Annotated in this window: 54 protein-coding genes and 2 pseudogenes (1 of these 56 only partly in view); 32 read left to right on the forward strand and 24 right to left on the reverse strand. The window is 56.2% G+C overall.

Annotated features, from left to right (window positions below; all coding sequences use genetic code 11):
- The first annotated feature begins 264 nt into the window (after nt 1-264).
- From JSY17_RS14905 to JSY17_RS14915, 3 genes are all read left to right on the forward strand, one after another.
- Nucleotides 265-2,349 (forward strand): hypothetical protein, encoded by a 2,085-nt coding sequence (locus JSY17_RS14905; protein WP_232849470.1) that lies wholly within the window; start codon nt 265-267, stop codon nt 2,347-2,349.
- Nucleotides 2,350-2,648: 299 nt separating this feature from the next.
- On the forward strand, nt 2,649-2,840 hold the full coding sequence (locus JSY17_RS25700; RefSeq protein ID WP_232849471.1) for a hypothetical protein: 192 nt from the start codon (nt 2,649-2,651) through the stop codon (nt 2,838-2,840).
- Nucleotides 2,841-3,779: 939 nt separating this feature from the next.
- Nucleotides 3,780-4,247, forward strand: coding sequence for a hypothetical protein (locus JSY17_RS14915; protein ID WP_206402217.1), 468 nt, complete (start codon nt 3,780-3,782; stop codon nt 4,245-4,247).
- A gap of 321 nt (nt 4,248-4,568) precedes the next feature.
- Here JSY17_RS14915 and JSY17_RS14920 read toward each other — a convergent pair whose 3' ends face one another.
- The 3 genes from JSY17_RS14920 to JSY17_RS14930 all read right to left on the reverse strand — a co-directional run bounded on the left by JSY17_RS14920 (nt 4,569) and on the right by JSY17_RS14930 (nt 7,155).
- Complete coding sequence (locus tag JSY17_RS14920) at nt 4,569-5,609, reverse strand: hypothetical protein (protein WP_206402218.1); 1,041 nt, start codon at nt 5,607-5,609, stop codon at nt 4,569-4,571.
- 148 nt (nt 5,610-5,757) lie between these two features.
- Nucleotides 5,758-6,657, reverse strand: a complete 900-nt coding sequence (locus JSY17_RS14925; RefSeq protein WP_206402219.1) for a hypothetical protein — start codon at nt 6,655-6,657, stop codon at nt 5,758-5,760.
- 171 nt (nt 6,658-6,828) lie between these two features.
- Complete coding sequence (locus JSY17_RS14930; protein WP_206402220.1) at nt 6,829-7,155, reverse strand: DUF6966 domain-containing protein; 327 nt, start codon at nt 7,153-7,155, stop codon at nt 6,829-6,831.
- A gap of 117 nt (nt 7,156-7,272) precedes the next feature.
- Between JSY17_RS14930 and JSY17_RS14935 the strand changes: the two genes are divergently transcribed.
- The 4 genes and pseudogenes from JSY17_RS14935 (at nt 7,273) to JSY17_RS26055 (ending at nt 11,615) form a co-directional block, all read left to right on the forward strand.
- Nucleotides 7,273-7,491, forward strand: a complete 219-nt coding sequence (locus JSY17_RS14935; RefSeq protein ID WP_117181255.1) for a DUF6434 domain-containing protein — start codon at nt 7,273-7,275, stop codon at nt 7,489-7,491.
- A 212-nt stretch (nt 7,492-7,703) separates the two neighbouring features.
- Nucleotides 7,704-9,803, forward strand: coding sequence for a hybrid sensor histidine kinase/response regulator (locus tag JSY17_RS14940; RefSeq protein ID WP_206402221.1), 2,100 nt, complete (start codon nt 7,704-7,706; stop codon nt 9,801-9,803).
- Nucleotides 9,804-9,971: 168 nt separating this feature from the next.
- Nucleotides 9,972-10,499 (forward strand): annotated as a pseudogene (locus tag JSY17_RS26050) (MCP four helix bundle domain-containing protein); the annotation flags it as partial.
- Between the two features lie 519 nt (nt 10,500-11,018).
- Complete coding sequence (locus tag JSY17_RS26055; protein ID WP_408636095.1) at nt 11,019-11,615, forward strand: methyl-accepting chemotaxis protein; 597 nt, start codon at nt 11,019-11,021, stop codon at nt 11,613-11,615.
- 120 nt (nt 11,616-11,735) lie between these two features.
- On the opposite strand, the gene JSY17_RS14950 is transcribed toward JSY17_RS26055, so the two are convergent.
- Together JSY17_RS14950 and katB are read right to left on the reverse strand one after the other, a co-directional pair.
- Complete coding sequence (locus tag JSY17_RS14950; protein WP_117181257.1) at nt 11,736-12,269, reverse strand: ankyrin repeat domain-containing protein; 534 nt, start codon at nt 12,267-12,269, stop codon at nt 11,736-11,738.
- A gap of 53 nt (nt 12,270-12,322) precedes the next feature.
- The gene (gene katB / locus JSY17_RS14955; protein ID WP_162880511.1) at nt 12,323-13,801 is read right to left on the reverse strand and encodes a catalase KatB; all 1,479 of its coding nucleotides are present in this window, start codon (nt 13,799-13,801) and stop codon (nt 12,323-12,325) included.
- 474 nt (nt 13,802-14,275) lie between these two features.
- On the opposite strand from katB, the gene JSY17_RS14960 reads away from it, so the two are divergent.
- On the forward strand, nt 14,276-15,013 hold the full coding sequence (locus JSY17_RS14960) for a GNAT family N-acetyltransferase (RefSeq protein WP_206402225.1): 738 nt from the start codon (nt 14,276-14,278) through the stop codon (nt 15,011-15,013).
- On the opposite strand, the gene JSY17_RS14965 is transcribed toward JSY17_RS14960, so the two are convergent.
- Nucleotides 15,010-15,585, reverse strand: a complete 576-nt coding sequence (locus tag JSY17_RS14965) for a TetR/AcrR family transcriptional regulator (protein WP_200976460.1) — start codon at nt 15,583-15,585, stop codon at nt 15,010-15,012. The two genes, JSY17_RS14960 and JSY17_RS14965, sit on opposite strands and share 4 nt — an antisense overlap.
- Nucleotides 15,586-15,725: 140 nt before the next feature.
- Between JSY17_RS14965 and JSY17_RS14970 the strand changes: the two genes are divergently transcribed.
- Nucleotides 15,726-16,517: an SDR family NAD(P)-dependent oxidoreductase gene (locus JSY17_RS14970; protein ID WP_206402227.1), complete on the forward strand. Its 792-nt coding sequence runs from the start codon at nt 15,726-15,728 to the stop codon at nt 16,515-16,517.
- Between the two features lie 98 nt (nt 16,518-16,615).
- Nucleotides 16,616-17,458: a CAP domain-containing protein gene (locus tag JSY17_RS14975; protein ID WP_206402229.1), complete on the forward strand. Its 843-nt coding sequence runs from the start codon at nt 16,616-16,618 to the stop codon at nt 17,456-17,458.
- A 24-nt stretch (nt 17,459-17,482) separates the two neighbouring features.
- On the opposite strand, the gene JSY17_RS14980 is transcribed toward JSY17_RS14975, so the two are convergent.
- Nucleotides 17,483-17,914 (reverse strand): nuclear transport factor 2 family protein, encoded by a 432-nt coding sequence (locus tag JSY17_RS14980; RefSeq protein WP_117166627.1) that lies wholly within the window; start codon nt 17,912-17,914, stop codon nt 17,483-17,485.
- Between the two features lie 292 nt (nt 17,915-18,206).
- Here JSY17_RS14980 and JSY17_RS14985 point away from each other — a divergent pair, with 292 nt between their 5' ends.
- From JSY17_RS14985 to JSY17_RS14995, 3 genes are all read left to right on the forward strand, one after another.
- Nucleotides 18,207-18,734 (forward strand): DUF3237 domain-containing protein, encoded by a 528-nt coding sequence (locus JSY17_RS14985; RefSeq protein ID WP_117187037.1) that lies wholly within the window; start codon nt 18,207-18,209, stop codon nt 18,732-18,734.
- 305 nt (nt 18,735-19,039) lie between these two features.
- Nucleotides 19,040-19,648: a hypothetical protein gene (locus tag JSY17_RS14990; protein WP_117166625.1), complete on the forward strand. Its 609-nt coding sequence runs from the start codon at nt 19,040-19,042 to the stop codon at nt 19,646-19,648.
- Nucleotides 19,649-19,658: 10 nt separating this feature from the next.
- The gene (locus tag JSY17_RS14995) at nt 19,659-20,237 is read left to right on the forward strand and encodes a hypothetical protein (protein WP_263942950.1); all 579 of its coding nucleotides are present in this window, start codon (nt 19,659-19,661) and stop codon (nt 20,235-20,237) included.
- Nucleotides 20,238-20,274: 37 nt separating this feature from the next.
- Here JSY17_RS14995 and JSY17_RS15000 read toward each other — a convergent pair whose 3' ends face one another.
- Nucleotides 20,275-21,219, reverse strand: coding sequence for an alpha/beta hydrolase (locus JSY17_RS15000; protein WP_206402233.1), 945 nt, complete (start codon nt 21,217-21,219; stop codon nt 20,275-20,277).
- Nucleotides 21,220-21,455: 236 nt separating this feature from the next.
- On the opposite strand from JSY17_RS15000, the gene JSY17_RS15005 reads away from it, so the two are divergent.
- The 4 genes from JSY17_RS15005 to JSY17_RS15020 all read left to right on the forward strand — a co-directional run bounded on the left by JSY17_RS15005 (nt 21,456) and on the right by JSY17_RS15020 (nt 24,978).
- Nucleotides 21,456-21,938, forward strand: a complete 483-nt coding sequence (locus JSY17_RS15005; protein WP_117166622.1) for a GNAT family N-acetyltransferase — start codon at nt 21,456-21,458, stop codon at nt 21,936-21,938.
- A gap of 384 nt (nt 21,939-22,322) precedes the next feature.
- The gene (locus tag JSY17_RS15010; RefSeq protein ID WP_117166621.1) at nt 22,323-22,604 is read left to right on the forward strand and encodes a DUF1652 domain-containing protein; all 282 of its coding nucleotides are present in this window, start codon (nt 22,323-22,325) and stop codon (nt 22,602-22,604) included.
- A 638-nt stretch (nt 22,605-23,242) separates the two neighbouring features.
- Nucleotides 23,243-24,679, forward strand: a complete 1,437-nt coding sequence (locus JSY17_RS15015; protein ID WP_232849472.1) for a lysine N(6)-hydroxylase/L-ornithine N(5)-oxygenase family protein — start codon at nt 23,243-23,245, stop codon at nt 24,677-24,679.
- A 62-nt stretch (nt 24,680-24,741) separates the two neighbouring features.
- Entirely contained in the window at nt 24,742-24,978 is a 237-nt protein-coding gene (locus JSY17_RS15020; RefSeq protein WP_117166619.1) for a DUF465 domain-containing protein, read from the forward strand.
- Between the two features lie 61 nt (nt 24,979-25,039).
- Here the strand turns inward: JSY17_RS15020 and JSY17_RS15025 are convergent, their stop codons facing one another.
- From JSY17_RS15025 to JSY17_RS15050, 6 genes are all read right to left on the reverse strand, one after another.
- Nucleotides 25,040-25,846 (reverse strand): DUF3618 domain-containing protein, encoded by an 807-nt coding sequence (locus tag JSY17_RS15025; RefSeq protein WP_206402235.1) that lies wholly within the window; start codon nt 25,844-25,846, stop codon nt 25,040-25,042.
- Nucleotides 25,843-26,256 carry a phage holin family protein gene (locus tag JSY17_RS15030; RefSeq protein WP_200997756.1) on the reverse strand — a complete coding sequence of 138 codons (414 nt, stop codon included), beginning with the start codon at nt 26,254-26,256 and terminating at the stop codon, nt 25,843-25,845. The genes JSY17_RS15025 and JSY17_RS15030 overlap by 4 nt, the downstream gene beginning before the upstream one ends.
- On the reverse strand, nt 26,256-26,918 hold the full coding sequence (locus tag JSY17_RS15035) for a hypothetical protein (protein ID WP_201012191.1): 663 nt from the start codon (nt 26,916-26,918) through the stop codon (nt 26,256-26,258). Before JSY17_RS15035 ends, JSY17_RS15030 begins: the two co-directional genes overlap by 1 nt.
- Nucleotides 26,919-27,175: 257 nt before the next feature.
- Entirely contained in the window at nt 27,176-27,364 is a 189-nt protein-coding gene (gene csrA / locus JSY17_RS15040; protein WP_002554157.1) for a carbon storage regulator CsrA, read from the reverse strand.
- A 745-nt stretch (nt 27,365-28,109) separates the two neighbouring features.
- Entirely contained in the window at nt 28,110-29,462 is a 1,353-nt protein-coding gene (locus JSY17_RS15045) for a GntP family permease (protein WP_117166615.1), read from the reverse strand.
- A 123-nt stretch (nt 29,463-29,585) separates the two neighbouring features.
- Nucleotides 29,586-30,077 (reverse strand): gluconokinase, encoded by a 492-nt coding sequence (locus JSY17_RS15050; RefSeq protein ID WP_117181347.1) that lies wholly within the window; start codon nt 30,075-30,077, stop codon nt 29,586-29,588.
- 259 nt (nt 30,078-30,336) lie between these two features.
- Here JSY17_RS15050 and gntR point away from each other — a divergent pair, with 259 nt between their 5' ends.
- On the forward strand, nt 30,337-31,353 hold the full coding sequence (gntR, locus tag JSY17_RS15055) for an HTH-type transcriptional regulator GntR (RefSeq protein ID WP_117166614.1): 1,017 nt from the start codon (nt 30,337-30,339) through the stop codon (nt 31,351-31,353).
- 30 nt (nt 31,354-31,383) lie between these two features.
- On the opposite strand, the gene JSY17_RS15060 is transcribed toward gntR, so the two are convergent.
- The 5 genes from JSY17_RS15060 to glcD are packed head-to-tail and all read right to left on the reverse strand — an operon-like array spanning nt 31,384 to nt 37,845.
- The gene (locus tag JSY17_RS15060) at nt 31,384-33,561 is read right to left on the reverse strand and encodes a malate synthase G (protein ID WP_206402236.1); all 2,178 of its coding nucleotides are present in this window, start codon (nt 33,559-33,561) and stop codon (nt 31,384-31,386) included.
- A gap of 60 nt (nt 33,562-33,621) precedes the next feature.
- Nucleotides 33,622-34,029, reverse strand: coding sequence for a heme-binding protein (locus JSY17_RS15065; RefSeq protein ID WP_117166612.1), 408 nt, complete (start codon nt 34,027-34,029; stop codon nt 33,622-33,624).
- Nucleotides 34,030-34,049: 20 nt separating this feature from the next.
- Nucleotides 34,050-35,282, reverse strand: a complete 1,233-nt coding sequence (gene glcF / locus JSY17_RS15070; protein ID WP_206402237.1) for a glycolate oxidase subunit GlcF — start codon at nt 35,280-35,282, stop codon at nt 34,050-34,052.
- Between the two features lie 2 nt (nt 35,283-35,284).
- Nucleotides 35,285-36,346, reverse strand: coding sequence for a glycolate oxidase subunit GlcE (gene glcE, locus JSY17_RS15075; protein WP_122371489.1), 1,062 nt, complete (start codon nt 36,344-36,346; stop codon nt 35,285-35,287).
- Complete coding sequence (gene glcD / locus JSY17_RS15080; RefSeq protein WP_206402238.1) at nt 36,346-37,845, reverse strand: glycolate oxidase subunit GlcD; 1,500 nt, start codon at nt 37,843-37,845, stop codon at nt 36,346-36,348. The genes glcE and glcD overlap by 1 nt, the downstream gene beginning before the upstream one ends.
- Here glcD and JSY17_RS15085 point away from each other — a divergent pair.
- The 4 genes from JSY17_RS15085 to hppD all read left to right on the forward strand — a co-directional run bounded on the left by JSY17_RS15085 (nt 37,844) and on the right by hppD (nt 40,804).
- Nucleotides 37,844-38,119: a hypothetical protein gene (locus tag JSY17_RS15085; RefSeq protein WP_200976452.1), complete on the forward strand. Its 276-nt coding sequence runs from the start codon at nt 37,844-37,846 to the stop codon at nt 38,117-38,119. The two genes, glcD and JSY17_RS15085, sit on opposite strands and share 2 nt — an antisense overlap.
- Complete coding sequence (gene glcC, locus JSY17_RS15090) at nt 38,067-38,834, forward strand: transcriptional regulator GlcC (protein ID WP_122371488.1); 768 nt, start codon at nt 38,067-38,069, stop codon at nt 38,832-38,834. The genes JSY17_RS15085 and glcC overlap by 53 nt, the downstream gene beginning before the upstream one ends.
- 83 nt (nt 38,835-38,917) lie before the next feature.
- Nucleotides 38,918-39,583: a maleylacetoacetate isomerase gene (gene maiA, locus JSY17_RS15095; protein ID WP_206402239.1), complete on the forward strand. Its 666-nt coding sequence runs from the start codon at nt 38,918-38,920 to the stop codon at nt 39,581-39,583.
- Between the two features lie 144 nt (nt 39,584-39,727).
- Complete coding sequence (gene hppD, locus JSY17_RS15100; RefSeq protein ID WP_117181274.1) at nt 39,728-40,804, forward strand: 4-hydroxyphenylpyruvate dioxygenase; 1,077 nt, start codon at nt 39,728-39,730, stop codon at nt 40,802-40,804.
- 65 nt (nt 40,805-40,869) lie between these two features.
- Here the strand turns inward: hppD and JSY17_RS15105 are convergent, their stop codons facing one another.
- Nucleotides 40,870-41,646, reverse strand: coding sequence for an IclR family transcriptional regulator (locus tag JSY17_RS15105; protein WP_206402240.1), 777 nt, complete (start codon nt 41,644-41,646; stop codon nt 40,870-40,872).
- A gap of 129 nt (nt 41,647-41,775) precedes the next feature.
- Between JSY17_RS15105 and hmgA the strand changes: the two genes are divergently transcribed.
- Nucleotides 41,776-43,083 carry a homogentisate 1,2-dioxygenase gene (hmgA, locus tag JSY17_RS15110; RefSeq protein ID WP_206402241.1) on the forward strand — a complete coding sequence of 436 codons (1,308 nt, stop codon included), beginning with the start codon at nt 41,776-41,778 and terminating at the stop codon, nt 43,081-43,083.
- Nucleotides 43,080-44,372 (forward strand): fumarylacetoacetase, encoded by a 1,293-nt coding sequence (gene fahA / locus JSY17_RS15115; RefSeq protein WP_206402242.1) that lies wholly within the window; start codon nt 43,080-43,082, stop codon nt 44,370-44,372. The genes hmgA and fahA overlap by 4 nt, the downstream gene beginning before the upstream one ends.
- A gap of 13 nt (nt 44,373-44,385) precedes the next feature.
- Here the strand turns inward: fahA and JSY17_RS15120 are convergent, their stop codons facing one another.
- Nucleotides 44,386-45,366 carry a GlxA family transcriptional regulator gene (locus JSY17_RS15120; protein WP_206402244.1) on the reverse strand — a complete coding sequence of 327 codons (981 nt, stop codon included), beginning with the start codon at nt 45,364-45,366 and terminating at the stop codon, nt 44,386-44,388.
- Nucleotides 45,367-45,479: 113 nt separating this feature from the next.
- Between JSY17_RS15120 and JSY17_RS15125 the strand changes: the two genes are divergently transcribed.
- A complete protein-coding gene (locus tag JSY17_RS15125) occupies nt 45,480-46,157 on the forward strand; it encodes a DJ-1/PfpI family protein (protein ID WP_117181279.1) in 678 nt (225 codons plus the stop codon).
- Here JSY17_RS15125 and JSY17_RS15130 read toward each other — a convergent pair.
- Complete coding sequence (locus tag JSY17_RS15130; protein WP_206402245.1) at nt 46,141-46,761, reverse strand: TetR/AcrR family transcriptional regulator; 621 nt, start codon at nt 46,759-46,761, stop codon at nt 46,141-46,143. The two genes, JSY17_RS15125 and JSY17_RS15130, sit on opposite strands and share 17 nt — an antisense overlap.
- Nucleotides 46,762-46,953: 192 nt before the next feature.
- On the opposite strand from JSY17_RS15130, the gene JSY17_RS15135 reads away from it, so the two are divergent.
- From JSY17_RS15135 to JSY17_RS15155, 6 genes and pseudogenes are all read left to right on the forward strand, one after another.
- The gene (locus JSY17_RS15135) at nt 46,954-48,063 is read left to right on the forward strand and encodes an MBL fold metallo-hydrolase (protein WP_206402247.1); all 1,110 of its coding nucleotides are present in this window, start codon (nt 46,954-46,956) and stop codon (nt 48,061-48,063) included.
- Nucleotides 48,064-48,204: 141 nt separating this feature from the next.
- Nucleotides 48,205-49,140 (forward strand): LysR family transcriptional regulator, encoded by a 936-nt coding sequence (locus JSY17_RS15140; protein ID WP_206402249.1) that lies wholly within the window; start codon nt 48,205-48,207, stop codon nt 49,138-49,140.
- Between the two features lie 78 nt (nt 49,141-49,218).
- The gene (locus JSY17_RS15145; RefSeq protein ID WP_201014011.1) at nt 49,219-49,983 is read left to right on the forward strand and encodes a hypothetical protein; all 765 of its coding nucleotides are present in this window, start codon (nt 49,219-49,221) and stop codon (nt 49,981-49,983) included.
- Nucleotides 49,984-50,098: 115 nt separating this feature from the next.
- On the forward strand, nt 50,099-50,866 hold the full coding sequence (locus JSY17_RS15150) for a PIN domain-containing protein (protein ID WP_206402251.1): 768 nt from the start codon (nt 50,099-50,101) through the stop codon (nt 50,864-50,866).
- A 309-nt stretch (nt 50,867-51,175) separates the two neighbouring features.
- Nucleotides 51,176-51,469, forward strand: a pseudogene (locus tag JSY17_RS25705) (LysR family transcriptional regulator); the annotation flags it as partial.
- A 276-nt stretch (nt 51,470-51,745) separates the two neighbouring features.
- Nucleotides 51,746-53,386 carry a methyl-accepting chemotaxis protein gene (locus JSY17_RS15155; protein ID WP_206402252.1) on the forward strand — a complete coding sequence of 547 codons (1,641 nt, stop codon included), beginning with the start codon at nt 51,746-51,748 and terminating at the stop codon, nt 53,384-53,386.
- Between the two features lie 64 nt (nt 53,387-53,450).
- Here the strand turns inward: JSY17_RS15155 and JSY17_RS15160 are convergent, their stop codons facing one another.
- Nucleotides 53,451-54,083, reverse strand: a complete 633-nt coding sequence (locus JSY17_RS15160) for a TetR/AcrR family transcriptional regulator (RefSeq protein WP_200997738.1) — start codon at nt 54,081-54,083, stop codon at nt 53,451-53,453.
- A gap of 87 nt (nt 54,084-54,170) precedes the next feature.
- Between JSY17_RS15160 and JSY17_RS15165 the strand changes: the two genes are divergently transcribed.
- Complete coding sequence (locus JSY17_RS15165) at nt 54,171-54,773, forward strand: NAD(P)H-dependent oxidoreductase (protein ID WP_200997737.1); 603 nt, start codon at nt 54,171-54,173, stop codon at nt 54,771-54,773.
- 57 nt (nt 54,774-54,830) lie between these two features.
- Here the strand turns inward: JSY17_RS15165 and JSY17_RS15170 are convergent, their stop codons facing one another.
- Nucleotides 54,831-56,148 carry the 3' portion of a lipid II flippase MurJ gene (locus JSY17_RS15170; RefSeq protein ID WP_117187020.1) on the reverse strand. It continues 98 nt past the right edge of the window, so 1,318 of the gene's 1,416 nt are visible here — the last part of the coding sequence; its start codon lies beyond the right edge, outside the window; its stop codon occupies nt 54,831-54,833.

The raw sequence follows: 56,148 nt of genomic DNA on the forward strand, positions 1-56,148 counted from the left end.
TCGCGTCCGCTTAAAAATACGCGGACACCATCGCCCTTAATGCTGGAGTTCGGAAGGTGAGTTCGCCGTACGCTTACTCGATATGAACGCCCTGGAAATGATGTCCTGACCGATCTTGCATATCATCTAGTCGTTCGTGCATTGGAGGCTGGCGATGTTACTGCAGGTAGACTTTGGACTTGGTTAGAGCCTTTTCATATCAGTGCGGGATACCAGCGTAATACTCATCAGCGATTGTATGAGCTCATCCAACGCAATGATGAGTTGCGTCAGTCCGTTCAGCGCTTAGTGCTGTTAGAGCTTGGCAATGATTATAATCCTTATCAGCAAGCTTGGCAGTTGAGCCAGCGGTCGACCGGTTTTATGCTGTCTGATGCCGATGTTGTTTCGCTACTTTATTGCCTAGATCCGTCCAATAGCGAAGACGAACGCTGGCGCGATGTGGTCCAGCTTATTCGGCATGATGGCAACGCAGGTGCAGAGGTTCGTGCAGCAGCAAGACTCTTTGCTTCTCTTCGTCCCGACCTGTTGGCGTGGATTGACAAACTCGCAGAGCAGACGATACCTGACTGGCAGGTCGAGCAGGCTGAGCGAGAGCGAGAGCGTTATGAAAAACAAGTAGCCGCTCACATAGTACATCGAAATCACTTTGCTTCTTGTACCGAGCAAATGCGCGCAGGTGACTACGGTTCGATTATTAGTCCTGCTCAGGCCTATCTCGGCCTTTTTAATGACATTGGAAAAGATGTACCTGCTCATGAGCGTGTTGGGCAATGGCTTGGAGGCGATATCGGGGAGCTAGCGCATCTGGGGTTTGAAGCTTTTATGATGCTTGATCCTCCAGAGCCCACTGCGCAGCAGATAGCGATGAGCAATGCTAAAGGCAGGTCTTACAGTGCGGGATATATTATCGTTGCCGCGCTCGCCGAGCGTCTGCGGAATGGTACAGGGTTCGATGACCTTTCTGATGAGCGCCTAATGGCAGGATTGTTTGAACTACGCTGTACCCCTATCGAAAAACATGCAGGCATTATAGGACTGCAAGATGCCTTAAAAGCTGCCATCCAAGCTCGCGGTATCTGGGAAGAGGCAATGCGCCTCTATCATGAACCACAACTGCAGGAGCGACGTGAACACGTAGATGGTCTGTATGCACTTATGCGAGATAAGGCTCATGTCTCCATCGGCATCAAACTTGCGGCAGAATGGTTGGAGCGTTTTCTAGATTTACCAATCGATCCAGAATTAGAATTAGTCGATAGGCTAATCCGCTCAAAGCGATTTGAAGAGCTGCGCCGAGCTTTATTGCTTCGTTCAACATTAGCTGACGAAGAGCGCCGGCGGAATTGGGATGCGGTTGGTTTTATTGTGGATTTTCCTGGCACTGTAGCGAGGCTTGGGGCCAACCCGATCGAGCCGGAGCTACTTTGGCACATACGACATCGAATCAGTGACCGTACCAGTGAGAACACCAGCATTCTTCTTAACGTTCCTCAGAGTGAGTGGATCATTGATAAGTTCCGATTACTATGGCCAATGGTTGAGCGCCCCAGTGGAGTTTCGTCAGGGGATTCAAACCCTTGGGATGCAAGCAATTTCATAGTTTATCTCATCCGCCGTCTGGGTAATGATTCCAGTGAAGAGGCAATTGGTGCATTGTTACGTTTGAGGGGCACGCCTGACGATAGCTACTCTGAATCGGTCAAGATTGTTATCGCCGAGCAGAAGCGTATTCGCGTAGAAGCCGCGTACAATCCGCCGACGCTTGCCGCTATCGATGCAATTGCACGCAGTCTTGCCCCTATATCCCTTGTTGATCTGCAGACTGTTGTGCTTGAAGAGCTCGCGATCGTCCAAGCGAAGATAAAGAGCGACGATGCTGAGTCCTGGCGCGGATTCTATGACGATAAAAAAGTCCCGTTTTCGGAGGAACGTTGCCGTGATCATCTTCTAGGGCTTCTTCGCCAAGGAGCAGAGGGGCTTATATTCGATCCAGAGACGCACGTTGCTGCCGATAAAGAAGTCGATATTACTTGTTCGGTGGGGACACTTCGGATTCCGATCGAGATCAAAGGGCAGTGGCACTCCGAGCTTTGGAAGGGGGCAGATATACAGCTTGACACGTTTTATACCAGAGATTGGCGTGCGGAGGAGTGTGGTATTTATCTGGTGTTCTGGTTTGGAGACCAACAACAAAAAAACAAGAAGCTGAAGAGCCGAGGGCTACATAAAGCGCTTCCAACAACTGCTGATGAACTGAAAGAGATGCTCGTCGCCACGAACAGCTCTACCCAAGAAGGAAGAATTGCTATTTTTGTGCTTGATCTAGTTCGGTGTTTTCCAAACTGAACAGTAGATCGACTCGCTGCTAGAAGCAATAGGCTATTTCTACTCAGATACTTTTAGGCGCTGAGATAGTAATTGTTTTAAATGTCAGGGTAGGCGATGCAATGTGAACTGGCTCATTGCTCCGAGGGCCAAACGTTATCCTAGTCTTGCCGTCATAGTGCACGTAGGCTCGTTAGCCGAAAAAATCAGAAAGCTGAACCCTATATCTGGTTGTTAGCGGCTAGGAGCGGACTGTAGACAGCTAGCCACTCAGCCCTATACGCTGGCTAGCCTGAATTCAAATCACTCAAGGGATTATGATGCTGGCCATTGCCATTGATCGAGACAGCGTCCATGCAGGAGACGATCTGAGCAGCCATGCCAGCTCAATCCAGCTCGATCCGACCGCAACACTGCGCACACTGTTCGAAGCCATACGAACCATGTACCACCTGCCCTGCATCAATGGGATGAAGCTATTTGGATTAGCTGCGCTTCAGGCAAACAAGTAGGTGTTCTCGCACAGCAATGGGCGGCCCCTAAATTAGTCGTACTCCTTGAGAGCCCGGTAAAGCAGGTTTTTGGAGGCCACTAACCTCGCCTTTTATTGAAACTAGTGCCAGACGGATCCTGATGTTGTTTTCTCACGAATTGAAGCAGGGGAGGTATTGATTTCTCGATTAAGGTGATTTTCTGAGGATCCAGCTAGGTCCTCTACGTAGATGGTCTGGGGCAGTGACTCTGATTGCTGAAGTCTTAGGCTCCGAGATACTCTTCCCCTCCTGACAGATAGACGAAGCTAAAAAATCATGTCTACTCGTTATTCCATTCAAATCACGCCGGTGAGACCATTACCAGACTTCTATTGCATTGCTGAACATCTATGGTAAACCGGATGTGATGTTGACTCTGACGGTGATTGCAAAGATTCAGATGGTTACCAATGGACGGAACTGACATTGTCGCTTCGCGACACATCAGGAGAGTGCCTCGACATTGACCCGCTCTCGCTCATGCCTCTTAAGCTGGTAATCCGCTCATCGCATGCCATCCTCTGCCAAAGATCGGTCGACTATGTCGTGTCTATTTCTGGAGGCACCATCGGTGCAGTTGCCACACCAAGATGGTATGACGTGCGGGGAGACAGGAATTATAGATCCACCACACGTGAAAAACACCGAATATGGGCCCTATGGCGTTTTCATACAATCTGGACCAAGAGTTGACCGTTCTCGTCAAAATTGTTTAGATGGTAACGCTCATCAGCTATCCTTCTCTCTTTGATAGTGTTATGAGGCTTCGTCAGTGGCTCTAGGTCTATATAAGGTGCCCGAATTAGCCTAGATCTTAAAAGTTGGCCGGAGATCGTAAAGGCAACAATTGATTATTGGTAGGGCTTGTGATTTTATAGAGTTTACAAATAAACAATTCAGTAGTAAATGGGAGTCGCAGTGGCTGATTTAGGGTTTTGGGGGTTGTTTGGGGTATTGGGGTCACTGGCATCTGTGCTGAGTCTTTTTATATCAAAAAATACGAGGTGGGCTAAATTTATTCATGCTGCATATTCAGCATTAATTGTGGCTATGATTCTGGGGTTTACTTCTTATCAAGAAGGTGTTAGGTTGCAGCTTAGTGAGCTTTCCGAAATAAAGAAAATAGAAAGGCAAGCTACATCTTTATCAAATCCAAGGGATTTAAGTACCGCAGGAAATATGATAGGGTACTCACTTTCAGTTCTTGCCTTTTTAGAGAAGCATCAAGATAAGTATCCCGAAACATATTTTAGAGCTAAGGAGATTTGTTTGAAGTCTAATTGCTATGGGCAAGATGATAGCCTTTCGCATTTTTCTGAAATGCAAAAAATCTCTAGTGCAATGAGAGAGTTAATTAGAGGGATAAGCACCTTGGATGGTAATTGATTGATATTCGGCAACGCTCAGCCACTAGAGTTTTATGCATTCAACCAAATGGTTCGGATGACTGCTTCTGGCCGATCCTATTGAAAAAGTTGGACATGGTTTCCGTAGAAAAAGAATGCATCTTTGATTGAATTCTTCGCTTTCGACAGATGTTAGTAGATTCGGATCTCCCGTAACAATTTGATGAAAATTCGTTTCACCGATCAATTTTCCGGCTGTTTCAGGAAAGAGATTCAATAAAGTCGGCCAAAATTGGCCACCCATGAGTGGCCTGAGCGAAAATCTACAAGCGTTTCTCCTGCTATAGTCGAGCCGTAGCACTCAATACACGGTTTTCTTACGTTCCGAAGGAAATTCATGCTTCACAAAGTTCACGCATTCCAACTCATACCAAGAGACTATTGCCTTGCAATATTCTTCACCCGCTGTCGCGGTGATTTTCGCAGACTCTTGGAAGTGAGTGTGTGAAGCATCGAACTCCACCGTTGTCGAGGAAATGAAGCCGTGGATGGCTGTGTTTCGAGCACAGCGCCATGTATCAATTTTCAGCAGTAGCTCTGTGGGATAGGCGTGAGCTGAGCACTGCTTATTGGCCATGGTCTTGAGCAGCTTGTGAAAGGAAGGTCTTGGCAGCCTAGTACCTATACCATCTAAAAAATTGAACAGGCAATTGCTGATCAGGCACTCCTCAATCGTAATGGCTTCAAGGTAATAACCATCTTTCATCGCTTTTGCTATCTGCGCCATTGCCGCCTGTTGTGCCTGCTGTCGTACCTTTAACTGGCTCACCGCCTCATCAAAATCTATGTTTATGGCGCGAGCTAAATGCAGCGCCTCAAACAGCGAGTAGCCTGATTGGCTGATATTGCTCTGATCAAAATGCTTTTGAAACGATATCAGCGCGTTGTGGTAACCGTTGATAAACGTATAGACCGCGAGCCACTCTTCTTTAGCCCAAGCAAAATACTTGCCCGGCTCCTCAGGCTCAGGGATGCCCATCAGCGAATGGCCAATCTCGTAAATCCAGTAGTGCGAGACTGATACCAGACCGCCTATATGGATGCAGGTCATCTTTTTTTCGGGATAGATATAGACATCTTCGGGTCGCCAGTCGGCGATATTTTGAAATTGGATGTACCGCTGCGCATTATCGTTGCCCAAGTCTTGATAAATGATATCGATCAAGAGTCTGTAAACGTCTATTGGTTGGGGTGAAAGTTCAAGAATCCCATCGAAGCCGAAACAGTGAGATAAGTACACTCCAAATGGTTCAAGAACGAGTCGCCCGTCTGGGCGGATGAAAGGGTAGTTGCGAATGCCATCAAAGAAAACTTGGCGATCATGCTGTTCGTCTTTATTCATGATTTTTTAGAATATGAGTCATTGAAGTATGGATTGCCGCACTACAGTTAGTCGAGCCGTCAGATCAGAATCTACTCTCTAACTTAAACGGCTAGAAAATTAAATATTGGAAGTGTCCGATAATGACAGTGGAGGGACATAGATGTTGTCACTTCTGCTTGCTATACCACCACCGCTTCTTGGCCGCCACGCTAAAATCCTCTTCCCATCCTCTCATCCATCCTTCATAAGCACTGTCGGGAGGAATCAGGCTTGTATTCTCTTCAAGTGGATCTATTCGGCGAGTCAGGCGCTTTTCCCCAGACAATTTCTCATACCGGTCGCGGACTTTAACCGCCTGTGAACTGATGCAGTCAGCGAGTTTACAAACGAAAAAAATAACATCGTCGGTGTAGATGGCTATTCCCCGCACTGCCGAGCCGTATTCATTGTTGATAACCCCTCCGACTGGCAGTCCGAGGTAGTAATGCTTGGGCGCGAAACCTGCCGGCAATCCACCGTTTCTAAACATCTCTAAGAGCTCGTTATACGCGTCGATCATGCCGTTAAGATTTCCGATAGCGTCTGCTAGGGCTATCATTGACTTCACCGCATTGGGCGATACGCTCATGTTCTTAAGAATGAGCCCCTGGAGTTCAACAATTGGTGGTGTTATTGTTTGGAACCTCAGGTTGTCGATACTCAACGAGAATGGTTCCGCTTGATTTTCGGCTGCCTTATACAGAGCGAACCTTGCCAAATCTGATTCGTATTTACTCAGAAGTCCCAATACGTGCTGCTTTTTGAGAGCCCCTGCCACATCTATTATCGATGCACATAACGTTAGTGCGACGTCGATACTGCGAAGTTCAGTTAATAGCTCGTCCCTCAGCTTTGTGCTCTTGGCAATGTGGCCGGCCATCCATGCACCAATACCAGCACCGAACCCGGCACTTATCAGAGCGCCGCCTCCTTTAATCGTGTCAATGCTGAAAAGGTTGGCAACCCAAGGGAGCAATGGTGCCGTAGCTGTATAAATGCCGTTAACCGGCTCCCACAAATTAGCCATTACAATCCCTCACACTCGGTGCCCCGACCATTCGAGGCAAATGAATCGGTATTTTAATGGGGACGCCGCTGGTCTGTCCCTGTGATGGGTAGATATTACGAGGAGGAGCTCTTCAACTTCGCAGTTCTGCTAGTGAAGCGGAATCGCAGAGTCGCCCTGTGGTGCTTCTGGTCACTCACGACCTTCCCCCCTAAATCCAACCTCCCCCAAAAGCCGATAAACCTCATCCCGCAATCCATAAAACCTCTGATTCAACTCCCCATGCCCCGACTTCCAGCACAAAGCACCATTCCTGTAACTCTGCCCCAGCACAAGATCATTGAACGACCCCATACCGCCGTAGGCCGACCGAAGTCTGGTCATTCCTGACGGATCGGCGTCGGCCAATCGTGCGCGTGCATCGCGCATCCATTGGCTCCAGTGTTCTTCACCGTCGCTTTCAAGTACTGCAACGAGTTCGTCCAGAACGCTGATCAGCTTTTCGGTTTTCGTGTCCATTTGAATCTCGCTTGAACTCGTTGTGTTAATGGAATGCCGCGGCGATTATGTCTCAAGGTTGTGCTTTCACTCATTCCCATCGAACACAACGCCCTATAATCCACACAGGCCACCCTCATGCCCTTCAACTGGCACTCCGACCCCATCACCCGATCCACCCCCGTCACCGCCACCTACAAAAACACCCAGAATGTCCGCCGTTTCATGACCGAGCACTGCGGCCCTGATTTCAAGTTCGACAGACCATTCATGGCCTGGATTGGCGATGGACCTGAGAAAACCATGGGGGACCTGGTGGATGAATGGCTGCGCAGGTATCAGGGAGTACCTCGATAGGGTGATTTTTCGAGTCATGCATATCCGTTTGGATATTTTTTGTCGACCAGCGCTCTTTTCATGGAGTTGCGATGGAATTTGCTGAGAACTCAATGCTCTAATGATTCCAAAGCGCCACTAACTTTTGTCGCCAGTCGTTTTTTCTCGTAGCGTGTGCATGCATTTCTGCGGAACTCGAAACAGCGTAATCAATACCTCCAGGTACAGCAGCATTGACTCCGACCGATATTGAAAGCCTGAAAAGCCAGCTAAAGGCGCTTGAGCAGGAAAACCTGAGCCTGAAAGATCAGCTGTGCATCAACAGGCAGAAGGCCGAGCTGGAGTTGGCGTCGTCCCAGGAGCGCTATCGCTTTTTGTTCAATGCCATGGACGAAGGCTTTTGCATCATCGAGTTTTTCGACGGTCCGCACGGGCCTTTGAGTGACTACATCCATATCGAGGCCAATCCGGCCTATGCCTTTCATGCCGGTATTCCCAACGTTGTCGGGCAGACGTTGCGTCAGATGGTCCCCGAAGAGGCCGATGGCTGGGTCGAGTTCTATGGCAAGGTGTTGCGTACCGGCGAGCCGATCCGCTTTGAGCGTGAGCTGGTGGCAACCAGGCGTTATCTGGCGCTGACGGCCTTTCGTATCGAGCCGGCCAGTCGCAACCAGGTGGCGGTGCTGTTTCAGGACATTACCGAGCGCAAGCGTGCCGAAGAGGCCTTGCGGCAACTGAACGAGACGCTGGAAGCACGCATCATCGAGGCGGTCACCGAGCGCAAGGTGCTGTCCGATGTGGTCAACGGGACCAATGCTTTCATTCATGTCATCGATCCCGAGTACCGGTGGCTGGCAATCAATGCTTCCGCCGAGCGAGAGTTCGAGCGTCTGTTCGGGGTTACGCCGAGAGTGGGCGACAACATGCTCGAGTTGCTCAAGCATCGGCCTGACAGCCAGGAGGTCATTCGTGGCTTCTGGGAGCGGGCGCTGGCAGGGGAGGAGTTCGTCGAGATCACCAGCTTTGGCGATTCTGCGGATGACACCCGACACTATGAAATTCGCTACAGCAACCTGCGTAACGTCGATGGCAAGCAGATCGGCGCCTATCTGTTTGCCTATGACGTGAGTGAGCGTCTTCAGGAACAGGCTCGCCTGAGCCAGGCCGAAGAAGCCTTGCGGCAGTCGCAGAAGATGGAGGCTGTCGGCCAGCTTACGGGCGGCATCGCCCACGACTTCAACAATCTGCTGACGGGGATTACCGGTTCGCTGGAGCTGCTCAAGGCACGCCTGAGCCAGGGGCGCTATAACGAGATCGATCGTTATGTCGCGGCTGCCCGTGATGCTTCCAAGCGCGCAGCGTCGCTGACTCATCGCCTGCTGGCCTTTTCACGACGCCAGACCCTCGATCCCAAGCCGGTCGATATCAATCGGCTGGTGATTGGTATGGAAGAGCTGATTCGTCGTTCTGTCGGGCCGCATATCACGGTGGAAGTGGTGACGGCGGTCGGGCTGTGGTCGACTTTTATCGACGCGCCTCAGCTGGAAAACGCCCTGTTGAATCTGTGTATCAATGCCCGCGATGCGATGCCCGGAGGTGGTCGTATCACCATTGAGACCGCCAATAAATGGATCGACGAACGCGCATGCGTGGCGCGGGATATGCCTCCCGGGCAATATCTTTCGCTGTGTGTCACCGACACCGGTACGGGCATGACCCCGGAAGTGATCAATCGCGCGTTCGATCCGTTTTTCACCACCAAACCGCTGGGGCAGGGCACGGGGCTGGGGCTGTCGATGGTCTATGGCTTCGTGCGACAGTCCGGTGGCCAGGTGCGGATCTATTCGGAAAAGGATCAGGGCACGACCATGTGCCTCTATCTGCCCCGGCATTATCTGGGCGCGCCGCAGGAGTTGTTTGATCCGGAGCTGGAACCTGCGGAAAACATCCGCACCGAGTCTACCCAGACGATCATGATCGTCGACGACGAGCCGACCATTCGCATGCTGGTCAGCGAAGTGATCGAAGATCATGGCTACAGATCGGTCGAAGCCGCAGAAGGGGCGACGGCACTGGAAATGCTGAGCACCGATATGCGCGTGGATCTGCTGGTGACCGACGTCGGCTTGCCCGGCGGCATGAATGGCCGGCAACTGGCTGACGCGGCACGTATCCTTCGGCCTGATCTGAAGGTGATGTTCATCACCGGTTATGCGGAAAACGCGATCATCGGCAACGGCCATCTGGAGCCGGGCATGTGGGTGCTGACCAAGCCATTCACCATGGAAGCTTTTGCCAGTCGCATCCATGAAATGATCAATCTGGAAGACTGAATACCCCGGCGATCCTTCGCGTGGCCGGGGTTTTTCCTGCATCAAGAATATTTATGGAGTAATAACTCCAGATTCAATTGTGCCCATAGCCTGAGTGGGAGTAGATTGCGCTCACTGATAGCCACTGGCTATTCGGTCTGCCAACTTTCACTCTCGCTGGGGTGTGTCATGAGTAAACCCGTTTCATTGGCCAAGCGCATCGGATTGGGCTTTGCGTCTGTGTTGTCCTTGTTGGTGCTGGTGACCGCTGTGGGTATTCAGCGTGTCGGGTTTATTGACGATACCTTGAAGTATGTCAGCGACAATTCTGCGCTGATCCAACGCTATGCCATCAACTTCCGTGGCAGTGTTCACAACCGCGCCATTTCCATTCGCGATGCCGTACTGGTCAATAACGATCAGGACCTCAACCGGCATCTGAACGAGATCGTGAGCCTGCGCAAGGATTATGACGATTCCGCCGGACCGATGGACCGCCTGTTCAACGAGAAAAAGAACGTTTCCAGCGAAGAGAAACGTTTGCTGCAGGACATCAAGGATATCGAGCGCAAGGCCCTGGCCTCGACGGACAAGGTTCTGGAGTTGCGCCGCAACAACGACGTGGCGGGCGCGCAGGCCATGTTGCTGGCCCAGACTTCTGCCGATTACAGCGAATGGCTCAAGCGCATCAATGCGCTGATCGATCATGAGGAAGCGCAGATCAAGGGGCTGCTCGATAACGTGCAGGCAACTGCTGGCGGCTTCATGCTGCTGATGGTGATTGCGACCGCGGTCGCGCTGTTGCTCAGCATCGGTGTGTCTGTGGCGATCATTCGTTCTGTAAGGTCGACGCTGGGTGCCGAGCCGGCAGAGGTTGCCGAGGTGATTCGTCGGCTGGCTGATGGCGATCTGAACCAGAAGATCGAGTCGAATTATCCCGGCAGCGTCATGGGCACCCTGAAAAACACGCTGGGGAATCTGTCCCAGACCATCAGTGAAGTGCGGGCTGCGGCGGCGCATGTAACCGATTCGTCGGTACGACTGCTGTCCACCTCGGCCGACAATAACCGTCAGATCAGCCTGCAGACCAATGAGGCTCAGCATATCGCGACGGCCATCAACCAGATGGCGGGTTCGGTCAGTCAGGTGTCGGGCTATGCCTCCCAGGCTTCCGAAGCGACCAAGGTTGCAGACGTCCAGGTCGAAAGCGGTCACCGCATGGTAGGCGAGGCTGCCATGACCATTCAGGAGCTGGCGACCATTCTGGAACAGGCCACTCAGACGGTGGATCAGGTCTCCAGGGACAGCGAAAACATCGAAACCGTGATCGAGGTGATCAACTCCATCGCCGCGCAAACCAACCTGCTGGCGCTCAACGCGGCCATTGAGGCTGCTCGCGCCGGTGAGTATGGTCGCGGCTTTGCGGTCGTGGCCGATGAGGTGCGTTCCCTGGCGACACGGACTCAGGAGTCCACCCAGGAAATCCGCGAGATGATCAGCAAGCTTCAGGGTGGCACGCAAGGCGCCACGCGGATCATGCAGCAGAGCTGTGAGCTGGCTCGCACCACCGTCGAGCAGACCCGTGATGCCCAGGCGGCATTGAGCCGGATTCGTGAAGAGGTCGGGGCTATCAATGAAATGAACGCCCAGATCGCCAGCGCCTCGAGTCAGCAGAACGCTGTTGCGGACGATGTTGCCCAGAATATCAACCGCATCCACAGCTCCACCCTTGAATCGGCCGCCGGGTCACGTGAAGTGGCGAGTTCCAGTGAGGAACTGGCGGAGCTGGCTGATCGGCTGACCGGAAAGGTTGCGTTCTTCAAGGTCGCGTAAGCGGTGCTGGCTGTATTACTTGTGGGAGGCAGCTTGCTGGCGAAAAAGCCTGGAAACCGACAGATATTCTGCATCTGTCCGTTGAAGTCGCCAGCAAGCTGCCTCCCACAAAGTGATTGTCTACTGCACTGCCGGTGCCTGAAACTCGCCTCTGGACAGATTGTTCACATCATTGCCCATGCTGTCGCGAAGGCTCAGGTCGGCGCCTTTGGCAGCCAAGGCCTGCAAAATTTCGGTGCGCTGGAACAGAGCGGCATACATTGAAGCTGTCTGGCCGGCGTTATTGCGTTGGTCGGGCGCGCAATTGGCTTCGACCAGGCGCTTGGCGATACTCAGTTCGCCCTTGAAAATGGCGCCCATCAAGGCGGTATTGCCGCGTTTGTCTTTGGTGCACGGATCGGCACCGGCATCGATCAATTGGGTGACCAGTTGTTCGTGGCCGTGATAGGCCGCCAGAATCAACCCGGTATAACCTTTCTCATCCTGGATGTTCAGGTCGTAGTGAGCGTCGATGAAGGTTGCCATCATCTCGCTGTTTCCCTCGCGGGAGGCGTCGAAAAACAGAGTGCGTAACTGGTTGGTGGTCTGCTCCGAAGGTGTCTCTGCCTGAGCGACTGCGGCAAACAGGACCAGTGCGTAAAGTAAGGTTCGCATGGGCGTTCTCCTGAAAAACAGCCAGCCCCTTGCGGGGCCGGCTATCGACTTGATCAGTCTTTGAGGTTCGCAGCCAGGGCCTTGACCTTGGCCAGATCGCCTTTGGCCACTTCGGTTACCCGAGTGCCGTAGTTCGGATCAGCCTTGTAGAGGAACGAGAGCATGATGTTCTTGCTTTCGGTGTCGGTGTCAGCCAGCGACTCGCCAAAGCTCTGGACCAGATCGTTCTGCTCCTTGGCGCTGTACGAGCGATACAGATCGCCAGCCTGCTTGAAGTTCTGCTCGCGGGTGATCTTCGCCTGCTGGGTGGTGCCGCTTACTGGCGACTGGCTGTAGCGTGCCTGAGCATCGGAAGGACGCGGGCTCAGACGGCTTGGCTCGTAGTTGACGCCACTGGTGGTGTGGCCAGTGTTCATCGCGCCATCCTGGTTGCCGTTGTTGACCGGGACTTTCGGCTGGTTGACCGGCAGGCTCAGGCCATTGGCACCCAGACGGTACATCTGCGTATCGGCATAGGAGAACACACGGCCTTGCAGCAGGCGGTCTTCGGAAGGCTCGATACCCGGTACCAGGTTGGCCGGAGCCATGGCGACCTGCTCGGTTTCCTGGAAGAAGTTATCGACGTTCTTGTTCAGGACCATCTGACCGATCTTGCGCTCGGGTACGTCAGGCCAGATCTTGGTGGCATCGAGCGGATCGAACTCGAACTTCGCCAGATCGGCAGGTTTGAGCACCTGAATGTATAGATCCCATTTCGGGAAATCGCCTTTTTTGATCGCGCCGACCAGATCGTTGGTCAGGTGGCTGTAGTCCTTGGACTGCACTTGAGCCACTTGTGCCGGATCAAGATTCTTTATGCCTTGCAGCGATTTCCAGTGGAACTTCACGTAATGCACTTCGCCCTTGGCATTCACCAGTTTGTAGGCGTGTACACCGTTGCCGTCCATGAAGCGGTAACCGGCAGGTGTCCCTTCATTGGAATACAGCAGTGTCAGAGTGCGAGTGGCTTCCGGAACGTGGGAAAAGAAATCGAAACGGCGTGAGTCGTTATCCAGATTGGTTCTAGGATCAGGCTTGAATGCATGAACCATATCCGGGAACTTGATGGCGTCACGAATAAAGAAGGTTGGAAAGTTATTACCGACCAGGTCCCAGTTACCATCTGCGGTATAGAACTTGGTGGCGAAACCGTGAGGGTCGCGCAATGTTTCAGGCGAGTGGTTGCCATGCACTACGGAAGAGAAGCGCACGAAAACCGGCGTCGCTGCACCCGGCTTGAACACCTTGGCCTTGCTCAGGTCGCTGATGTCGGCCGAAGCGGTGAACTCACCGCGAACCCCTGTACCACGGGCGTGAACCACGCGCTCGGGAATACGCTCGCGATCGAAACGCTGGAGTTTTTGCAGCAACTGCACATCCTGCAACAGCGTAGGCCCTTGAGGGCCGGCAGTCTGTGAGTTCTGGTTATCGCCCACAGGGGCGCCATTGTCGCGGGTTAATGTATCTGCTGCATAAGCGGTCGGAATAACCATCAAGCCGACAGCAGTCAAACGCAGCACTTGTCCAGACCAGTTTAAAAACGGCATTTTTTGAATCCCTCATATTTTTGTATTCAGCGGACTTATCCTAGGCGGATGAGCATTTATCTGTAATCGTAAAAATTTATCGGGGCGATTGAGATAAATGTGAATGACGTACATAAGGGGGACACAATGAAACGTCGATGAGAAATATTATTTATATGTCAGGGTTAATATGTTTCCGAAGGTTTCATTTTGTAATGATGTTAAGATAGTGGCTATCTGTATGTCGGGCAAGTGTGCTTTCGGGCGTGATTGTGCTTTTGTTGGCAATAATGAGTTTATCTTCCGTGAAACAGTGGCGATTCAACTTTTTGCAAGCCGTGCTTCAGGGTAGCCATTTTTATTCTTGCCGTGCTCCAGGCTCTGGCGCGTTATGATGGTGCGGCCACATTGTCATGAGTAAGCCCCGGAGCCACACGCTTGATGTCCATTGTCACCCTGCTTGAAGCTACACCTCCCGAAGCCATCAAAAGCCAGATTCTGCAGATGGTGGTCGATTACGTTACCGACATCAGCATGGTTGCCATCGCTCCGAGCAATCCGCTGTACAACCTCTATCAATATGGCATCGGCTACGAGGTCCATCTCTATCTGGATGGCATGGACGGTTCCAAAGGCATTGCGGTGGAACTGATCGTGGCGCTGGATGAAGAGGATCCTTCCATCGTGACCGGCTTTGTCCTGTACCTGCCGGTCAAGGACGATCCCCAGGCTTGTGCCGTGGCGTATATGGCCGTCAGAGAAAGTCACCGCCGTCAGGGGATCGCACGCGGCATGCTGCAGAAAATGCTTGGTCGTTACCCCCACGCAGAACTCTGCTGTGTGGCTGGCAAGGTGCCTTGCTTCGAATCGCTGGGGTTCCAGGTGATTGGTGCTCGCGGCCCTCAAGTCATCATGAATACCCGGGACCACGGCACGGATGGGCTGCTGGCCGTGCTGGATGTCGCGCCCATTTACCGCTCAGTGGAGGTGCGGCAGATTCATGCGTACCTGCTCAAGCAGCACGGCAAGAGAGCCATGGTGGACGCCGAGAAAAAGCGTGATCGGCATCTGGACGAAATGACCCGTCACGCCAGGGCGCTCGTGGTGGAGCGCCTGGGTGAGGGCGCGTTGCGAAGTGGCGCGCGAGGACCGGTTCTGGTGGGAGGCTCGCAAGCCTAGCCTTTAACGTCTGCCGACAAGTTCGCAAGTATCTGCGCCCGGCATACATCGATAATTTCATCCGCCAGCGGTGAGTCATCCGGACAGGAGCGTGACAACATCATTGCCCCCACCGCATGGGCCAGTATGCTGATCATTCTGGTCCGCTGTTGCTCTGCATCGCCGCTGTCCGGGCTTTCGGAGCCGGTTTTTTCGAGCATGTTTTCAATCCCTTCGGCGAACGTGGCCCTGATCTCCGGGGTTTGACGCGCCGCATCTGCGCAGAGCGCTGCCATCGTGCAGCCAATATCTCTTTTATCGCGATGCTCACGGGACAGATAGCGAGCGAAGAACTCTTCAGTGCTCAGGTTTTGTAGATCGCTCACGTTGCTGGCAAAACTGCTCGCAGCGGCTTCTGCCATCAGATCGGCCTTGGAGCCGAAGTGTTTATAGAACCCGCCATGGGTGAAGCCTGCCGCAGCCATCAGATCTGCGACGCCCACGCCGTCATAACCTAGCTCACGAAACAGTCGGGAAGCCGTCTCGACGATGTGCGCCCGATTCGCCTGTGCCTGTGCCTTGCTGACTCTCATTCTTTCAGATGCCTTTTTTGCTGACCCTCAGGCAGTCACTATACATTGATGTTGTTCATCATCAAAACTGTTGACGGTTATGATTATGATCGTCATCATTATTTCTACCACTTGCCCATCTGACTCAAGAGAGCAGCACAATGACCAGCCTTTCGACCGTTCTCATCACCGGCGCTTCTTCCGGCATCGGTGCTACCTACGCCAGACGTTTTGCACGCCGTGGCCACAATCTGGTACTGGTTGCCCGCGACAAGCCGCGCCTGGAAACCCTCGCAGCGCATCTTCGCCAGGAACACAATGTCACCATCGATGTCCTTCAGGCCGATCTCACTCATCCCGACGATTTGATTGCCGTCGAAGCACGCCTGCGCGATGACGCCAGGATCGGAGTCCTTATCAACAATGCCGGGATTGCCCAGTCAGGAGGTTTTCTCGACCAGAGCGCCGACGATCTCACCCGGCTGATCGGTTTGAATACGACTGCTCTGACGCGGCTCGCCGCTGCCATCGCGCCCAGGCTTGCACAGGCGGGTGAGGGCTCCATCGTCAACATCGGCTCGGTGGTCGGTCTTGCGCCGGAATTCGGTATGTCGGTTTATGGCGCGACCAAGGCTTTCGTGCTCTTTCTTTCGCAGGGCTTGAATGTGGAGCTCGGTCCCAAAGGTGTTTATGTACAGGCCGTTCTCCCGGCCTCGACCCGCACCGAGATCTGGGAGCGTGCAGGGATTGATATCAATAAGCTGCCTGAAGTGATGGACGTGGAGGAGCTGGTCGATGCCGCTCTGGTCGGTTTTGACCGGCGTGAGCTGGTGACTATCCCGCCATTGCACGAGGCTGCACGTTGGGATGCTCTGGATGCTGCGCGGCAAGGACTGATGTGCGAGATCAGGCAGGCGCATGCCGCAGAGCGCTATCAGATGGTTTCGCGCTGAAGGAATCTGCTGGAGGCCTGATGCTGTACCCGGCAGAGTGCAATTTGCCAGTTAAATCGCGCATCATGTGCAGATCCGGTCCAAAGGTAGGCTCTTTCATGCGCGTCTTGTCATCTCTTTTCCTTCTCGCTGTGGTGTCTTTGTCTTCCGTGGCTGCGCTGGCCACGGAAGAAACGCAACTGGCTGACTCGATCAATCTCTATCGCAGTCAGGCTCAACGCTGTGCGGGGCAGGTTTCCATGGAGCTGCCGCCACTGGTCAGCGATTCGCGTCTGGTATTGCCTGCCACCGGCTCTGGCGATTTGCAGCAGGCGCTGGCGCGTGCCTCCTATCCGATGGTGACGGTGCAGGCCATCAGCCTGTCCGGGCCGCGAGATGCGCAATCTGCCATGAAAGCGGTGCAGGAAAGTTTTTGCCAGGTGGTGCTGGACCCGCAATTCGTCGATATCGGTGTGAGCCGTGAAGGGCGGGAATGGCGCATTGTCCTGGCCCGCTCGCTGCTGGCTGCGCGGTTGGGAGACTGGCAGTCCGAGGGACAAAAGCTGCTTGAGCTGATCAACACGGCACGTGCCCAGCCACGTCAGTGTGGCACTCAGTCCTTCAATGCGACCACGCCGCTGACCTGGAACGCTACATTGGCAACGGCGGCCGAAGGGCACACTCGGTCCATGGCCAATAACAGCTTCTTCGACCACAAGGGCCGTGATGGCAGTACGCCGGGAGATCGGGCCGAGCTGGCCGGTTACATTGCCCAACAGATCGGTGAAAACATTGCCGCTGGCCAGGACACGACACGCAAGGTGGTCGATGGCTGGCTTGCCAGTCCCGGCCATTGCGCCAATCTGATGAATCCGGGCTTCCGGGAATTGGGCGCAGCCTATGCCATAGATCCCAAGAGCGATGCGGGGATTTACTGGACGGCCATGTTCGGTTCGCAGTGAACACAGCCGCCCGTATGGCCTGAATCAGAAACGGAACGCCTGCCTGCCAATCAATAGCCATTGGCCGTTCTGTTTCTGCCAGATCTGGAAGTTCTCGATTTCGGTCGGCACCACTTTGCCGCTATTCACCGCTTGAGCCGAGAAGTGATTGCGCACCAGAGCGACATCGCCGGACAGGATGATTTTCTGGTTAAGCATTTTCAGCTCGTTGAAAGCACTTTTTCCGCTTTCGATATCTCCGATGAATGCCTGCTTGTCCTGGATATTGCCGCTGGAGTGGCCGTAGGAGAGGTTGTCTGCGGTCAGCGCCTTGAGTTGCCCGATATCCTTGTGCCACATGGCCTGGGTCAGTTTATCCACGGCAGCCGCCACATCGCTTTCATCCGAGGAGGGTGCGGCGGACACGAATCCGGTAAAGAGACACAGAAAACCCACAAGCAGTTTGAGCTTTTTCATGAACAGGTCCTTTTTTGTAGTTAGAGTCGGACGGACTGTCGTTTTGCTGAGCTGATCTCCAGTTCTCATCCGTCATCGTACAACTTAGTCTTTTTTAGAAGGATGGCAAGGATTTGTTGCGCGGATTGCTAATGTGACCTTTATCCTATTAAGTAAACTGGCCAGTACAATTATCTTGACAATCAAACTGGGATGAGCTGAAACTTGATGCGTTGTTAAGTAGTGGCATGACTATAGAAATGTAATGATTATATGTGCAGATGTATGCACATGGACAAGGCGAGAGGTATATATGAATGTCATTGACTTTAACGACTCTCGCAAGAGAACCGAGCGTGCACTGACTGCAACAACAAAGGCTCCTTTGTTGGAAAAGGTTCTCACTATCACTTTACGCACGGATGCCCCGACGTTTCTGGGTGTATGCAGTGACGGTCTTCGCAGTAATACTTCCATTGTGGGTGGCGACTTTTACGGTCAGCAGTTTCAAGGCGTGGTGTTGCCGGGCGGTTCCGACTTCTTTATCGAAAACTCAGGCGATGTGGCCCGCTTGAATGCGCGCTTTACCCTGCGCACGGACCTGGGGGAACTGATCAACGTCATCAACGAAGGCGTGCTGATTCTGGATGAAACCGGGCAGCAGGAAATTCAGGACGGCGTATGGCCGGTCACTGCGGGGCATTATGAATGCACCTGCACTCCGCGATTCCAGGTCGCCATGGGCCCCAATGACTGGCTGGAACACAGTGCGTTTATCGGCAAGGTGGAATATATATATGCCAATGAAACCTTGTTGAATATTTATCGAATCAAGTACTGAAGTGCAGAATTGCCGCTCCAGGGCCGGAGCGTTGGTTTTGTGTCTCCCACAGGGATGTTGATATGAATGCGCCTGGCGTAAGTATCGTCCCGTAAAGCGTCTTCCTCCCCATCCCATCCAGTTGTCGCACCTTTCCTCGCAGCATCAATTGATTAGCAAGCCTGACACAGAGTGGTTACAATCGCCGCCCTAGATGGCTCTTAGCCATCTTTTGCGTGTCGCGGACAGGCGATAGCCTGTGGCATGCCTCCACTTTCTCAAGGTCAGATGGCGCTTTTCGGCTACATCTCAAGGATGTTCGTTAAATGAATAAGTTGCAGTGCGCCGTGATCGGCTTCGTGGGGCTGATGTTGACGGGGTGTGTCTCCTTTACACCTGCCGGCCCGATTGCCCCTCCTGTCGAAGTGGCTGAGCACACTTTGCCTGTCGGGGCCTCGGTCAAGGATGTAGAGGTTTCGGATGAAAGTATCAAAGCCGATGTACGTCGTAATATCAGCGTTCAGTTGACCAGTCAGATCAACACATACATCGAGCGAGGCGAGTTCTTCCAGAAAATGATCGTCTTTCCGGCCAAGGTCGGCGAGAAAGATGTCGAGCTGACATTCAACTTCACCTCTCTCAAGGGTAAGCGTACGCCTCATCCAGGCTATTTTCCCGGTGCCTTGCTGACGTTGACGGTCTGGATCTGGGTCAACGGCCCTATCTATGTCGATAAATATGATCTTGCCGGTGAACTGAGCATCAAGGATCGCACAGGCAAGCAACTGGCCTCCTCACGGCAGGTGGTCAAGCGCGATCAAAACACAGGGCTTTGGGATAACGATTACTACAACATGGCCTTGGGTTCCCATCAGTTGACCGAGTTGGTCAACATCCTGCTCAAAGATGCCACTCAACAACTTCCAAAAGAATAAGGATATTTTCGTGAACAAGTTTCTTGCGTTGCTGGCCATTGTTTTTTCCCTCAGCCTGCAAGGCTGCATGACGTATTCCCATCACGAGTTGGCGCCTGTAGGGCAATGGCCACTTGCTTCGGCCAAGCAGGATAAACCTGCCGTCTACCTCAAAGTGCTTGCCGAGTATGCGCATAACGACAATGCGATGAACACGAATACCAATATCGCAGGCCTGGAAAAGCTGTTGCTTCAGGAGTTCAAGGACAGCCAGCGTTTTTCCGGGATTACAACCGAGCAGCAATCATCCGATTTGTATGTCACCGCGACGCTGCGCAATCATGAAGAAGGCAATCTGGCAGGCGCTTTTCTGACAGGTTTCACCCTTTTCCTGATCCCCAACACGTTTGATAACACCTTGTCGCTTGAGCTGACCTTCCGTGACAAGGACGGCAAGAAGCTGGGCCAGGTACGTAAGCAAGAGAAGCTGACGACCTGGCTGCAGTTGTTCCTGATCTTTGCGGTTCCCTTCAATGAGTCCACGGACACTCTGGTCAAGCAACTGGCACGTAGCGCTCTTGAAGAAGCTGCTGGCAAGGGGCTGATCTGATCGATGCCGTGCCGAAGCAGTTTCGGCACGGCAACTTTTACCCCGCCTGTTTCTGCCTGTTCTCTTCTTTCTTCGCCTGTTCCGGCGAGATCGTAGCCTTTAACAAGGTCTGGATGGCCTGGCTGTAAGCCTGTCTGCCCAGGCGCATGCTGTTGTTATGAGTGCCGCCTGGTACCAGCAACAGATTCTTCGGCTCCTGTGCCGCCTCGAACAACTCCTCGCTGAAACGTGCCGGTACATAGCGGTCGTCGGTGCCATGTACGATCAGCACCGGCATGTGAATGTCTGCGATCTTGTCCAGCGAATCGAATTTCTGGGAAAGCAGCCAGCGTACCGGCAACGATGTATTGGCGATGGCTGCCGCCAGGTCTGCCAGGTTGGTAAAGGTGGATTCGATGATCAATCCGCGAGCCTGGGTCGGGGCTTCGTCTTTCCTGGCCTCGCGTCCCAGCTCGGCGGCCAGGTCCACTGCCACGGCACCGCCCAGCGAGTGGCCGTAGATCAGTCGGCGTTGCGGGTCTGGTTGCAGTTGCTTGAGCCGATCCCAGGCGATCCGTGCGTCTTCATAGACGGTGTCTTCGGACGGCAGTTGGCCCATGCTCTGACCAAAGCCCCGGTAGTCGATGGCCAGAATCGAGAAGCCCAGGCCCCGCAGTTGTTCGATGCGGAACAACTGGCCGGTGAGATTCCAGCGTGAGCCGTGCAGGTACAGAATCGCCGGAGCATCCTTGCGCGTCGCAGGCCACCACCAGGCATGGATGTTCTGCGAGGTGCCAAAGGCCGGCGTATTGAGTTCCAGTTCCTGTACGTCGGCGGGCAGGCCACTGTACCAGCTGGCATTGCCGGGCTCGATGCGAAACACCAGTTCGCGCTCCTTGTGCTCCAGGACCGCACAGCCTACGGGCAAGCCGATGACCAAAGCTGCCATGCACGCCCAGGTAAAACGGCGAGCCTTGAGACGGGCAAGAGAAAATATCGGCATGAGGGGCAATGTCCGATCAACAAAAATGAAATAAATGCCGATTCCGCTGCGCTCTTGCAAGGCGGCGCGGGGGAAATCGGTTACAGAATATTGCGTCGGCCGCAGAACCGATCGTCTTTATAGTGGCGTCAGGCAAGGGTTTATGTCTTGATTCTGTCATACGGCAGTGCGGAATCTGTCGGGTCGCATATAGTCCTATCGCTTGTCATTCACATTCCCCAAGAGGTTACCGCTCAATGTTCCATCACCGTCCCATGGAAGAGAAAGACATCCCTATCGTGTGTGAGCTGCCTCAGAATGCCGACGAGTTGTTTTACATGTTTCCCCGGGCGGTCTATCCCTTGACAGCGCCTCAGCTCAAGGAGGCCATGGAGAATCGTTTTGACTCGACCGTCATTGAAATGAATGGCGAGGTGGTCGGTTTTGCCAATTTTTCCCGTTCGGACTTTCGTGGCCGCTGTTCGCTGGGCAATGTGATCATTGCGCCAAAGGCCCGCTCCAAGGGGGTAGGGCGCTATATGATCAGTTGCATGATGAATATCGCTTTCGACAAGCACGAAGCCACCGAACTGACGGCTTCATGCTTCAATCACAATGTTCCGGGCCTGCTGTTTTATCCGCGCATGGGTTTTCGACCCTTTGCCATTGAAGAGCGTCGAGACAAGCATGGGGCTCGTGTTGCCCTGATTCACCTGCGTTTGCCCAGAACGCCGGATTGATAGACCGTTCTGAGGATGTGCGGGCTCTTCAATGGCATGTAGAACCTGCACATACCGTTGTTTTTCGTCGCTTCATGAACCGTTTGTCAGTCTTTTCAGCAGATAAATAAGGTGTTTTTCTGACATGCCTGAGCATAAAAACGCCAATATGCTCTAGTGAAACGTTTTTTCTGCCAATTATCCTGAATAATTCCAGCGAGCTGCTATATTGGTGTGCAGGCGAGATATTTGCCTGGCGGTAAGGAGAAGCGTATAAACAGGTTTATATGCAGAAATCATGAAGTGTTAGTTGGCGGGCAATGGAATGTCTTGCTTGGGCGGGCAACTAAAAAAGCATTGGCAAACTGCTGAAACCTGCAGCGCTTTATAATAAGGAGATGGCAAATGATCGCTTGTGGACTGTCGACACTGGAATTGCGAAATATCATTGAAGTTGCTTTTTTACCATTGAGTTGCACCTGTACGGTGGTACCGGGCCTTTCGCCCTCAAGGACTACCCTGTCGGTGCAGATCACTGACCCATCCACCGGACGTGTAGAGCTTTCAGTGACTGGAATTTCACTGGAAAGGCTCAAGACCAGCCGTGATATTTCCGATCTGGTAGCTGAGCTGCGCGATGAGCACACTCACCACGCACAGCTTCAACCTCACTATCACATAGCCTGATTCGCCTCAGGCCTACCCTCAGACGCGCTATTTACAACGCCCCGGCCATAGTGGTCGGGGCGTTTTCGTTTGTGCGAATCCTGATTATTTCCGTGATCTCGCGTGCAGGTATGCACGGGTTGTCAATTTGCTGGCGTTGGTCTTTTGCGGGTTTTTTGCCATGCGATGGAAAAATAAAACCGTATGAATCGTCGAGAAAGCGGTCTCGATCAATGGCGAAGGCGAGTGTCAAAAAAATATTTTCATTAATATCATGTGCTTAGGTTTTGCTTGTTTGATTTCAAGGTGATTTTCAGGGTTATTTGACACCTTGCCGGTTCTTTGCAAATATCCATTCAGCCCTTTCTCTTCTGTCTGGTTCCGACTGGATATGTCTCAGGCTTCTTGAATATTCAATTCCTGTCCATTTAAACGGGCTGGCGGTAGCTTTATGTTCGGTTTTATTGAATATGAAATTATTTATGCTGAGCCAAGGGTTTTTGAATCTCGCCTTGCTATAAACGCCGTGCTGCGCGACTCATAAATAAAATAACGAGCTTTCTCTGCTCAGGGCTTTGTTCTTGGGCGATGTGCCCTGCGTATAACTTCCAGAACTCCTGGACTGCACCAACGTATTTATATGACGATGGAGCCTCATCATGTTTGAAGAACATTTGGAAACAACATGTGGATGTGTTGTAGGAGGCGCCGGGCTCGCGGGCATGGGCTTTTTATTCAACGCGTTGAAAAGCGGTACGTTGGCCGATATTGCACGCGATGGCCTTATCGTGGTCGATGCCAGCGACAATCCCGGAACGGGGGTGTTGGGGCAGTACCGCATCACGGCCAACTCGGTTGGGGATGTCTTCATTGATTGCCTGCGCGACCCCGCGTTGAGCGAGGTCTTCGAACCTCTGGAATATTCACCTGCCTACTGGCGCATCAGGGGTCAGGCCCAGAGTGCTCCGCAGTTGTCGGATGTTGGGGAGTTGATGGCCGAGGCGTCCAGGCTGCTGTTGAACCATATCGTTCGCCATCATGGGGTGAAGATCTGGCGCTGTACGACCATTACCGAGGTTATCTGTGATGAGGATGGGTACTGCCTGAAGGTGGAAACCGAAGGCTGCATGCGCCTGATTCATACCCGGACCCTGGTTCTCAACCTGGGAGGGCGTCAGGATGCACAGCATCTGGTCCGGGGGCTGGCGCAGGAGGGGCTGGTATTGCCGGCTTCCACGAATATCCAGAGTTCTGACCAGTTGTTGCGCATGAATGCCATTCAATTGCGTGAAGTCTTCGCGCCAGCGTTGGCCAGTGGCAGGCGAATCACGGTGGTCGGGGGTTCCCACAGTGCCTTTTCGGTTCTGGAGAACCTGGCCGATGCTCTGGAGTTCGCCGGGCTGCAGGAAGTGACCCTGATCCACCGCACGCGCATCCGCCTGTTCTATGAAAGTGCCGAGCAGGCTTTGGCAGCCGGTTATGAGTTTGATCCGCAATCCGATATCTGTCCGGTATCGGGCCGTATCAACCGTTCCGGCGGCTTGCGCTACAGGGCGCTGGATATCGGCTGCGAAGCGCTCAGGAACGGGCGGATCGGCAAGACGGGCGTTCGCGTGCAATTGCTGCAGACCCACGGCGGGCCACCCGGACACTATGAAAAGGCGGAGCAGGCGTTGGCCGAGTCCGGCGTGGTGGTGCAATGCACGGGTTATCAGCCACGCTTGCCATCCCTGACTTGGCTGGACGGTCGTGCCATACGCCTGTCCGAAACCAAGGGCGGGCTGGATTCCGACGCATCGGGCTGTCCGCTGGATCAGTTCGGTCGCCGCCTGAAGGGGCTGCATCTGTTCGGTATAGGTGCGGGGCTGAAGGCTGATCCGCTATTGGGTAGCGAGCCTTCTTTCGATGGTCGCATATATGGCGTCTGGCAGTTTCATCATGATGCCAGCCGGGCGGTGATCGATGCCGTTCTGGCCAGGTTGCAGGACAAGACCTTGTCCCTCGAACCTTCCCGTCAAAACCAAGTGTTGCCATTGGAAGAGCGCGCTCCCGTGTGGGCGCCCCAGACGTCGCTTGTCCTGAACTTTCAGGGCTGAGTCGTGCCTCCTGTCTAGCTGCTAGGCTCATGATTCAAGCAGTTCTACAGGAGATGTTTCCCATGCCAGTCAAACATGATCTATTCGCGGATTTGCAACTGACCCGGGAGGAGGTCGTCCAGCGCAGCAAGGGCGATGCGAAGTTGCAGCAATTGCTTGCGGACTACGACGATACAGACACCCGGGTGATCAATGCCGAAAAGGGACTGGCGGGCGGGATTGCCGACGATGATCTCAAGAAACTCAAGGAGAGACGTCTGTTGGTCAAAGACAGAATCGTGCAGTGTCTTCTCAAGTGAGAGCGATCAGACCATGACAGTTGCAAACGGCCCGGCCTCTGCCGGGCTGTTTGCCTGAGACTCAACCCAGGCCGGGCGAGGTCCCTGACGAGGTCCCTGGCAAGGGTTCGCCAAAGCCATCATGCCGGTCCGACAAAGGCGATCCGCCGGGAGTGGTATCAGTCCCTGTGGACGAAAACCGCTCATGGCCATTTTGCTGTGCGGGTGTGTTGGTCAGCTTGTCACGAGCCTGACCGATCAACTGCTTTTCACGCTCGCTGGCGGGCAGGGCCGCGCCAATGATCGCTCCTACGGCAAGACCTATGGCGGCGACAGCCAGAGGCTGCTCGCGCAACAAGGTGCTGGCGCCGGATTGCATCTTCAGGCGCTTTTCCTGAAACGTACCGCCTGGGCCATGGCCTGAGGTTGACGAGAGTTTCTCCCCGAAACTGTCTGTCATCTGGCTGGTCCTGTCCTTCATGCGTGCAGCGGTTTCCTGAATCCGGGCCTTGGCACTGCTCAGGCTGTCGCCGACACTGCCTGCCATATCGCTGACCTTCCTGCCGGCATTATCGATCATTGAAGGACCGGGAGACGGCGTGCTGCTGCCCATCATCAGCCAGAGTATGCTCACCGATGCCAGGATGGCAGGCACTGGATTGGCCTTGACGTTATTACCCAGATTGCCAGCAAACTCGCCGCCGTTTTCCCGAGCGTAGGCCAGGGCTTGGTCGACCCATTGGCCGGGAGATATCTTTTTTTCGAGCGCATCGACAATGTTGCCGATATTGGAGCGTTGCTCATCGATTTCCTGTTCGAGGGCTTCCGGACTCTTTTGCGATTGTGCTTCAAAATTTTCCGGTGTGTCGAAGCTGCTGTCTATGCTCATGAGACTTTCCTCTGTATGGCGTCCTTGTCTTTTTGCAAGGTGCTGGCGGTACGTTCCGGCGCAAGGTTGGACGGCTCGAGTTTCCTGTTGCCGCCCTTGATCATCAGATAACCCACCATCATCACGACCACGGCGACAATCAGGGCCGCCAGCCATGAGGCCATGAAGTGGGTCAGCACATAGACCACTGCCTGCAGCAGGACGATAAAACCACCCAGAATCATGACGGCGCCGGCGCCTATGCTCATGAGTGCTTGCCTGGAGGTCTGGACCGACTCCCTGATTTCTGCCTTGGCCAGTGCTATTTCCTTGTTGATCAGCGCTGGAACCTCATGCGCCAGTTGCCGGATCAGGCCCAGTACCGAGGTATCGTTTTCGTGCCCTTCCGGAAGATCGGGTGGCGTCTTCATTACACATCTCCTTTTGAGAGGTCGTCTCTGGTAGAGCCCGTGCGGGAGAGGTCGTCGACCGGGTCATCGTTGAACTCGGTAGCGGCAGGGCTATCGGGAATGCCCATCCCGGGCCTGGCGCTGTGCAGGACATCGTCGGAGTGCGGGTGAGTGGCGACCATCTCTTCTGCGGCAAGTGTCGACGGGCTGATGGGGTCGTAAGCCGCAGTGGAGGTGTCGCTGGCCGAAGACGGAGTGTCTGCTGCCGGGATCGATGCCTTGAGTATCCGCGAAAGCCCCAGGCCCAGGGCAACACTGCCGCCGATGAACAGCATCGGATTGTCGCGGGCCAGTCTTCCCGCATCCTGTAACAGTTCATCGGTATTCTTGCCACGCAGCTTTTCTGCCATACCGTTCAGGCTCTGTGCTATTTCCGAGACATAGCGGGACAGGCCGAGGGTGTCGTTGTTCGATATCTGGCTTGCGGCTGACTGGGCATCGTTTGCCAGGTTGTCGATCTGATCCGCTGCTGTGTCGCGATATTGATCGAAGGGAGCGTTGCCTTGTTGCTTCGTGCTATCTACAGGATTCAGTGCATCGTCATGCAACCCGGGCACAGGCTCCTGGCCTGTTTTGCCGGTCTGTGCATTGCCACTGATGGAGGGTTCGTTGATGGTTGCCATCGTCATTCACCTTGTTCGTGTCGTCAGGTAAAAGAGAATGCCCGGCTCACTACGGACAACGGGCTGGCATTGATCTGCTTGCCTGGGGGTGGACTTGCGGGGTGGAATCGATGTTCCGGGTGAATGACAAGTGGTCACGCCAGACACAGCAGGGGTTTGCAGTCGGGAAGAAAAAACGGCGCCTCGTGGGGCGCCGTATGGCCAATCTGCCGAATGGACGGCAGATCAGCTGAATAGAGTAGGGGGTGTTGCGCGAATTATTGTGGGTCCTGGTTTGGAGCCAGTTCTGCCTGGATGCGCTTGTAGATCTCTTCACGATGCACGGAGACATTCTTCGGTGCATTGATACCTAGCCGGACTTGCAGTCCTTGAACGCCAAGAATCGTCACGGTGATTTCGTCACCGATGTTTATGCTTTCGCCTACTTTGCGAGTGAGTATCAACATAATCTTTTCCTTGATGGCCTCTTGAAACGCCTCTCTCAAGAGGCTGGCGTTTGCCTTTGCGTGGTGATTGTTGCCGAGTACATCCAAATGCATCCATCGTATGACGTTGCAGCGTTGAAATTAATTCCCTCGGGTCATTTTCTTGTCATCGAGATTTGCATCAACGATACGACGAGTACGCCAATTCTGCCCGTTTTGGCACGAAAATGCCCGTAATTACTGGTGGAAAGTAAAAAGTAACGTGAGCCGCAGCATACCTCGCCATTACCGCCAGCTTTCAGGAGGGCGTTGAGAGGGCCAACTCCCCGACATATGTAAGCGTAGGCATTACTTTGAAACATTGCCCGGGCTTTCTGATATTTCAAAGTGAAAGCGTGTAGTTGAGCGTAGGAAATCGGATTTCTGGGTGAGTTCGAGCGTGGCTTACAGCGCAATACAGGTGCGCACAGTGCGTCAGGGCCGTGTTCCCGGGGGGCTGGCTCTAGTGTGGGGTTCGTATAAACGATGGGGCTTGGGCGGCATGTAAGAGAGGGGATGCCGGAGGAGGGAAACAGTCTTCGCGGGCATCTAGGCTTTGTACGAAATGTATCTGCGCTCGATGATGCTGCGTTAAAAACAGGCTCGGAATGCTCATTTACAGCAGTAAACTCCGCTTCCTCGCCTGTTTTTGCCTTGCCTCACCTTCGCTCGAAAACATTTCGTACAGAGCCTAGTGCCCACGAAGACTTGACTGCATCGGTTGCCGTTAAACGACCATAGACAGCAACAGGACAAAGATCAGGCCGACCACCGAGAGGATGGTTTCCATGACGGTCCAGGTCTTGAAAGTTTCTGCCACGGTCATGTTGAAGTACTGCTTCACCAGCCAGAAACCGGCATCGTTTACATGGGACAGGATCAGCGAACCCGCACCGGTAGCCAATACCAGCAGTTCACGGTTGACCCCCGGAATCAGGCCGACTACAGGGGCGACGATACCCGCGCCGGTAATGGTTGCCACTGTCGCCGAACCTGTTGCGATACGAATCACCGCAGCCACCAGCCAGGCCAGAATCAGCGGGTTGACCTGAGCCTGCACCGCCATGTTGCCGATGACATCGCCCACGCCACTGGCTACCAGCATTTGTTTGAAACCACCACCCGCGCCGACAATCAGAACGATGGCCGCCACCGGTGCCAGACTCTGGTCCAGCAGCTTCATGATCTTGGCACGGTCAAAGCCACGCGCCGAACCGAAGGTGTAGAACGCCAGCAGCAGGGCCGCGAGCAGGGCGCTGATCGGGTGACCGATCAGGTCCATCCAGATACGGAACATGTTTTCCGGCGGGAATACCACGTCGGCAAACGTCTTGAGCAGCATCAGGAATACCGGCAGCAGGATTGTCACCAGCGTGATGCCGAAACCAGGCAGGTTTTGCGTGCTCGACTCCTTGGCGATCTGATCCATCAGCTCCTGGGAAGGCGTGCCGGGAATGTACTTGGAAATCCATTTGCCATAGATCGGGCCTGCAATGACGGCAGTCGGCAGCGCAATGATCAGGCCATAGAAAATGGTCTTGCCGATGTCGGCACCGAAAATCCCGATGGCCAGCAGCGGACCCGGATGTGGCGGTACCAGACCGTGAACGGCCGACAGGCCGGCCAGCAGCGGGATACCGATCTTGACGATCGACACGCCAGTGCGACGCGCCACGATGAACACCAGCGGGATCAGCAGCACGAAGCCGATCTCGAAGAACAGCGGGATACCGACCAGGAACGCGGACAGCATCATCGCCCAGTGCACTTTCTGCTTGCCGAAAGTGCGAATCAGAGTCTGCGCGATCTGATCCGCGCCGCCCGAGTCGGCCATCAGTTTGCCGAGCATGGTGCCCAGGCCAAGAATGATACCGACGAAGCCCAGTACGCCACCGAAACCGTCCTGGAACGATTTCATGACCTTTTCCACCGGCATCCCGGAGGTCAGGCCCAGGAAGCCCGCTGCAATGGTCAGTGCAACGAAGGGGTGGACTTTGAATTTGGTAATCAGCAGCACAAGGCCGACGACGGTTACCAACGCGTCGATCAGCAGGTACGTCTCATGGGTCATACCGAACATGGGAGGTCTCTCCGGTTGTCTTTGTTTTAGGAGCCATTCAATGGCGTGATCGCAGAGTGATCACGCCTCGCAACTCGACGCTGTTCCGTTTTTGAGACAGCGCTGTCTTTTGCACTCACGTCTTTAGCCGACTCGCGACTCTTCCCACCATGCCGCAGCTTGCTTGCCAATGGTGTCCACGGACTGGGTCGCATCGACGACCAGCGTCCTGGGTTCGCCATGGGGTGGTTCAAGTGCCGCAAACTGGCTGTCCACCAGGCTGGCCGGCATGAAGTGCCCGGGTCGATGGGCACAACGGTCGGTTGCGACTTCCTTGCTCAGCTCCAGAAAGACAAATCCCAGACCCGGTACGGCTTCGCGCAGGCGTTCGCGGTAGCGAAGCTTGAGAGAAGAGCAGGTCAGGACCGGACGTTCACCGTTTTCCAGGGCGGCGGCCACTTCTTCGCCCAGGCGGGTCAACCAACCGGCGCGGTCTTCATCGGTGAGGGGAATGCCGGCACTCATCTTTTCGATATTGGCGGCAGGGTGGAAGACATCGCCTTCGATCAGGCGACCGCCACTGTTGAGGGCAATTTCTGCGCCGACCACACTCTTGCCGCAGCCGGAAACACCCATCACCACGAGGGCGGAAATAGCAGTTTTCGCAGTTGTCACATTAGATACCTCATCTGGAGACAGCGCTGTCTTTGTCCGGTGGACAAAAGATTCAGCCTGGGCTGCTCCAGTTCTTGTCGTTGTTTTGGGTGTAGCCATGCCATTGCAGGCTGTTCTGCGCAGTGATCAGCCGCGAGAAAGCATTGTCACGGTCCATGAGACAGCGCTACCTTAGGGGGCAATGAACACATTTTGCAACCCCTATGTTAGTTGGCAATAAATGACACGTATTGGTTCCCGCTCGACAGGCCGTCCGACCCTCAATGAAGTTGCGCAACGTGCTGGCGTATCGCCTATCACGGCATCCCGGGCATTGCGGGGTGTCGCCACTGTCGCACCGGAGCTGGTGGACAAGGTTCGCGCAGCGGCGCAGAACCTTGGTTATGTCGCCAATCCCGCGGCCCGCGCCCTGGCTTCATCCTGCAGCCAGACGGTTGTGGTGCTGGTGCCGTCGCTTTCCAACCAGTTATTCATCGAAACCCTGGAGGCCATTCAGGGGGTGCTGCGTACTCGCGGGCTGGAAGTGATGATCGGTAACTATCACTACTCGCCCGACGAAGAGGAAAAGCTGCTGCGCAACCATCTGGTCAATCGGCCCAGAGGTATCCTGCTGACCGGTTTCGATCACACACCGGCAGCGCGCCAGATGCTGGAGTCCAGCGGCATTCCCTGTGTGCACATGATGGAGCTGGATACCGAGCGCGAGGCTTATTGCGTGGGCTTTTCCCAGGAAGACGCCGGCGCCCAGGCGGCGCGCCATCTGCTGGGGCGTGGTCGCAAGCGCCTTGCGTATATGGCGGCCCAGCTCGATCCGCGGGTGTTGCGTCGTGGTGCGGGTTTCCGGCAGGTGCTGGAGGAGGCCGGATTGTTCGACCCCGAGTTGCAAGTCTCGACGCCGCAACCCTCTTCCATCGGTCTGGGCAGCGAGTTGTTCGCCCAATTGCTGGATCGCCATCCGGATGTGGACGGAATCTTTTTCTGCAACGACGACCTGGCACAAGGCGCGTCCCTGGAAGCCTTGCGGCGCGGCATTGCGATTCCGCAGCAGGTTTCACTGGTGGGGTTCAACGATCTGCCAGGCTCGGCCCACATGGTCCCGCGCCTGACCTCGATCCGCACACCCCGCCAGGAAGTCGGCCAGCGTGCCGCACAGCTACTGCTGGGCCTGCTTGAAGGGCTGGCCCAGCCTCCTCATGTGGATCTGGGGTTTGAACTGGTGGTTCGCGAAAGCTCCTGATCCCGGCATTACCCGTGGGAGCCAATGCATTCAATTCATGTTCTTGAACCCCAGTCGGAACTCATGCAGCAGCGGCTCGGTGTAACCACTGGGTTGTTCGCACCCCTTGAACACCAGCGCACAGGCAGCCTGGAAGGCGACGGATTTCTTGAAGTCCGTTGCCATGGGGCGGTAGTGGGAATCTCCGGCATTCTGCTTGTCGACCACCCGGGCCATCTGCTCCAGAATCCCGAGTACGAACTCCCGTTTGATCACGTCATGGCGCAGCCAGTTGGCCAGGTGCTGGCTTGAGATGCGCAGCGTTGCCCGGTCTTCCATCAGGCCGACGTTGTGAATGTCCGGCACCTTGGAGCAACCGACGCCCTGTTCGACCCAGCGCACTACATACCCGAGCAGGCCCTGGGCATTGTTTTCGACCTCTGCACGGATCTGATCCATGGACCAGTCAGGCTTGTCGACAACCGGAATGTTCAGCAGGTCATCCAGCAATTGCTCGCTGATATCGGCCAGTTCGATCTTTTGCAGTTCTTCCTGAACCTTGCCCACATCGACCTTGTGATAGTGCAGTGCATGCAATGTCGCAGCGGTCGGCGAGGGCACCCAGGCGGTGGTGGCGCCTGCTTGTGGATGGATGATCTTCTGCTCCAGCATATCGGCCATGCGATCAGGCATTGCCCACATGCCCTTGCCGATCTGTGCCCGTCCGCGCAGACCGCAGTTCAGACCGACCAGCACGTTGTTACGCTCGTAAGCCTTGATCCAGGGCGTGTTTTTCATGTCGCCCTTGCGCAGCACGGGGCCGGCCTGCATGGCGCTGTGGATCTCATCGCCGGTGCGGTCCAGAAAACCGGTGTTGATAAACGCAACCCGCGCCGCAGCGGCCTCGATACAGGCCTTGAGGTTGACGCTGGTGCGGCGCTCTTCATCCATGATGCCCATTTTCAGGGTATGTCGCGGCAGCTTGAGCAGGTCCTCGATACGGCTGAACAGATGATCGGCAAAAGCCACTTCCTGCGGACCATGCATCTTGGGTTTGACGATATAGATACTGCCTGCCCGTGAATTGCCACGTCGCTTGAGGTCATGCAGCGCGATCAGGCTGGTGATCACGCCGTCGAGAATGCCTTCGGGAATCTCATGTTCCTGACGGTCCAGAATGGCAGGGTTGGTCATCAGGTGGCCGACGTTGCGGATCAACAGCAGCGAGCGCCCCGGCAGTTTCAGTTCACCGCCGTTGGCAGCCTTGTAGGCGCGATCTGCATTGAGGCTGCGGGTGATGGTCTTGCCGCCTTTCACCAGATCCTCGCTCAGATCGCCCTTCATCAGGCCCAGCCAGTTGCGATAGACCGACACCTTGTCATCGGCATCCACGGCCGTCACCGAGTCTTCGCAATCGATGATGGTCGACAGCGCCGACTCGATCAGCAGATCCTTGATACCTGCCACATCGTTGCTGCCGATGGTGTGTTTGTGATCGATCTGGATTTCGACATGCAGGCCGTTGTTCTTCAGCAGAACGGCAGTCGGATGCTGAGGCTCGCCCTGATAGCCGAGGTATTTTTCCGGCTGTTGCAGACCGGTTTCGCTGTCGTCGGCCAGTCTGATCACCAGTTGACCGTCGCTGACTGCGTAATGCCGGGCATCGATATGGGTGCCGCGTGCGAGCGGGGCGATTTCGTCCAGCAGTTCGCGGGCAAAGACAATGACTTTGGCCCCGCGCAGCGGGTTGTAACCGGCGCTGATTTCGGCACCTTCGCTGGTGGGAATCACATCGGTGCCGTACAGCGCGTCGTACAGCGAACCCCAGCGGGCATTGGCCGCATTCAGGGCGTAGCGGGCGTTGCTGGCTGGCACCACCAGTTGCGGGCCGGCCTGATCGCTGATCTCCAGATCCACATTGGAGGTCGTGGCGCAGACCTGCTCCGGGACCGGATGCAGATAACCGATGGATTGCAGAAAGATGCGATAGGCCGGCATATCGCTGATCGGGCCGGGATGCGCCTTGTGCCATTTATCCAGCTCGCCTTGCAGACGATCTCGTTCGGCCAGCAGGTCGCGGTTCAGCGGAGCAAGGTCATGAACCAGCTCATCGAATCCTTCCCAGAACGCTTCACGATCCAGTCCGGTGCCCGGCAGGACTTCCTCATCGACGAAGCGTTGCAGAGTGACCGCCACTTTCAAACGATGGCATTTAATGAAATCAGTCATGGTCAGGCCTCATCCCTGGTTGTTCTGTAGGAGCGACTTCAGTCGCGAAAAAACCGGAAATCAATCGGCGTTCAGCGCCGCAATCCCGGCCTTGGCCACCTGGGCATCCTGATCGGCCTTGACGCCGGAGACGCCCACGGCACCGATGACCTGGCCATCGACAATCACCGGTACGCCACCTTCGAGCGACGTCAGCAACGGGGCGCTGAGAAATGCGGTACGACCGCCATTGACCATCTCTTCGTAACCTTTGGACTCGCGACGACCCAGTGCGGAAGTACGGGCCTTTTCGATGCTGATATAACTGCTGATCGCGGCTGCACCGTCCAGACGCTCGAAGGCCAGCAGGTGACCACCGTCGTCGACCACGGCAATGGACACGCCCCAGTCATTGGCCAGCGCCTCGTTGCGGGCGGCAGCCAGCATCTGGCTGACTTCGGTCTGGGTCAGAACGGCTTTGATTTTCATGGGATTCTCCAGAGTGGTTTTCAGTGAGATTCGGCAGGGTTGAGGGCCTGGTCGATCAGTTCGATCCAGTGCCGTACCGGGGTCCGGTTGGCGCCCGACAGGTGAGTCTGGCAGCCGATATTGGCAGTGGCTATAACGTTTGGCTTGCCGCTTTCCAGAGCGTTCATTCTGTTATCGCGCAACTGGCGCGATAACTCTGGCTGGGTGATGGAGTAGGTGCCCGCCGAGCCACAGCATAAATGCCCGTCAGGCACCGCTGTGAGGTTGAAGCCCAGACGTGTCAGCACCCGTTCGACTTCCCCGCCAAGTTTCTGTGCATGCTGCAAGGTGCAAGGGCAGTGAAACGCCAGACGCAGGTCGCTCTTGATGCCCAGCTCCTGCAGCGGTTCATCGCGCAGCACTTCCACCAGATCCTTGCTCAGGGCGCTGACCCGCGCGGCCTTTTCGGCATATTCAGAGTCATGGCGCAGCAGATGACCATAGTCCTTCACGAAAGCGCCGCAACCGCTGGCGGTCTGGATGATGGATTCGGCACCGCTTTCGATGGCGGGCCACCAGGCATCGATATTGCGCCGCGCCCGATCCAGTCCGGCATCCTGAGCGTTCAAATGATAGTCCACCGCACCGCAGCAACCGGCTTCGCTGACAGGCTGCACGCTGATGCCCAGGCGATCCAGCACCCGGGCGGTCGCCGCATTGGTATTGGGCGACAGGCCTGGCTGCACGCAGCCTTCCAGCAACAGAACCTGGCGTTCGTGGCGGTTTGCCGGACGAGTGCCTGCCGGTTGTATCGAGGCCGGAAGCTTGGTCTTGAGGCTGTCAGGCAGCAGCGGGCGAAAGGTATTGCCCAGTTGCGTCAGGGACTTGAACAGCCCGGCATGGGGCACCACATGGCGCAGGCTGTCGCGCAGCACACTCTGGCCCAGCGGGCGCGGCACGGCGGCATCCACCACGGCCCGTCCGATGTCCAGCAGGTTGTGATAATCCACACCGGACGGGCAGGTGGTTTCGCAATTGCGACAGCTCAGGCAGCGGTCCAGGTGCAACTGGGTTTTCTCGGTGACTTCATTGCCTTCCAGGACCTGCTTGATCAGATAGATCCGTCCGCGCGGGCCGTCCAGCTCATCGCCGAGCAATTGGTAGGTGGGGCAGGTGGCATTGCAGAAACCGCAATGCACGCAACTGCGCAGGATGCTCTCGGCCTCTTCGGCGCGGGGCAGTTGTCTGGCGTGTTCGCTGAGGGTGGTCTGCATGGTCAGAACTCCGCGTACATTCGGCCAGGGTTGAAGATGCCATGGGGATCGAGCCGGGCCTTGAGTTGTTGGTGATAGCGCAGCAGCGGTGTGGCCAGCGGCTGGAACGGACTGTCTTCGTGGTTCGCCCGATAGCAGGTTGCATGGCCGCCGATGGCCTTGACCACGCTGCGGATCGTGGTGCCCTCGGCATCGGATTTGAGCCAGCGTTGTGCGCCGCCCCAGTCGATCAACTGCTCGCCGGGCAAGTCCAGCACGCCGGTATTGTTGGGCACCGACAAGCGCCATAGCGGACGACTGTCGAGAAAGAAGTCCAGGCGCTGTTCGTTCAGCTCCTGCCAGTAACCGGAGTCCAGTGCCTGGCCACCGAGTCGGTCCCGAGCTGCGTTTACCGAGCCTTCCCCCCCTTCAAGGCGCAGATACAGGACGTTGCCATCATGGCTGGCGGCACTGATCGGCATCGGCTGCTGGCCCCATTGAGCCAGACGTTGCAGAGCCTGGGCGCTACTCATTTCCAGGGCAATGCTGCTGCACTGGCGCGGTTTGGGCAGGACCTTGAACGAGACCTCGGTCAACAGTCCAAGACAACCCAGGCTGCCCGTCATCAGCCGCGACACGTCGTAACCGGCGACGTTTTTCATCACTTCGCCACCAAAGCGCAAATGCTTGCCCTGTCCGGTAATCACCCGCGTGCCCAGCATGAAATCCCGTACCGAACCGGACCATGGCCTGCGCGGCCCGGACAGCCCGGCGGCAACGACGCCTCCGAGGGTGGCTTCGCCAAAAGCCGGAGGTTCGCAGGGCAGCATCTGCCCGGCCTCATCGAGCACATGCATCAGTTCGTTCAGCGGCGTTCCGGCGCGAGCGGTAATCACCAGTTCCGTGGGGTCGTAGCTGACAATGCCCCGGTGCTCGCGGGTATCGAGCACCTGGCCCGTCACGTTGCGGCCCAGGAAGTGCTTGCTGTTGCCACCCTGAATCCTCAAGGGCGTAGCGTCCTGCAGCGCCTGATTGACCTGATCGAGCAGGCTCTGGCTGGCATCGCGGTCATGGGTCGTGGCCATCAGAAGCGCTCCAGTTCGGGGAAGGGCAGTTGGCCCCCATGGATATGCATGGCACCGAATTCCGCGCAGCGATGCAGGGTCGGAATATTCTTGCCCGGATTGAGCATGCCGCCGGCATCGAAGGCCGCTTTGATGGCGTGGAAAAAGCTCAGTTCATCGCTGTTGAACTGGGCGCACATCTGATTGATCTTTTCCCGGCCGACACCGTGTTCGCCAGTGATGCTGCCGCCTACGGCAACACACAGCTCAAGGATCTTGCCGCCCAGGTTCTCGGCACGTTCCAGTTCCCCTGGCCGGTTGGCATCGAACAGAATCAGCGGATGCATATTGCCGTCTCCGGCATGGAACACATTGGCGACCCGCAGACCGTATTCTTCGGACAGTCGACTGATTCCCTGCAAGACACCTGGCAGTTCCCGACGCGGAATGGTGCCGTCCATGCAGTAGTAATCCGGCGACAGGCGTCCGACCGCCGGGAAGGCATTCTTGCGTCCGGCCCAGAAGCGTACCCGTTCGGCTTCATCCCTGGCCTGACGCAGCTCGGTGGCACCGGCCCGGGTCAAGACGTCCCTGACCCGTTGGCAGTCATCATTCACGTCGGCTTCGACGCCATCGAGTTCGCACAGCAGGATGGCTTCGGCGTCGACCGGATAACCGGCATGGATAAAGTCCTCGGCTGCCCGAATCGCCAGGTTGTCCATCATTTCCAGTCCGCCGGGGATGATCCCGGCCGCGATGATGTCGCCCACGGCGCGCCCGGCCTTTTCCACCGAATCGAAGGCTGCCAGCAGCACCTTGGCCACCTGCGGCTTGGGCAGCAATTTGACCGTCACTTCGGTGATGACTCCCAGCATGCCTTCCGAACCGGTAAACAGCGCCAGCAGATCGAAGCCAGGCGAGTCCAGCGCCTCGCCGCCCAGTGTCATGGGTTCGCCTTCGACGCTGAGCATTTCGACCTTGAGCAGGTTGTGAACGGTCAGGCCGTACTTGAGGCAGTGCACGCCGCCTGCGTTTTCCGCGACATTGCCGCCGATGGAGCAGGCGATCTGCGAGGAAGGGTCGGGTGCGTAATACAGGCCGTGAGGTGCTGCGGCCTGGGAAATCGCCAGGTTGCGCACACCCGGTTGCACGCGGGCCAGTCGGGCGGCGGGATCGATTTCAAGTATTTGATTGAAGCGTGTCATTACCAGCAACACGCCTTTCTCCAGAGGCAAGGCTCCCCCGGAAAGACCGGTGCCCGCGCCACGGGCCACCACCGGCACACGCCGTTCGTGGCACAGTCTGAGCAAGGCCCGGACTTCTTCCAGATGCCGGGGCAATGCCACCAGCATGGGCGTGGTGCGATAGGCGGACAGGCCATCGCACTCATAGGGCCGAAGTTCTTCGGGACGATGCAGGATATCCAGGTCGGGCAACTGCTGTTGCAGGTCATGGAGCAGTTGCTGTTTGTCGACGTCAGGCAGGGCACCGTCGATGTGTTCGTCGTAGAGAATATTCATGGTGCAACCCAGTGTTGTTTTTGTAGGGCTTGCGTACAGCGATGGCTTGCATCATTGGCGCTGCGAGCCTTACTGTCCATGCTTTAAAAGAGTGGTCGAACCAGTTTTTCAAGAGGTTGCGGCGCTGGATCTGGAAAAAGATCCTGTTAATCAATGTCTTGCTACTGATTTTGTTCGCCATCGGTTTTCTCTTGAATCTGGTCATACCAGTTGGAGCGAGGATGGACGGTTCTACCAAGCCGCGGCCGACGCAAGTGGCGGACGTGGTCTGTGAGCGTATCGAGCGGCTGATCGTCGACGGTGTCCTGAAGGTGGGGCAGCTCTTGCCCTCCGAGCGACGGCTGACCGAAAAGCTCGGCGTTTCCCGCACTGCCTTGCGCGAAGGGCTGAAGCTCTTGCGGGCGCGGGGGATTATCGAAACCGAGCAGGGCAAGGGCTCGTTTGTCGCGCACATGAACAGTCAGCAGCAGGTATCGCCGCTGATGCATCTGTTCGGTTCGCAACCGCGCACCCTGTATGACCTGCTTGAAGTGCGCAGCCTGCTGGAAGGCGAGTCGGCGCGGCTGGCGGCCCTGCGTGGCACCGATGCCGATTTTGTCCTGATCACCCGCAGTTATGATGCCTTGGTCGCGGCACAGAATCAGGAGCTTGAAGCCAGCGAGCATGCCCGGCTCGATCATGCCTTCCATCTGGCCATTTGCGAGGCCTCGCACAACCCGGTGCTGGTGCAGACCTTGCGTTCGCTCACTGACCTGCTGCTCAACACCGTCTATGCCTCGGTCAACAATCTTTATCATCGCGAACCGCAGAAGCGTCAGATCGACCGCCAGCATGCCCGCCTGTACAACGCTGTGACCGGTCGTCTCCCGGACCAGGCCCGCAAGGCTGCACTGGCGCATATTCAGAGCATCAGCGAAAACCTGCGAGAGATCGAAAACGAAGAACAGCGGCTGGTGCGTTCGACGTTGCGTCTGCAAGGCTGGACTTGAACGATGGCTTGACAGGCGAAGGGCGATCCCGCAATTTACGCATAAAGTAATATGTTTACGAAAATAATAACGAGCCTGCGCGAATGAATTCGCTCCCACGAGATACGGCCTGGCCTGCTCTGTTTACCTACTACCGTTCGACGGCCAGTTATCGTGTGCGTATCGCTCTGGCGCTCAAGGGGCTGGATTACACTTCGATTCCGGTCAATCTGATTGCCGACGGGGGTGAACAGCGCAAGCCGTACTACAGGGCCATCAATCCTCAGGGCCGCGTACCTGCCTTGCAGCTTGAGAGTGGTGAGGTCATAACCCAGTCGCCAGCCATCATCGAATACCTTGAAGAGCGCTACCCGCAGCCACCGCTGCTTGCCGCGGATCTGCTGATGCGGGCCAGGCAACGAGCGGTGGCGGCGGTGATCGGTTGTGATACCCATCCGCTGCACAACGTTTCGGTGCTCAATCGCCTGCGCGTTCTGGGGCATGACGAGGCCACTGTCACCGACTGGATCGGCCACTGGATAAGCGAAGGGCTCAATACCGTCGAGCAGTTGATTGACGGGACGGCGTTCTGTTTTGGTGATGTGCCCAGCGTGGCGGATGTGTATCTTCTCCCGCAGGTCTATGCAGCGCGGCGTTTCAAGGTCGACCTGAGCGCTTATCCTCATATCGCGCAGGTCGAGCAGCGGGCTTTGCAATCTCCAGCCTTCCTCAAGGCTCACCCGGATACACAGCCGGACAAGCCGGACTAGACTGAGTCTTATGAAAACATTGGGTCTGCAACTGATTTTCGGTGATTTCCTCGCCCGCAGCGTTCGGGGCGTTCCCTGTGCGCCACCCGCAGAAAAGTGATTCGAGCTGTCCCGCGTTCTCACTTTTCCTGCAAGGAGCCAGACATGGCTGATCTATACGAAAACCCGATGGGCCTGATGGGCTTTGAATTCATCGAATTCGCCTCACCGACCCCCAACGTTCTGGAACCTGTCTTCGAGATGATGGGCTTCACCAGGGTTGCGACCCACCGTTCCAAGGATGTGGTGTTGTATCGCCAGGGCGCCATCAATCTGATTCTGAATAACGAGCCCCATAGTCTGGCGTCGTACTTTGCGGCGGAACACGGGCCGTCGGTGTGCGGCATGGCGTTTCGGGTCAAGGATGCGCAAAAGGCCTATAGCCGCGCTCTTGAGCTGGGGGCGCAACCGGTGGAGATCGCCACCGGACCGATGGAACTGCGCTTGCCGGCAATCAAGGGCATCGGCGGTGCGCCGTTGTACCTGATCGACCGTTTCGGCGAAGGTACTTCGATCTACGACATTGACTTCAACTTCATCGAGGGCGTGGACCGGCATCCGGTGGGCGCAGGCCTGAAGTTCATCGATCACCTGACCCACAACGTCTATCGCGGGCGTATGGCGTACTGGGCGAATTTCTATGAAAAGCTGTTCAACTTCCGGGAAATCCGCTACTTCGATATCAAGGGCGAATATACCGGCCTGACCTCGAAGGCCATGACCGCACCCGATGGCATGATTCGTATTCCCCTGAACGAAGAGTCTTCGAAAGGTGCAGGCCAGATCGAAGAGTTCCTGATGCAGTTCAATGGCGAAGGCATCCAGCATGTGGCGTTCTTCACCGATGACCTGATCAAGACCTGGGATGCCCTGAAAGCCACCGGCATGCGCTTCATGACCGCGCCACCGGAAACCTACTACGAAATGCTCGAAGGCCGTCTGCCTGACCATGGTGAGCCCGAAGCCGAGCTTAAATCCCGGGGTATTCTGCTCGATGGTTCGTCGGAAGGCGGCCAGCGGCGTTTGCTGCTGCAGATCTTTTCCGAAACCCTGCTGGGGCCGGTGTTCTTCGAGTTCATCCAGCGCAAGGGCGATGACGGGTTTGGCGAAGGCAATTTCAAGGCGCTGTTCGAGTCGATCGAGCGGGATCAGATTCGGCGTGGGGTGTTGATGGCGGAATAGAGGAGAGCGGCAAGTTTCAAGCTGTAAGCTGCAAGAAAGAGCAGATACGTTCTCGCTTGCAGCTTTCAGCCCCCCATTCGGCCACTGATCGCCTGTGTCACTTCAACCAGTCGTTCGGCCGCCAGGTCCTGTGCCTGACCCGTCAGGAGCGCGCTCGAGCCCACCACCGTCACGACACCCGCCAGCTTGTTGCCCATGGCAAAAACCGGCGATGACACTGCGTTGACTCCCGGCAGCAGCAATCCTTGAATCTGGTGCACGCCATGGGCGCGGATCTGTTCGACATGCTGCTCTATGTCCTTGAGCTGCGCTGCGTTCAGGTGAGGCGTTTCCTGTTCCCGCAGGGCGGCGGTTTCCCGGTCATCCAGGAAGCTGGCGAATACCAGGCCGGTAGAAGAACTCAGCAGTGGCAATACCGAACCGATCTGCGTCACCAGGGTGACTGCACCTGTGGATTGCTCGACATACACCACCGTCGGCCCTTTGTTGCCCCAGACTGCCAGGAAGCAGGTCTGATTAAGCTCGTCACGCAGGGTTGTCAGGTAGGGCGCGGCGACTTTCAGTACATCCAGCTTGCCCAGCGAGGCCAGCCCGACCTGCAGGGCTTCGCGACCCAGGCCGTAGTGGTTGGTGGCCCCGTCCTGTTCGGCAAAACCGCTGGCAATCAGCGCTTGCAGGTAACGATGCACCTTGCTGGCCGGCATGCCCAGGTGTTCGGCCAGTTTCGACAGCGAGGTCGAAGGGGTCAGTTCGGCCAGGGCCTTGAGCACGCCAAGGCCGACTTCGGCTGACTGAACCTTTTGCTGGCGCCCGTTGGCAGGGCTTTCGATTTCATCGGTCATGGGTGGGGCGCCAATCTGAAAAGGCAGCTTTATAGCTTGACCACACTTCAAACTCAAATTACGTTATTCGTAATTGATTTACGATTTTTTGATTCCCGCTATGCGACCCGATAAAAACAAGAGGTCCAGATGCCTGTTCATCCCGATAGAGAACCCTTGGTGTACCAGTCCGGTTTCGGTAATCACTTCAGCAGCGAAGCGTTACCGGGCGCTTTGCCGGTCGGTCAGAACTCTCCGCAGAAACATGCGCTAGGGCTGTATGCCGAATTGCTGTCCGGCACGGCGTTCACGGTTCCGCGCTCCGAGGCCCGGCGTACCTGGCTGTACCGGATCAAACCTTCGGCAGCTCATCCCCGCTATGAGCGCCTGGCCCGGCAGGTTACAGGGCTTGAACAAGGGCCGATCACGCCCAATCGCTTGCGCTGGAATGCCTTCGATATTCCCGCCGAATCCACGGATTTCATCGACGGTCTGATTGCCCTGGCCAGTACCAGCGCGGCCGATCAGGCCGAGGGTGTGAGCATTTACGTATACCGGGCCAATACCTCGATGCAGCGGGCATTCTTCAATGCCGATGGCGAGTGGCTGGTGGTGCCGCAGCAGGGGAGGTTGCGCATCGTCACCGAGCTTGGACTGCTGGAGATCGAGCCGCAGGAAATCGCGGTACTGCCCCGTGGCATGAAGTTCAGCGTACAACTGCTGGATGATACTGCCCGGGGTTATATCTGCGAGAACCACGGCTGTGTGTTGCGCCTGCCGGATCTGGGGCCTATCGGCAGCAACGGGCTGGCCAACCCGCGAGACTTTCTGGCACCCACTGCCCGGTTCCAGAACAGCGACGCACCGGTTGAGCTGGTGCAGAAGTTTCTCGGCGAACTGTGGTCCACCCAACTGGATCATTCGCCCTTCGACGTGGTGGGCTGGCATGGCAATAACGTGCCGTACAAATATGACCTGCGTCGCTTCAACACCATCGGCACGGTCAGTTTCGATCACCCGGACCCGTCGATCTTCACGGTGCTTACGGCACCGGGCGCGGTGCACGGGCAGGCCAATATCGATTTCGTGATCTTTCCGCCGCGCTGGATGGTGGCGGAAAACACCTTCCGCCCTCCGTGGTTCCACCGCAATCTGATGAACGAATTCATGGGGCTGGTCGAGGGTGTCTACGATGCCAAGGCCGAGGGCTTCATGCCCGGCGGTGCGTCGCTGCATAACTGCATGAGCGCCCACGGCCCTGACAACGCCACCGCAGAAAAAGCCATTGCCGCCGAGCTCAAACCGCACAAGATCGATAACACGCTGGCCTTCATGTTCGAGACCGGCAAGGTGCTTCGTCCAAGCCGTCATGCCTTGAGCTGCGAACAACTGCAACGCGACTACGACGCCTGCTGGAATGACATGGCCAGCCTCTTCAACAAGGAACAGTCTCGATGAATGCTTCTTCGACACGCCGCAGCTGGATTGCCTCGGCCAACGACCACCCTGATTTCCCCTTGCAGAACCTGCCGCTGGGCGTGTTCAGCCATGGAGATACAGGTCCCCGTGGTGGTGTGGCCATCGGGGATCTGGTATTCGATCTGCGGGCGGCTGTACAGGCCGGTTTTTTTCCGGGCGAAGCGCAGAAGATCGCAGACGTCGCCAGTCGCGATCAGTTGAATGATTTCTTTGCGCTGGGTGCCCGGGCACGACAAACCCTGCGTCATGCCTTGCTGCAATTGTTTGCAGAGGACAGCCCGCAACGAGACAGCCTGCAGGCCGCCAGTCTTTTGTATCCCATCAGCGAGTGCCGCTTGCATGTACCGGCACGGGTCGGGGACTACACGGATTTTTACGTCGGCATCCACCACGCCACGAATGTCGGCAAATTGTTCCGTCCGGACAATCCTTTGCTGCCCAATTACAAGTACGTCCCCATCGCCTATCACGGGCGGGCGTCAACCTTGTGCATCTCCGGCACACCGATCAGACGCCCCAATGGCCAGACACTGGCTGCGGGTCAGGAAGTGCCGACATTCGGACCCTGCAAACGGCTGGATTACGAACTGGAAATGGGCGTGTGGATCGGGCCGGGCAATGAGCAAGGCACGTCGATTGCGATTGACCGGGCAAACGAGCATATCGCCGGTTTCTGTCTGCTCAACGATTGGTCGGCACGGGATATCCAGGCCTGGGAATATCAGCCTCTGGGGCCTTTCCTGTCCAAGAGTTTTGCCACGACCATTTCCCCCTGGGTGGTGACCGCCGAAGCCCTGGCTCCGTTTCGCAGTCCTCAGCCGCCACGCCCCGAAGGTGACCCGCAGCCGTTGCCGTATCTGCTCGATCCGGCGGATCAGGAAAACGGTGCGCTGGATATCGAGCTGGAAATCCTGCTGCTGACCGAACAGATGAAGGCTCGGGGCATGGAGCCTTATCGTCTGGCCCTGAGCAACAGCCTGAACATGTACTGGACCGTGGCGCAAATGGTCACGCACCACAGCGTCAACGGCTGCAAGCTGCAACCGGGTGACCTGTTCGGTACTGGAACCTTGTCCGGTCCGCAGGCCGGGCAGTTCGGCAGCCTGCTGGAAATGACCGAAGGCGGCAAACAAGGGGTGGCCTTGCCCAGCGGCGAGGAGCGACGCTTTCTGGAATCGGGTGACGAAGTGATCCTGCGCGCCCGCTGTCATCGTGAAGGGCAGGTGTCGATCGGGTTTGGCGAGTGCCGGGGTGTGGTGCTGGGCTGATGCTTTTGCAGCATCAGCACCTGAATCGTTCCCGGTAAGCCTGGGGCGTGACCGACAAGGCCCGCAGAAAACTGCGGCGCAGGGTTTCTTCGCTGCCAAAGCCGCATTGTGAGGCGATGCGTTTGATGGCCAGCGTGCTTTCACTCAACAGGCGTCGTGCGGCCTCGACGCGAAGCTGTTCGACGGCCCTGGCCGGTGTAGTACCGGTCTGGGCGCGGTAGTGGCGCACAAAACTGCGTTCGCTCATACCCACCCGGGCGGCGAGGCTGGCGACCGACAAATCGCCATCCAGATTCTCCATCAACCAGCCATGCAGCTCGGCGAAGCGGTTTTCCGTGGGATGGCTGGCTTGCTGCATCGACAGGGCGTTGCTGAATTGTGCCTGCCCACCGGGACGCTTGAGAAATACCACCAGATCGCGGGCCACTGCCAAAGCGATGCTGTGGCCCAGGTCCTGTTCGATCAGAGCCAGCGCCAGGTCTATGCCCGCCGTGACTCCCGCCGAAGTCCAGAACGGACCGTCATTGATGAAGATCGGATCGGGATCGACCCGTAAACTCGGAAAGCGCTTGGCCAGCCTGTCGCAACTGTCCCAATGGGTTACCACGCGCCGATTGTCCAGAAGCCCGGTCCGGGCCAGAAGAAATGCACCCGAGCAGACGGATGTCATGCGCCGGGCTGTTGCTGCCTGCTGCTGTATCCAGTTCACCAGTTGTGCATTTTCCATGGCGACGCCGATGCCGCGACCGCCTGCGATGATCAAGGTGTCGCATGGTTCGTCGGTGGGCAGCGGCCATGTCTGCAGCCCCAGGCCTGCTGACGACATGACACTGCCGGGCTCGGCAGCGACCACCTTCATGACATAAGGCGGCGGTTTGCCCAGGCCTTCCAGACGTCGATTGGCCGAGGCGAATACCTGCAATGGCCCGCAGACATCCAGGACCTGAACGTCAGCGAAGGCAACGATATGAATGGTTTTCTGGCTGTCAGCCATGCGGCAACCCTTTATCGAGACGGTTGGCGTAATTGGTGGGCTTTGTGGCGTATCCGCCAGAGGCTATCCCGCTACAGTTCATGCGTCCACTTTTCCTGCATGGAGTTATCGAGATGACGTTGCATATCGGCCTTCTGGTGTTTCCCGGTGTACAGCAACTGGATCTGACCGGGCCTTACGAAGTGTTTGCCTCGTTGCCCGGCACACAGGTGCATCTGGTCTGGAAAACGCTGGAGCCGCTCAAGGCCAGCACCGGGCTGACCCTGGTTCCTACAGTGGATTTCAGTGATTGTCCCTTGCTGGATGTCATCTGCATTCCTGGTGGCAGCGGCATCAATGCCTTGCTGGAAGATGAGCAGACCCTGGCGTTCGTCGCAGACAAGGCGCGTACGGCACGTTATGTCACTTCCGTGTGTACGGGCGCACTGGTGCTGGGGGCAGCGGGGCTTTTACAAGGGCGGCGAGCAACCACTCACTGGGCCTCGCATTCATTGCTGGCAGCCTTTGGAGCCATTGCCACTCAAGGGCGCGTGGTGCGCGATGGCAACCTGTTAACCGGCGGCGGGGTGACGGCAGGGATCGATTTTGCTCTGACACTGGTGGCCGAACTCTTCGGTGACGAGAGTGCCCAGGCGATTCAACTGCAACTGGAATATGCTCCGGCACCGCCTTTCGATGCGGGCAGTCCAGACACTGCGCCAGCGAGGGTTCTGGCCATGACTCATCAGCGTCTTGCTGCATCCCTTGAACAGCGGCAGGAGATCGTCAGGCGAGTCAGTGGGCGGGTTTGATCTCGTACCAGCCCAGAAACATGTCCAGAGCCGATTCGATCACTTCGGTCTGTTTCTCGGGCGTGAGAATCTCGGCATTGAGGGTCAATTGCGGCCAGAAGGCGAAGGCCTTGAGCAAGGCATGCATCTGGGCAGCAGCGAAACCCGGATCCACGGGTTTCAGACGTCCATCTTTCTGGGCAGAGCGAATCCACACCGAGAAGGCTTCTTCACGTTCGTTGATGCGGGTCATCCACGTCTGCGCACGGTCGGGAGAGTGAACGGTAGCACCGACGATCACCCGTGCCAGGTCCAGAAAATTGCTGTCTGCCAGGGTATCCATCTTGTGCCGCAACAGGTCGCGCAGTTGCTCGCGCAGGCCCTTATCGGCCTTGTAAGGCTCATCGGGCGATGGAAACACGCACGCCCAAAGGCGTTGAATGATTTCCGCGAAGAGCTCTTCCTTGCTGGGGAAGTGGTTGTAGACAGTCCGCTTGGAAACCTCGGCCCGTGCCGCGATGCGGTCCATGCTGGTGACTTCGAAACCGCGATCGCGAAACTCGGCAATGGCTGCCAGAACAATGGCTTCGCGTTTCTGGTCGGTAAGGCGCATGGGGGCTTTCATAGGTTCGCTTCAAACGTGCGTTTAGAGAAAATTACACTCGGCAGTTTACTTGTCGTGGCCAATCATGCAAGCTTAAAACTACACCGTGTAGTGTAAAGCGCTGTTACACATTTTTACTTCACGTTCCGCAAGGTGCGTATAGCTTGATGCAGCACGGCAGGATCTCGACCTGTTCTCAGGAGTCAGCACATCATGGCCATGAATCCCCCCAAAACAGATGCCGCTTCATTGCCTGTCTTGTCTCGTCATGAGGGACGCTACCGCAACCATGCGCCGGTCAAGTCGCTGGGGTTTGTCCGCACCCTGGGGGTGTTCTGGAATGCCATGTTCAACAAGCCCCGTGACACACGGCCCGCAGGCGAGATTCCGGTCCAGCCGCTGTCGCGCCAGCAGTTGCTGGCGGCTCCGAACAATACGGTGTATCGCCTCGGGCATTCCACCGTGCTGCTCAAGCTGCACAATGAGTTCTGGCTGACCGATCCGGTGTTTGCCGAGCGTGCTTCGCCGGTGCAGTGGGCCGGCCCGAAGCGTTTCCATCAACCGCCGATCAGCCTTGAAGAACTGCCGCCGCTCAAGGCGGTGATTCTTTCGCACAATCATTACGACCATCTCGATCATATGACCATCAAGACCCTGATGGACAAGACCGAGCACTTCCTGGCACCGCTGGGCGTGGGCGACACCTTGATCGGGTGGGGCGTGCCGGCTCGGAAGGTCCGTCAACTCGACTGGTGGCAGTCCACCGAAGTGTCGGGCATCCGTTTTGTGGCTACACCCTCACAGCACTTTTCCGGGCGGAGCCTGCTCGACAGTAACCAGACCCTCTGGGCATCCTGGGTGATCATTGCGGATGAGCAGCGGATCTTCTTCAGTGGCGATTCCGGTTACTTCGATGGCTTCAAGACCATCGGCGAGCAGTACGGACCTTTCGATCTGACCCTGATGGAAACCGGTGCCTACAACGTCCAGTGGCCGGATGTGCACATGCAACCGGAACAGACCCTGCAAGCGCATATCGATCTGCGTGGCCGCTGGCTGCTGCCGATTCATAACGGCACCTTCGATCTGGCGATGCATGCCTGGCACGAACCCTTCGATCGTATCCTGGCGCTGGCCTGGGAGAAGAATGTCTCGATTACCACGCCGCTCATGGGGCAGCCCTTCTACATCCAGTACCCGTGCCGTGGGGAAACCTGGTGGCTGGAAGTGGAGGAAACCGACGAGCCGGTGGAACCTGCCAAGGCTGCGGTCGCCAGACAAGAGCCTCATGCGCGTTGTAACTGCCGTCAGCAAAATGCCTGATGCACCGAGGCTTGTTACACCCTGTAATGATGTGAGTCCTCAAAGGATCACGGGGCGTGGAAGGGGAGGCGGCGTGATCGTGTTTTGATGTTATCTTGCTAGCGCTGACCTGATCCGCCGTCAGTGCCACGAGAAAACTCGATGCTCAACAGTAATGCTCTAAGAAAGCTCGACATGCAGGACCTGATGGTCTTCGTTTCGGTTTACGAGCAGCGCAATCTGACCCTGGTGTCGGAAGCACTGCATGTCAGTCAGTCGACGGTCAGTTACTGCTTGAAGAAGTTGCGGGCCAACTTTGAAGACGACCTGTTTATCAGTACCCGCAACGGCATGCGTCCGACGCGCAAGGCCATGGCCATGCACGACCATGTGCAGCAGATCCTGCAGAAGATCAATCTGTGCCATGACGGCCTGCACCTGTTCAACCCCACAAGCCGGCAGACAACCTTCACCGTCTGCGCCCCCGAGTACTTCGAGCTGCTGGTGCTGCCGCATCTGATGCGCAGCTTCATCGCTGGCGGATTTACCGTGACCGTCAACGTCCAGAAGCTGGACAAGGAACTGCCTGCCCAGGCTTTGAGTGAAGGCCAGTTCGATCTGGCCCTGTGCTTCGGTCCTGGCTTTCATCGCATCCCCGGCGGGTTGATGAGTCAGGTCCTGCTGGAAGACGATCTGGTCTGCGTCACGGACGCACAGTTCGCGCCGCAATGCGCCAGTATCGATCTCGACACCTTCACCCAACGCCATCATGTGTACCCGACACCCTGGACATCCGACACCAATATGGTGGATGGCTGGTTGCAGCGCCAGGGACGCGAGCGGCATATCATCACCCGCGCCAACAGCTACCGTGCAGCGTTGCAACTTCTGGAGGGGACCGATTTCATTCTGGTCATGCCACGCCGCATCCAGACCCTGCTGGCCACCGACCCCTGGATTGCGGTATTTGAACTGCCCCCCGATCTGCCGGAATTCACTCTGGATATGGTCTGGAGCAGGCATCTGGATGAAGACGAAGCCAATGGCTGGTTTCGCGAGCAGGTGGTGAAAGTCTGCGCGGAGCAAGGGTTGCTCTGAGTTGTAATGCATGGACTCCGAGATTGCGTATCAGTAGCATTGCGCGCTCTTTATTTCGTGCATTTTCAAGGATGTCTCATGCCGACTATTTATTCTCGACCGACCCTGACTGCAGGGCTGGTCGGGTTACTGTTCATTGCTGGCTGCCAGTCACAGACAGGTTCGCGATCACCGGAAGAACTCAAGAGGCTTGAAGCGTTTTCCACCGATTTCAGGAACGCACTGGCCACTAATGCGTGGTTGGCCAGCCCCGAGCTTCTCGATGGTGATGTGAAGCTAAGAGTTAAAATCAATCGCCGCAACGAAGTGGTTTTCTGTGAGACAGAGCCTTACTCACAGACTGCTTTGTCGAGCGTCTATCCACGTCTGTCGGCTCTGGTGAAAGATGTGTGCTGGAACACGCTGTTCCCTGTGGTGCCGAGCGAACTCTACGATCCCGATGGGACTGCGGACATCATCGCTCCGCTTGTGTTCTCGTCCGGGCAGGATACCGAAGAGCTCAGGCTCAAACGCATGGGGCGAACCATTCGCTACGCACAAAGCCGCTTCTTCTGGGAGCAGACCCTGCGCAAGCAACCGCCGTCCAGCATCGGTTATGCCGATTTCCGCTATGTGGCCAATGCCCAGGGGGAAGTACAGGGCTGTCTGGTCAACCTGCGTGCCAGCCGCCAACGGCCCGAAGCCTTTGAACTCGATGGTGACTTGCAGGCCCGGTTGAGTGCGCAATGCAAGCAGATGAACCTGCGCCAGTTGCCAGGCTTCATGGTCAACCCGCAAGGCATGGCCGAAGGGATCGTCCGGGTCGAATACATGCCATGGAAGGGTGGGCCGACGCCGCTTTGATCCATTTGCAGCTCCCGACATCTCGCTACAAAGGCAAGGCATACTTTAGCCTGGAGCGAGTCTTTCTTTGCATCTGGCTACAGGTCAATATCGTCATCACCAGATAGGGTTGATTATGGATAATTCAGGGGACTTTCTCGATACCCAGATACTGATTACGGCCATCCAGGACGCTGAGAGTGTTGATGTCGAAGGCGCAAGAGTTTCTTCTATTGTGGCGTCGGAGTTTCTGGGGGCTGTAAGCCCGGACCCTGTCAATGCCAACTATTATGTGCCCTTGATTTCCCAGCGACATGCAGCCATGAATTACCCTGACAGACTGATGCGTCGGGATCATGCTTTTTCGAAAATGAGTACTGATTGGGTGAAGATGGATTTTGGGGCCATTCACCCTTCGATCATCCATTTTGGAAATTATGCGATGTCGGAAATCATCAACAACAAATCATCGGAGCTTTTTAATAGCGTCATCTCCCATTTACCCAAGGAGAAAAGAAAAACGCTCAAGAGAAAGTTCAGCTTCCTTCTGGAGTGCGGAATAGAATGCGTCCCGCTCAGCAATGAGGCCATAGAAAAAGCTCAGGATCTGCTTTCTTCCCTGAAAGAAAAAAGCTCTCTGAAGAATAACTTCAGAAATAGCTGGAACGACTTGCTGATCGCTGCTATCGCCATCGAAAATTCAGGAAAGCTCCATACACATGACAACCTGCTTGCACGTCAGATTGCAGAGCATATGGAAGCGTCGGTTGTAGAAAAAGAAAGCTCTCTTGTGGTGGATTACTCTGTAAAAGAGGAAATCCTTAAAAAATTCAACAAGGAAAGCAAAGGTTATGTTAACCGGGGATGGCAGGTGGAGTTCAGCAGGCAGTCTCGTAGAGAGTGAACCGGAACGTTCAGATTTGTGAGTTCTGGTTTGGTAATTTTTTTGTCTATTCCACAGACTACCTGATCGGCACTGAGCGTCGTGACCATGGACGTGGAGCCGACCCCATTATCTTCCTGTATCGGCGAGCCGATTGTGCAGTATGCTCAATAAAAGAGTGCTTCGGCGAAGACTTTATTTAGAAAAACCTAGCGATCCAACTGCAGTGACTAACGCAGAACTGGAAAGCTAGGCAATGTGGTAAGCAGGTTCTGAAGAGATGATAGGCCTCGAAGTCTTCCAATTTGAAATTCCGACTTTTTCAACAGATCAATCCAAGGCAAACGTCTGCCGGATAGGCAGCAGAGCACCAAAAAAGTGGTCTATAACAGCTCAAGTCTCGCCGGTCAGATTGCTGCGGTCGAAAGCGGGATTGCCGTAGCGGTGCTGACCAGGTGCACAGTACCTGAGCATCTGCAAGTCCTGGGACCTGAACATGGCCTCGGCTCGCTGGAGTCAATGGAGGTTGCGATCTACCGAAGCAAAGCGTCTCAAGGGGCTAAGGCAGTCGATAGCCTGCGAGACTTTCTGATCAGACATCTTCGTGATCGCACCTCTTCATGAACTGATCGACGGCCCTGTGCCAAACCTCTGCACGATAATGTCACTGCGCTGCATCCGGGCTCGGTCGAAGAGCTCTTGAGTTGCCACGCATGGGCTGTCTGTCGGTTGGATACAGGCCTGCCGAGCAGCCTCAACCCACCTGCCAAAAGCGGAAAACTCAGAAAAAATCAGAATTTGTGAAAAATTTGCGAATTAATGAAGGCATTATGATGTCACAGGAGCGCTTCCTGAAATTTTCTTCATCCGGTTCCCTCTCCTTCCTTGCGAGTTCGCAACATGAATATTCTGAGTCAGTCCAAGTTTTCGACCAAGTTGCTGGCAGCTTTTATCTTCTGTGCCCTGATTACCCTGGCTGTAGGTGGCCTGGGTATGGTGGGAATCAGTCGATTGGCCGATGCGCTGGCGTTGACCTTTTCCAATAATCTGGTCTCGGTGGCCAACACCAATGAAACCCTGACCAGCCTGACGGCCCACAACCGTGGGCTTTACAGATTGCTCGATGCCCAGGATGGCGGCGTTTCGGAGGCGGACAAGGAGAGGGTTCGCCAGGCAATCGCGTCGGATCTGGAGCGCATGCAGAAGGTTTTTGCAACTTATCGCGCAACGCCTCTGGAGGATGATGAGCGAGCTGCCGGAGATGAATTCGAGAAGCTCATTCCTGTTTATATCGCGGGTGCCACCAAGGTCGCGGAACTCATGACGGCGGGGGACCTGACCGGGGCCCGCAATCGCCTGAACGTACTCTCGGGCGAGGACTTCTCCAAGGCCCGCAGCCTGTTGCGGATCATGATCGACTCCAATAATCGCCAGATCAAGGAAGGCGCGATTGCGGCTGCCGAACTCAAATCCAGCGCCATTGTGATGCTATCGTCGGGTGTGATTATTGCCTTTGTAGTCGCCGTCATTCTGGGCATCCTGATTACCCGGATGATTACCGGTCCTCTGGCCATTGCAGTCACCAGCGCCCAGCGCATCGCCAAGGGCGATCTGACTCAATCCATCGTTTCCAATCGTGGCGACGAAGCCGGTCAATTGCTCAATGCGTTGTCCGATATGCAGGGGGGGCTCAAAAACACCATTCAGGAGATTGCCAGCGCTTCGGGACAACTGGCTTCGGCTGCCGAGGAATTGAGCGCTGTCACGGACGAAAGCACTCGCGGGCTGACTCGCCAGAATGACGAAATCCAGCAGGCTGCCACGGCCGTCAATCAGATGACAGCAGCGGTCGAAGAAGTGGCCCGCAATGCCGTTTCGACCTCCGAAGCCTCGAAAACCGCTACCGACGATGCTGTTCAAGGCCGTGGCCAGGTGGATCAGACCGTCAAGGGCATCACCACCATGGTCAATGAGATTACTCAGTCGACCGAGGCGGTTGCACAACTGGCCGGTAATGTCCGGGATATCAGCAAGGTGCTGGAAGTGATCCGCAGCATCGCCGAACAGACCAATCTGCTGGCGTTGAACGCTGCCATTGAAGCGGCCCGTGCCGGTGAGCAGGGACGCGGTTTTGCCGTGGTGGCCGATGAAGTGCGCGCTCTTGCCCATCGTACTCAGGCTTCGACCGTGGAAATCGAAGGTATGATCGGTACTGTTCAGGCAGGTGCCGACGGGGCTGTTGCGGCCATGGGCAAGAGCCTGTCGCTGGCGACCAACACTCAGGAACTGGCAGAGCGTGCAGGTTCGGCGCTGATCAAGATTACCGAGGGTGTCGCGACCATCAACGAGCGCAATCTGGTGATTGCTTCGGCGTCCGAAGAGCAGGCCCAGGTGGCCCGTGAAGTGGACCGTAACCTGCTGAACATCCAGGACCTCTCGACCCAGAGCGCGGCGGGTGCCAACCAGACCAGTGCATCGAGTCAGGAGCTTTCGCGTCTGGCCACGTCCTTCAACATGCTGGTGGCCAAGTTCCAGCTTTGATGTCTTGGTGTTGATTCAGAAGTAGCCGGGGGCAGGATCACTGATCGTGAGTGATCCTGCCTTTTCATTCCAGAGAAGGGCTTCTGTTTCTTTCAACCATTGCAATGATGGTTTCCACCAGTTCGGTCTTTGCCTGTGCCGCGGTGATTTCTGCGCTCGCAGCGGCATTGGACAAGGCTTCTGCGGCACCCAGCATCGCTCGCAGGCCTGCCTGTGAAATGTTTCCCGAGGGTGAAAAACGGGCCAGGGCATTTCGGCATTTTTCCAGGAATATGGCCTCATACTCGCGCTTGATCTTTTCGAGTTCCGGTGAGCTGGCCAATGCGGCGATGACGCCGGCTATTTCGCTTCCCTGCAAGAGAACGCAGTCCACATAAGACGAGGCGATGATGTCGGCCTTGCTGAGCAGAGTGGCCTCGCTCGTCTCAAAGGCCACCTCCATCAGAGCTGTCTGACGCTCATCGAAATCCTTGTAGAGCGCTGCCAGCAATCCGGCACGTGTTCCGAAATGGTCATAGACCACCGGTTTGGTCACGCCTGCCTGCTCGGCAAGCCGTCCCAGCGTCAGCGCTTCGGTCCCTTCCTTGTGTACCAGTTGCCATGCCACGTCGATTAACTGGCGCTGCCGGTCCTCTCGCGATAACCGGCGACGCGGTTGTGGTTCTTGATTCTGTGCTGACGTGTCAGTGCTTGACATGGAAACCTACCAAAAGTAACTTAGGTTTTAACTTACTAAAAGTATATAGGCGCCGTCTTTAGTCAGCAATCAACAGGAGTATTCGCTATGCATGCGCTCATCGTAGTTGCTCATCATGACCCCCAATCGCTAACCCATAGCCTGGCGGCGCAGGTCGCAGAAGGGCTGAAGCTCGCCGATCCGGGGCATACTTTTGAAATCGCGGACCTGTATGCCGAGTCGTTCGATCCGGTATTCAATCTGGCCGATCATGCTGTGCTGCGTGAAAAAGCCTCGCCACCTGTCGACGTGCTGGCAGAGCAGGCAAGGATCGATCGGGCGGATGCGCTGGTGCTGGTTTATCCGGTCTATTGGTGGTCGATGCCGGGGTTGCTCAAAGGCTGGATTGACCGGGTATTTTCCAATGGCTGGGCGTTCGATTTCAGTAACGATGCCGGTCTTTTGAAGAAGCTGGGTCATTTGAATGTACACCTGATCGGTGTGGCCGGTGCCGATGCGGGGACTTATGAGAAGTATGGGTATCTGAATGCGATGGAAACCCAGATCGATCGCGGCATTTTCGGTTACTGCGGTGCCCGTGTCGTAACTTCAGAACTTTTGCCGGACTCCGAAACGCAGGATGCGGCTGTTCACCTTGATACTGCGCGTGCAGTGGGGGGCCGGATTTTTGCTTCCGGGGTTACGGGCTAGCCTTTTGCAGACATAACTTGAGCCGAGCAGGAGCAATCGGGCGGTGCTCCGCTTGGATTACTCGTGAACAGACCTCCACGGCTTCAGCCACAGCGCCAGCCCGACCAGCAGCGTCGCGCCATAGGCACAGCCGAGGGTCAGTTGCAGCCAGATATCCTGCAAGGGATGCAGCAACAGCGCCGCCAGGAGCATGAACAGTGCGGCCAGCAGCCAGTGACTGCGCCATGGCAGTACGGCGAGCAGGGACTGACGATGCATCAGCAGCAAGCCGGTGACCAGTGCGCCACCAAGAGCGGCGAGGGCGATGCCGGTCAGGCCCAGGAAAAACGGCAGGATGCCCAACAGCACGGCATTGCACAGGCTGCCGATCAGTTCGCAGTTCAGCGGCAGGCGGGTATCGCCGTCCGCATAGGCATAGCGCGCCAGCAACGCATTCCAGGCTCCGAACATCAAGGGCACGGCAAACCAGGCCAGCAAGTGTGGCAGCGGGCCGTCGTGGGTCTGATTGGGCAGTAACAGCACCACCAGCGCACCTGCGGCACCGATCAGACCGGTTACTGCAGGCAGGGTCAGCAGCGTGGCACTGCCCAGCCCTCGGCGCAGCAATGACAGGCGCTGGGTATTCTCGCTGCCGCTCATCAGGCCCAGCAGTACCTGGTTCAGGCTCATCAGGGCGATCAGGGGCAGATTGATGAGTTTGCGTGCCAGGTTGACCCAGGTCACCGCGCCTTCACCCAGCAACGAGGCGACCATCCGCTCCAGCAGCGCCAGGCCCTGACTGGCCAGATTGCTGCTCAGCAGCGGGCCGATTCTCTGAAGCAGTTCACGTACAGCGCCGTGCTCGGTTTGCCAGTGCCACGGTCGCCAGCCCGAGCGATACAGTGTCGGCAGCAGAACACCCGGCATCAACAGGCTGCCCAGCACGCAGGCCAGGGCCAGCCCCGAAAGCGTTGCCGAGTGGCTGAGCACTGCGAGGTAGATCACTGGCGGCAGGTTGAACAGCAACGAACCAAGACCCGCCAGCACAAAGCGTGAGCGCGCCTGCAGAGGAATGCACAGCAACGCATGCAGCAGGAAACCCGGCGCACACCATGCCAGCCAGTGCAGGCCGTTGCCTGCCAGGGCATAACCTTCGCTATCCAGTCCCGGTCCGATCAGACGCACCCAGAGTCCGGCACCCAGGCTCAGCACCAGGCTGAGCAGTACGCCGAAAATCAGCAGGCGTGGTGTCAGAGCCTGAAGCCAGTGCTGTTGCCGTTCGGCAGAACGCTGTTGATACAGCGGCAAGGCTGCGGCACTCAGCAGCCCGGCCGCCAGAGACATGCGCAAGGCCTCGGGCAGGAACATCGAAACCAGAAACGCATCGCTCTGGCTG

Source organism: Pseudomonas capsici (genome assembly GCF_017165765.1).
Classification (GTDB): Bacteria; Pseudomonadota; Gammaproteobacteria; order Pseudomonadales; family Pseudomonadaceae; genus Aquipseudomonas; species Aquipseudomonas capsici.

What these genes read in the sequence shown, in the direction of transcription:
- JSY17_RS25700 (WP_232849471.1), top strand. Translation starts at nt 2,649, where the DNA reads ATGCTGGCCATTGCCATTGATCGAGACAGCGTCCATGCAGGAGACGAT.
- JSY17_RS14920 (WP_206402218.1), bottom strand. Translation starts at nt 5,609, where the DNA reads ATGAATAAAGACGAACAGCATGATCGCCAAGTTTTCTTTGATGGCATT.
- JSY17_RS14925 (WP_206402219.1), bottom strand. Translation starts at nt 6,657, where the DNA reads ATGGCTAATTTGTGGGAGCCGGTTAACGGCATTTATACAGCTACGGCA.
- JSY17_RS14930 (WP_206402220.1), bottom strand. Translation starts at nt 7,155, where the DNA reads ATGGACACGAAAACCGAAAAGCTGATCAGCGTTCTGGACGAACTCGTT.
- JSY17_RS14935 (WP_117181255.1), top strand. Translation starts at nt 7,273, where the DNA reads ATGCCCTTCAACTGGCACTCCGACCCCATCACCCGATCCACCCCCGTC.
- JSY17_RS26055 (WP_408636095.1), top strand. Translation starts at nt 11,019, where the DNA reads ATGACCATTCAGGAGCTGGCGACCATTCTGGAACAGGCCACTCAGACG.
- JSY17_RS14950 (WP_117181257.1), bottom strand. Translation starts at nt 12,269, where the DNA reads ATGCGAACCTTACTTTACGCACTGGTCCTGTTTGCCGCAGTCGCTCAG.
- katB (WP_162880511.1), bottom strand. Translation starts at nt 13,801, where the DNA reads ATGGTTATTCCGACCGCTTATGCAGCAGATACATTAACCCGCGACAAT.
- JSY17_RS14960 (WP_206402225.1), top strand. Translation starts at nt 14,276, where the DNA reads ATGTCCATTGTCACCCTGCTTGAAGCTACACCTCCCGAAGCCATCAAA.
- JSY17_RS14965 (WP_200976460.1), bottom strand. Translation starts at nt 15,585, where the DNA reads ATGAGAGTCAGCAAGGCACAGGCACAGGCGAATCGGGCGCACATCGTC.
- JSY17_RS14970 (WP_206402227.1), top strand. Translation starts at nt 15,726, where the DNA reads ATGACCAGCCTTTCGACCGTTCTCATCACCGGCGCTTCTTCCGGCATC.
- JSY17_RS14975 (WP_206402229.1), top strand. Translation starts at nt 16,616, where the DNA reads ATGCGCGTCTTGTCATCTCTTTTCCTTCTCGCTGTGGTGTCTTTGTCT.
- JSY17_RS14980 (WP_117166627.1), bottom strand. Translation starts at nt 17,914, where the DNA reads ATGAAAAAGCTCAAACTGCTTGTGGGTTTTCTGTGTCTCTTTACCGGA.
- JSY17_RS14985 (WP_117187037.1), top strand. Translation starts at nt 18,207, where the DNA reads ATGAATGTCATTGACTTTAACGACTCTCGCAAGAGAACCGAGCGTGCA.
- JSY17_RS14990 (WP_117166625.1), top strand. Translation starts at nt 19,040, where the DNA reads ATGAATAAGTTGCAGTGCGCCGTGATCGGCTTCGTGGGGCTGATGTTG.
- JSY17_RS15000 (WP_206402233.1), bottom strand. Translation starts at nt 21,219, where the DNA reads ATGCCGATATTTTCTCTTGCCCGTCTCAAGGCTCGCCGTTTTACCTGG.
- JSY17_RS15005 (WP_117166622.1), top strand. Translation starts at nt 21,456, where the DNA reads ATGTTCCATCACCGTCCCATGGAAGAGAAAGACATCCCTATCGTGTGT.
- JSY17_RS15010 (WP_117166621.1), top strand. Translation starts at nt 22,323, where the DNA reads ATGATCGCTTGTGGACTGTCGACACTGGAATTGCGAAATATCATTGAA.
- JSY17_RS15015 (WP_232849472.1), top strand. Translation starts at nt 23,243, where the DNA reads ATGTTTGAAGAACATTTGGAAACAACATGTGGATGTGTTGTAGGAGGC.
- JSY17_RS15020 (WP_117166619.1), top strand. Translation starts at nt 24,742, where the DNA reads ATGCCAGTCAAACATGATCTATTCGCGGATTTGCAACTGACCCGGGAG.
- JSY17_RS15025 (WP_206402235.1), bottom strand. Translation starts at nt 25,846, where the DNA reads ATGAGCATAGACAGCAGCTTCGACACACCGGAAAATTTTGAAGCACAA.
- JSY17_RS15030 (WP_200997756.1), bottom strand. Translation starts at nt 26,256, where the DNA reads ATGAAGACGCCACCCGATCTTCCGGAAGGGCACGAAAACGATACCTCG.
- JSY17_RS15035 (WP_201012191.1), bottom strand. Translation starts at nt 26,918, where the DNA reads ATGGCAACCATCAACGAACCCTCCATCAGTGGCAATGCACAGACCGGC.
- csrA (WP_002554157.1), bottom strand. Translation starts at nt 27,364, where the DNA reads ATGTTGATACTCACTCGCAAAGTAGGCGAAAGCATAAACATCGGTGAC.
- JSY17_RS15045 (WP_117166615.1), bottom strand. Translation starts at nt 29,462, where the DNA reads ATGTTCGGTATGACCCATGAGACGTACCTGCTGATCGACGCGTTGGTA.
- JSY17_RS15050 (WP_117181347.1), bottom strand. Translation starts at nt 30,077, where the DNA reads ATGGGTGTTTCCGGCTGCGGCAAGAGTGTGGTCGGCGCAGAAATTGCC.
- gntR (WP_117166614.1), top strand. Translation starts at nt 30,337, where the DNA reads ATGACACGTATTGGTTCCCGCTCGACAGGCCGTCCGACCCTCAATGAA.
- JSY17_RS15060 (WP_206402236.1), bottom strand. Translation starts at nt 33,561, where the DNA reads ATGACTGATTTCATTAAATGCCATCGTTTGAAAGTGGCGGTCACTCTG.
- JSY17_RS15065 (WP_117166612.1), bottom strand. Translation starts at nt 34,029, where the DNA reads ATGAAAATCAAAGCCGTTCTGACCCAGACCGAAGTCAGCCAGATGCTG.
- glcF (WP_206402237.1), bottom strand. Translation starts at nt 35,282, where the DNA reads ATGCAGACCACCCTCAGCGAACACGCCAGACAACTGCCCCGCGCCGAA.
- glcE (WP_122371489.1), bottom strand. Translation starts at nt 36,346, where the DNA reads ATGGCCACGACCCATGACCGCGATGCCAGCCAGAGCCTGCTCGATCAG.
- JSY17_RS15085 (WP_200976452.1), top strand. Translation starts at nt 37,844, where the DNA reads ATGGTGCAACCCAGTGTTGTTTTTGTAGGGCTTGCGTACAGCGATGGC.
- glcD (WP_206402238.1), bottom strand. Translation starts at nt 37,845, where the DNA reads ATGAATATTCTCTACGACGAACACATCGACGGTGCCCTGCCTGACGTC.
- glcC (WP_122371488.1), top strand. Translation starts at nt 38,067, where the DNA reads ATGGACGGTTCTACCAAGCCGCGGCCGACGCAAGTGGCGGACGTGGTC.
- maiA (WP_206402239.1), top strand. Translation starts at nt 38,918, where the DNA reads ATGAATTCGCTCCCACGAGATACGGCCTGGCCTGCTCTGTTTACCTAC.
- hppD (WP_117181274.1), top strand. Translation starts at nt 39,728, where the DNA reads ATGGCTGATCTATACGAAAACCCGATGGGCCTGATGGGCTTTGAATTC.
- JSY17_RS15105 (WP_206402240.1), bottom strand. Translation starts at nt 41,646, where the DNA reads ATGACCGATGAAATCGAAAGCCCTGCCAACGGGCGCCAGCAAAAGGTT.
- hmgA (WP_206402241.1), top strand. Translation starts at nt 41,776, where the DNA reads ATGCCTGTTCATCCCGATAGAGAACCCTTGGTGTACCAGTCCGGTTTC.
- fahA (WP_206402242.1), top strand. Translation starts at nt 43,080, where the DNA reads ATGAATGCTTCTTCGACACGCCGCAGCTGGATTGCCTCGGCCAACGAC.
- JSY17_RS15120 (WP_206402244.1), bottom strand. Translation starts at nt 45,366, where the DNA reads ATGGCTGACAGCCAGAAAACCATTCATATCGTTGCCTTCGCTGACGTT.
- JSY17_RS15125 (WP_117181279.1), top strand. Translation starts at nt 45,480, where the DNA reads ATGACGTTGCATATCGGCCTTCTGGTGTTTCCCGGTGTACAGCAACTG.
- JSY17_RS15130 (WP_206402245.1), bottom strand. Translation starts at nt 46,761, where the DNA reads ATGAAAGCCCCCATGCGCCTTACCGACCAGAAACGCGAAGCCATTGTT.
- JSY17_RS15135 (WP_206402247.1), top strand. Translation starts at nt 46,954, where the DNA reads ATGGCCATGAATCCCCCCAAAACAGATGCCGCTTCATTGCCTGTCTTG.
- JSY17_RS15140 (WP_206402249.1), top strand. Translation starts at nt 48,205, where the DNA reads ATGCTCAACAGTAATGCTCTAAGAAAGCTCGACATGCAGGACCTGATG.
- JSY17_RS15145 (WP_201014011.1), top strand. Translation starts at nt 49,219, where the DNA reads ATGCCGACTATTTATTCTCGACCGACCCTGACTGCAGGGCTGGTCGGG.
- JSY17_RS15150 (WP_206402251.1), top strand. Translation starts at nt 50,099, where the DNA reads ATGGATAATTCAGGGGACTTTCTCGATACCCAGATACTGATTACGGCC.
- JSY17_RS15155 (WP_206402252.1), top strand. Translation starts at nt 51,746, where the DNA reads ATGAATATTCTGAGTCAGTCCAAGTTTTCGACCAAGTTGCTGGCAGCT.
- JSY17_RS15160 (WP_200997738.1), bottom strand. Translation starts at nt 54,083, where the DNA reads ATGTCAAGCACTGACACGTCAGCACAGAATCAAGAACCACAACCGCGT.
- JSY17_RS15165 (WP_200997737.1), top strand. Translation starts at nt 54,171, where the DNA reads ATGCATGCGCTCATCGTAGTTGCTCATCATGACCCCCAATCGCTAACC.